Consider the following 56,253-nt stretch of genomic DNA (forward strand, 5'->3'; position numbering starts at 1 on the left):
AGGGTGTCGGCTCCGTGGCTTCCGGCGACACGGTGGATCATGATGTTGCCGACGAGGCCGAGGGTGCCGGCGGGGCGGGCGACGAGGCTCGCCGCGACGGCGCGTAGTAGCGAACTTTTATGAGGGGACGGGCAGCGTGACGCTGACCATCGGAGTCGACGTCGGCGGCACCAAGGTGGCCGGTGGGGTGGTCGACGAGCACGGCACAGTGCTGGCTTCGAACCGCCGGGACACCCCCGCCGAGGACCCGGCCGGCACCCGGGACACGATCGTCGAGGTCGCGGCCGAGCTGGCGCGGGAGTTCCCCGCGGCCACGGCGATCGGCATCGGCGCCGCGGCCTGGATCGACGCGGCCGGATCGACCGTGCTGTTCGCCCCCAACCTGGCCTGGCGGGACGAGCCGCTGCGGGACTACGTGACCAAGGCCGTCGGCCTGCCCACCGTGCTCGAGAACGACGCCAACGTCGCCGCCTGGGCCGAGTTCCGGTACGGGGTGGCCCGGGCCGCCGACTCGATGGTGATGATCACCGTGGGCACCGGCATCGGGGGCGGCATCGTGCTCAACGGCAAGCTGTGGCGCGGCGCCAACGGCATCGCGGCCGAGCTCGGCCACATTCAGTCGGTGCCTGACGGTCACCCCTGCGGCTGCGGCCGCCTCGGCTGCCTCGAGCAGTACGCGAGCGGCAACGCCCTGGTCCGCTTCGCCCGGGCCGGCGCCCGCCAGGAGCCGGAGCGGGCGGCCAAGCTGCTCGAGCTGGCCGGCGGCGACCCGCTGGCGATCAGCGGCCGCCAGATCACCGAGGCCGCACGGGCCGGCGACGGCGTCGCCCGGGACGCGTTCGCCCAGATCGGCTACTGGCTCGGCGTCGCGATGGCCGACCTGGCCCAGAGCTTCGACCCCGAGATCCTGGTCGTCGGGGGCGGGGTCGTCGACGCCGGCGAGCTGCTCATGGTGCCGACCCGGACGACCTACCGCGACCAGCTCAAACAGCGCGGCCGGTTCCCGGTGGCCGACCTCAGCGCGGCCGAGACGGGCAACACGGCCGGCGTGGTGGGGGCGGCCGACCTGGCCCGTCGCGGCTGATGTCCGGCGCGCGGCTGCGGGTCGTCAGCTACAACGTCCACGGTCTGAAGGACGACCGGGCCGCCCTGGTCGGCGTGATCCGGGCGCTGGCGCCCGACGTGCTGGTGGTGCAGGAGGCGCCGCGCCGGTTCCGCTGGCGGCACAAGTGCGCGGCCCTGGCCGACGACGTGGGCATGGTGGTGGCCGCCGGCGGTCTGCCCTCGCTGGGCAATCTGCTGCTGGTCAGCCTGCGGGTCGCGGTGCACGAGACGTGGTGCATGCGCTACCCGCTCACCCCGGGCCGGCATCTGCGTGGGGCCGCGTTCGCCCGCGGTTCGGTGCGCGGCGGCCAGTTCACGGTTTCGGGCTCGCACCTGGCCACCGATCCGGCCGAGCGGCCGGTGCAGGCCGCGCTCTGGAAGCAGGAGCTGAGCCGGGTCGAGGGGCCGGTGATCGCCGCGGCCGACCTCAACGAGGGCCCGGGCGGCGGCGCGTGGCGCACGGTCGAGGACGGCCTGGTGTCGTACGCGGATGCGCTGCCCACGTTCCCGGCCGCGGTGCCCAACCGGCGGATCGACGGGCTGTTCGTGAGCCCCGACATCACCATCGAGAAGTACGAGATCGTGGAGTCCGACCAGGCCCGCCGGGCCAGTGATCATCTTCCTGTCGTAGCGGACGTGCAGCTCCCTTCCAACTGAGCGGTAGCATCTGGCAATATCGCCGGGTGCCCGACACTCCCGACATCGCCGACCGTCATGACGCCGTGTGCGTCATCGGGGCCGGCGCCAGCGGTCTCGCCGCGATCAAGAATCTGCGTGAGGCCGGATTCGAGGTCGACTGCTACGAGCGGGAGACGTCGGTCGGCGGCGCCTGGAACTGGCGTCACGACCGCAGCCCGGTCTACGCCGGCACCCACCTGATCACCTCGCGGCCGCTGACCGAGTTCCCCGACTTCCCGATGCCGGACACGTGGCCCGACTATCCCGACCACAAGATGGTGCTGTCCTATCTGGAGCGCTATTCCGCCCATTTCGGGCTGGAGAGTGACGTCTGGTTCGGCACCGAGGTGGTGTCGGTCGCGCCGACCGGCGACGGCCGCTGGAACGTGACGACGCAGAGCACCGGCGGCGGCTCGTCGCGGGTGCAGCGGTATGCCGGGGTGGTCGTGGCCAACGGGCACAACTGGTCCGCGGCCCGGCCCGAGATCCCCGGTGACTTCCGCGGCCAGGTGATCCACTCGGCCCAGTACAAGGACCCGGCCCAGCTTCGCAACCGCAAGGTGCTGGTGATCGGCGGCGGCAACACCGGCTGTGACATCGCCGTCGAAGCCGCTCAGCAGGCGACCATGGTCTGGCACTCGACGCGGCGTGGTTACTGGTACGCGCCCAAGTACGTCTTCGGCCGCCCGGCCGACCAGGTGAACGCCCGGCGGATCCCGCTGCGCCTGCGGCAGTGGCTCTATCGCAAGGCCGTCGGGTTCACCGCCGGCGATCTGACCCGCTACGGCGTGCCGGCTCCGGACCATCAGCCGTACGAAAGTCACCCGACCGTCAACAGCCAGCTCCCGTACTACCTGGGTCATGGGCGGATCACCGCCGTGCCCGACGTGACCGAGTTCGACGGCGGCTCGGTGGTGCTGGCCGACGGCCGCCGCATCGAGCCCGACCTGGTGATCACCGCGACCGGCTACCGCCCGCGCTTCGAGTTCCTGGCCCCCGAACTGCTGGATACGGCCGAGGACGGGCGGCCCGATCTGCACCTGCACGCGTTCGCTCGCAAGCATCCGACACTGGCCGTGGTCGGGCTGGTGCAGGCCGACTTCGGGCTGTTCCCGCTGGCGCACTGGCAGAGCGTGGCGGTGGCGCGGTGGCTGCGGCTGCGGGTGACCGACCCGGAGCGCGCGACCGCCGTCCAGCAGAAGGAGTCGACGCGGCCCGTCGCGAGCTGGTCGAAGCGCCGGGTGGTGCCGACCGAACGGCACTGGTTCGAGGTCGACCACGGCGACTACCTGCGGGCCGTCGAGGGCTTGCTGCGCGAGATGGAGACGGCGGCGTGAGGTCGCAGGTGCTGCGCTACGAGGACTGGACCGACCCGGTGCCGGCGGCCGAGCGTGAGGTCGTCTCGCTGACCGAGGACGCGCGGACCGACCGGCCGCCGTTGCTGTTCGTGCCCGGCCTCGGTCACGGCGCGTGGGCGTTCGCTGAGACGTGGCTGCCCCGGGCGGCGGCGCGGGGCTTCGCGGCCCATGCCCTCACCCCGCGGCCGGACGGCGACCTGCGGGCCCAGGTGCACGACGTGGTGCAGGTGGCGGCGTCCCTGCCCCGGCAGGCCGTGCTCGTCGGCCAGGGGGCCGGTGCGCTCGTGGTGGCGTACGCCATGGGTCGTTACCCGGTCCGGGCCGCGGTGCTCGCGGCGCCGGTGATGGACGGCTGGCCGACGCTGGGGGCGGCGCTGCGGGCCAACCCGTTCGGCACGCTGCCGGCCCTGTTCGGCGGGCGGCTGCGGCTGAATCGGCGGCAGCTGTTCGGCCCGGAGATGCCGGCCGAGGACGCCCAGCGGTTCCTCGAGCGGATCGTCGCGCGGCCGCGGCGCGAACTGGTCACCCACGACCCCGCGCCGCGCCCGGTCGGCGACCCGCCGGTGCTGGTGGTGGGCAGCCCGGACGACCGGGTGGTGCCGCGGACGTCGCTCGACCGCACCGCCACTCGCTACGGCAGCGCGCCGTTGCTCTTCCCCGGCATGGGCCACGAACTGATGCTCGACGTGACCTGGGCCGACCCGATCGAGGCCATTGTGGACTGGCTCGAAAAAGAGCTAGAGAGCTAGCGACCGGGCCAGATCCAGTTCGGTGAGGTAGGCGCGGGCCCAGGCGTGGATGTCGTTGGCGGTGATGTACGAACGCATCGCCTTCATGCGGGTGGCCAGGTCGCCCGGGTCGGCCGCCAGGGCGTGCAGCAGTGTCTCTTTGAGACCGTCGACGTCGTGCGGGTTGACCAGGAAAGCGTCCTCGAGCTCGGCCGCGGCCCCGGCGAACTCGCTGAGCACCAGGGCGCCGCTGTCGTCGCGCCGGGCCGCCACGAACTCTTTGGCGACCAGGTTCATGCCGTCGCGCAGCGGGGTCACCACCATGACGTCGGCGGTCTGGTAGAGCGCGGCCAGGTCGGCCCGGTCGAACGGCTGGTTGAGGTAGTGGATGGCCGGCTCGCCGACCCGCCCGTACTCGCCGTTGATGCGGCCGACCTCGCCCTCGATGCGGTCGCGCAGCCCGCGGTAGTTCTCCACGCGTTCGCGGCTGGGCACAGCCACCTGCACCATCACCGTGTCGCGGACCTTGAGCCGGCCGTCGCGGAGCAGTTCCGAGTACGCGGTGAGCCGGTGCTCGATGCCCTTGGTGTAGTCGAGCCGGTCGACGCTGAGCAGCACCCGCTTGTGCGAGCCGAGGTCGTGCCGCAGGCGACGGGCCTGGTTCACCACGTACGGCCGGGCCGAGAGCGACCGCATCTCGGCCACATCGATCGACACGGGGAAGGCGCCTGTCCGGACCACGCGGTCGTCCAATGTGATCGCGTCGTCGGCACCGCGGGCGTCGAGCAGCTTCGCGGCCAGCTGGGCGACGTTGTGGGCCGCTTGCGGTCGCTGGAAGCCCACCAGATCGGCCCCGAGCATGCCGCGCAGCAGCTCGACCCGGCGCGGCAGCTGCATGAACAGCTCGGGCGGCGGGAACGGCACGTGCAGGAAGAAGCCGATCACCACGTCGGGCCGCATCTCGCGCAGGAGCTGGGGAACGAGCTGCAGGTGGTAGTCCTGCACCCAGACCGTGGCCCCGGGCTCGGCCACCTCGGCCGCGGCCTCGGCGAAGCGCCGGTTGACCGAGCGGTACGTCTCCCACCAGCCGCGGTCGAAGACGGGCGGCTCGACCGCGTCGTGATAGAGCGGCCACAGTGTCGAGTTGGCGAATCCCTCGTAGTAGCCGCGCGCCTCGGCCTCGGTCAGCGAGACCGGGCACAGCCGCAGCGTCCCGAGGTCGGGCAGCCGCTGGGCCTCGCCGATCGTGCCGGTCCAGCCGACCCAGGTCGCGGGGGTCTGTTCGAGGATCGCGTGCAGAGCGCCGGCCAGGCCGCCGGGGCTTCGGCGCCACTCGCACGCGCCGTCGGGGGCGATGTTGTCGTCGAGCGGAAGACGGTTGGCCACGACGACGAGCGAGCTCTGACGCATCACCGAAGGTTATCGGATGGCTACTCGCAATTAGACCGACGATGGTCGATTAAACATGGTTTTAATTTTCGAACAATGCGTCAGACGACCGCGCCATCGTCGTAGTCGTCCTCGTCGTCACCCGACCGCAGGCGCCAGACCAGCATGACCGCGCCCGAGACGATCGCCGCGAAGCCGAGCAACGTCACGTAGTCGCGGTCGATCGGCAGCATCGTCGGGAACAGGAACAACACGAAGCCGACGACCACACCGAGGACGCCGATGATCGCGTACTTGGAGAAGCGCGGCAGCGGCGGCGGGGGTGGCGGGACGTAGCGCTCGTTCTCGTCGTCCTCGTCGTCGTCGGGCAGCCCGGCGCCGAACGTGTCGAGACCGTCGAGCAGCGACGGATCCTGCTCGGGCGGGGCGGGCCGGTCGGTGCGGCGCCGGTTGAGCGAGACGCCGGAGAAGTCGGACGCGTTCGACAGGCCCCCGGTGCGCGGCGGCTCCTTGGGCGCCTCGATGGCTTCGGAAGCCGGCCAGGGCGCCGCGGTGGGGTCGACCGAGGTGTGGAAACCGGCGACGATCTTGGCCCATTCGGCCTCGATGTCGGGCTCGGTGGCCGGCGCCGCGGTCGGGTCGGCCGGGGGAGCGGGCGGCGGTGTGGGCGGCTCGCCGCCGGTCGCCTTGTGCAGATGCTCGCGCGCGACCTCGAGGTGGGCGCGGTCGACATAAAGACGGTCGATCGGCCGCGCGGGCAGAGTGGTGGCGCGCAAGATGGGGTTGAGATCGGCCGTGGGCTGCAGATAGGCGGCTATGCCGCCGGCTGCCAGCACATCGAGGAGGTGCTCACCGACGCGTGGATCCACGTCGCCCGCGACCGCGTAATCGGCCGCGTCGAGCCCGTTGTCCCGCCGCCCGCGGCGGGCGCCACCCGCTGTCACCCCTGCACACTCCCTCGCCGACCGTGCCTTGAATGGTGACACGACATGGACAGGTTGCGGGAGTGCGTTGTGGCGCGCCGCCCCGCTTCGTACGCTTCCAAGGCCCGGCCGTCCAGGGAAGGACACCGTGTTCTACTGGTTGCTCAAGTATGTGGTTCTCGGACCGGTGCTGAAGCTTCTCTTCCGCCCCGATGTTCGCGGCCTGCCTCACCTGCCCCGCAGCGGGCCGGTGATTCTGGCCTGCAACCACCTCTCGTTCTCCGACTCGATCTTCACACCCCTTGTTGTCGGCCGCAGGGTGACGTTCGTCGCCAAAGCGGAGTACTTCACCGGCAAGGGCATCAAAGGCTGGCTGATGCGCCAGTTCTTCAGCGGAACCGGGACGATTCCGGTCGACCGTTCGGGTGGGAAGGCGGCCCAGGCCGCCCTCGACACCCTGCTGCGCGTGTTGCGCGAGGGCGGGGTCGCGGGCATCTATCCCGAGGGCACGCGCTCGCCCGACGGCCGGCTCTACCGCGGCAAGACCGGGGTGGCCCGGCTGGTGCTCGAGAGCGGGGCCCTGGTGGTGCCGGTGGCGCTGCTCAACACCGACGAGATCCAGCCCACCGGCACGATGATCCCCAAGATCAAGCGCGTCCGGATGAGGTTCGGCGAGCCGCTCGACTTCAGCCGCTACGCCCAGGCCAAGGGCGACCGCTTCGTCGAGCGCGCGATCACCGACGAGATCATGTTCGAGCTCATGGCCATGTCGGGCCGCGAGTACGTGGACATCTATGCCGGCAAACTCAAGTCACCATCCCCGCTCGGCGACGGAGCGCCGGCAGGTCGGTGACGACGATGCGGCGGCCCTCGGTGCGCAGCCAGCCGCGGCTGGCGAACGAGCCGATGGCCTGATTCACGCTCTGCCGCGAGCCGCCCGCCATCTCGGCCAGCTGGCTCTGGTTGAGCTCGATCGTGATCATCGGGGCCTGGCTCTCGCCGGCCAGCCGCACCAGCGTCTTGGCCACCCGGCCCGGCAGGTCGAGGAACACGTGGTCGGTGTTCTGTTCCGTCAACCGGCGGATCAGGGCGCCGACCGAGCGCATCACGGCGTCGAGGATCCGCGGGTTGGCGTGCACCAGGTCGATGAACGCCGAGCGGGACAGGCTCAGCGCCTGGCAGTCCTCGATCGCCTCGGCCGACGCGCTGCGGGCCGAGGCGTCCAGCAGGGACACCTCGCCCAGGACGTCGGGCGGGCGGACGACGGTGAGCACGGCGCGCTCGCCCGTCGGTGCGGTGCGGAAGATGGCCACGGCGCCGCGTTTCAGAATGATCAAGGATTCGCCGGGGTCGTGCTCGACGAAGATGATCTGCCCTTTCCGGTACGTACGAGGGACCGCGGTGGCGATCACCCGCTGACGGACCTCGGGCTCGAGACCGGCGAACATGTCCACTCCGGTCAGCGCGTCGCCATTGTCCGGCATGCGATGGTCCACGGCGTCATCCCTCCCCCGGTGGGAGCCGCGGCGGCGAGAGGGCCGCGTCGGCCCCACGACGCGAACGATCACTCTTAGCACACGGCAACCCGCCGGCGCCATTTCTGCGCGCCTGCACCGCGAGCGCCTCATAGGATCATTCCGCTCCTGTCGCTATCTGTAAACCTCTGGATGCCAAGAGTGAGCACCGGCCCGAGGTCGCCCCCGTTGTCCGTCGGATTTACGTCATCTGCCCTGACAATCCCGCGGTGCCGGATGCCGAGCTGCTTCGAACGACGCTGCGGGACGAGTGGCATCTCGTCCCGAGCGACATCACCGCCCTGGACCGGGTGCTGCTGTCACACGGATGGGAGGTGACCGTCGCGGGTGACCAGTACGTCGTCCGGCTGAGTGACCCCGGCGAACGCCTTCCGGTGGAGGCCGGGCTGGCCGCCACCGAGCACCTGCGGGGGCGGGACATCCCGGCCGGGGAACCGGTGCGCACCCTGGCCGGCGGGCTCACCGCCCAGACCGAGGCCGGCGCGTTCGCGGTGCTGCGCCGGGTGCCCGGCCGCCGGCTCGACGGCGCCGACCCGGTCGACCAGCAGTGGTGGGGCGACCGGCTCGGGGCCGTGCACCGGGCTTTGCAGGGCTTTCACCACCCCGGGTTGCGGGCCTGGCAACCGGTCGACCCCGGCGCCGGCCACCTCGACGCCGAGCCGTGGCTGCGCGGGGCCGTCGCCGACGCGGCGGCCGCGGCCAAGCGCCTGACCGTCACCGACCGATTGACGTACGGGGTGCTGCACGGCGACCCGGCGCCCGGCGGCTTCGTCGTCGACCCGGGCACGGGCCGGGCCGGGCTGCTGGACTTCGGCGCGAGCGGGGTCGGCCCGCTGGCCTACGACGTGGCCGCGGCGGTCGTGTACGCCGGGGGAGTGTCCCGGTCGGGCGAACTGATCGACGGCTACCTGGCCGCCGGGCCGGTCGGGGCCGACGAGCTGCACGCCGTGCTGCCGGTGCTGCTGCGCCTGCGCTGGGCGGTGCAGGCCGAGCGGGCGGCTCGCCACGGGTGCGAGGAGGGGCTGCGGATGGCTCGGAGCGCCCTGGAACAATAGGCAGCAAGATCAGTCTTCAGGCATTTGAAGGGCGGCGGTGGGGAGGTCGGATGGGGCCTTACAGATACTTTTACGACTGCGAGTTCATCGAGGACGGGCGCCTGGTCGACCTGGTCTCGATCGGCGTGGTCGACGAGTTCGGCCGCGAGTTCTACGCGGTCAGCACCGAGTTCGACGACAGTCGCGCGATTCCCTGGGTCCGCCGCAACGTCCTCGACAAGCTGCCGTCCCCCTCGGACCAGGCGTGGCGCTCGCGCGAGCGGATCCGCGACGACCTGTACGCGTTCCTGAAGGAGCCGGTCTCGGGCCGGGACGAGCAGATCGAGTTGTGGGCCTGGTTCGCCGCCTACGATCACGTCGCGCTGGCTCAGCTCTGGGGGGCCATGCCCGCCCTGCCCCGCGACATCCCGCGCTTCACCAAAGATCTGCGCCAGCTCTGGGACGACAAGGGCCGGCCGGCGCTGCCGACCATGTCGGGCCGGCACGACGCGCTGGTCGACGCCCGGCACAACCTGGCCCGCTGGCGCGCCATGGGCGGCTGAGCGCCCCGTTTGACCGGTCGATTCGCGGGCAGTGGAACAGGCATGACGAACACCGAGCAGGAACGCCGCGACAAGGTCAAAGAGATGGTCAAGGACGCTCGGATCAGCATGCTGACCACGATGACGGCCGACGGTAAGCACGTGAGCCGGCCGATGGCCCTGCAGGACGTCGAGTTCGACGGCGACCTGTGGTTCTTCACGTACTCCGACTCCGACCTGGTCGAGCAGATCGCCGTGCACCCCGAGGTGAACGTGTCGTTCAGCGACCAGAAGCAGAACAACTGGATCTCCATCGCCGGCCGGGCCGTGCGCACCGACAACCCGGCCAAGGCCAAGGAGCTGTGGAACCCGCTCCTCAAGGCGTGGTTCCCCGAGGGCCTCGAGACGCCCAACCTGACCCTGGTCAAGGTGACCGGGGACACGGCCGAGTACTGGGAGGCCGCGCACAGCTCGAAGGTCCTCACCGTGCTGGGGGCGGCCAAGGCGGCCGTAACCGGAAAGACCCCGGACGCGGGCGAGAACGAAACAGTGCGGCTTTAGCGGGGCGGATGCATCCGGGAAGCGGGCGGCGACTAAAGTTCGGGTCGCAAGCCCGCCCCGGGCACGGCAGCGCTGCCGACACATTCTCCCTGGGGCTCGACGGGCTCGACAGCTTCTTGCGATAACCCCGTTACAGGGAGGACGAGCAACATGCGTATCGGCGTGCTCACCGGCGGCGGCGACTGCCCCGGTCTCAACGCGGTGATCCGGGCGGTGGTCCGCAAGGGCGTCGCCGCCTACGGTCACGAGTTCGTCGGCTTCCGCGACGGCTGGAAGGGCCCGCTCGAGGGTCTGACGAAGCCGCTCGGCATCGCCGAGGTCCGCGGCATCCTGCCCCGGGGTGGCACCATCCTGGGCTCCTCGCGCACCAACCCGTTCAAGATCGAGGGTGGCGTCGAGAAGATCAAGGCCAACCTGGCCGAGCAGGGCGTGGACGCGCTCGTGGCGATCGGCGGCGAGGACACCCTCGGCGTCGCCACCAAGCTGAACGACCTGGGCGTCAACGTGGTCGGCGTGCCCAAGACGATCGACAACGACCTCAACGCGACCGACTACACGTTCGGGTTCGACACCGCTGTCAACATCGCCATGGAGGCGATCGACCGGCTGCACACCACGGCCGAGTCGCACCACCGCACGCTGGTCGTCGAGGTCATGGGCCGCCACGCGGGCTGGATCGCGCTGCACGCCGGCCTGGCCGGTGGCGCCAACGTCATCCTGCTCCCCGAGCGCGAGTTCGACGTCGACCAGGTGGCCACGTACGTGACCAAGCGCTTCCAGGTCGAGTACGCGCCGATCGTCGTCGTGTCCGAGGGTGCCCAGCCGCTCAACGGCCAGATGGCGCTGCAGAGCAAGGAGCTCGACTCGTTCGGCCACGTCCGCCTGGGCGGCATCGGCCAGTGGCTGGCCGAGCAGCTCGAGGAGAAGACCGGCAAGGAGGCCCGCACGGTCGTCCTCGGTCACATCCAGCGCGGTGGCACGCCGACCGCGTTCGACCGGGTGCTCGCGACCCGCTTCGGCCTGCAGGCCATCGACGCCGTTCACGAGGGTGACTTCGGTAAGATGATGGCGCTGCGGGGCACCGACATCGTGCGCGTCCCGCTGGCCGAGGGCACCGGCGAGCTCAAGACCGTGCCGCTGTCGCGCTACGAAGAGGCCGAAGTCTTCTTCGGAAGCTGATGATCTTGTAGTTGATGTAAGGGGCGGCCATGCTGGTCGCCCCTTACGTGTCGAAAGGGGCCGGACATGAGCGTCGCCGTGCTGGGGACGGGCAAGCTGGGGGAACTCGTGCTGGCCGGGCTGTTGCGCTCAGGGCGGCCTGTCGACCAGGTGCTGGCCACCGCGCGGCGGCCCGAGCGGGCGGCCGAGCTGGCCGAGCGCTACGGCATCCGCCCGCTGTCCAACGAGGCCGCCGTGGCCCAGGCCGACGTGCTGGTGGTCGGCGTGAAGCCGCAGGACGCGGGCAAGCTGCTGGCCGAGGTCGGGGCCAAGGTGACGGCCGACAAGCTCGTCGTCTCGCTCTGCGCCGGGCTGCCCACGAACTTCTTCGCCGAGCGGCTGCCCGACGGCGTTCCCGTCGTGCGGGTCATGACCAACACCCCGGCCCTGGTCGACCAGGCCATGTCGGTGCTGTCGGCGGGCGCGCACGCCACCGAGGAACACGTGGCCACGGCGGAAGAGATCTTCCAGCCGATCGGCCGGACGCTCCGCGTGCCCGAGTATCAGCAGGACGCGGTGACCGCGCTCTCCGGCTCGGGCCCGGCCTACCTCTATCTGGTGGTCGAGTCGATGATCGAGGCCGGCGTGCATCTCGGCCTGCCCCGCACGGTCGCCGCCGACCTGGCCGTGCAGACCGCGGTCGGCTCGGCCGTCATGCTGCGCGACTCGGGCGAGCACCCGGCCCTGCTGCGCGAGTCGGTCACCTCACCCGCCGGCACCACGGCCGCCGCGCTGCGTCAGCTCGAGGCCAACGGCGTACGCGCGGCGTTCCTCAGCGCCCTCGAGGCGGCCCGCGACCGGGCCCGGGACATCGCCGCTAGTACCAGATAGCGATCTTGCTGCCGTTGTTCTCCTCGGGCGGGCTGGGATGGCTCAGGGCCGTGCCGGTGGCCATGCGGTGGGCCGACCACGCGACGGCGGCCGCGTCGAGGATGTCGTCGGGCGGGGCCTGACCGGCCGGGCCGATCTGGTCGGGCAGCACGATGCCGTTGCGGGCCAGCAGCTCGCGCCGCCGGGCCTGACCGGTCCACGTCTTCTTGGCGTACTGCAGGGGTTCGCCCGCCATCGTGCGGAACGAGACCTCGGGGTGCGCCTCGAAGAGCAGACCGGGATGGCGTTCCCAGATCGCGTTGGCCTCGAGCAGCTTGGGCCGCAGGGCCCAGGACTGCCGGCTCAGCCCGGCCCCGGTCAGCTCGCGGCAGAGCCGGTTGGCCGTGGTGAACTCGGGCTCCTGCCACACCGCGCGCGGTGGCACCCGGAACACGCTGCCGCGGCGCGGGCCGAGCTGGTCGGCGGCCAGGGTGTCGGCGGCCCGCCAGCGGTCGGGCAACATGCCGAGGGGGATGTCCACGCCGATGACCGAGGCGCCGGAGCTGCCGGCCACGATCTCGTACAACGTGGAGGCCAGGACGGCCCGGCCGAACGAGCCGTCGCGCAGCTCGACACCGACCCAGCCGAGGGCGTACGCATCGACTCCAATCACACGGATGCTCATCGGCGGCGTGTGGCCTCAGTGACTACAGCGTCGGAGATGGTCATGTTCGCAGACTACGCGCTGTATCCGTCAGTGTGCACCCCGTAGCGGCCGTGACGGGAAAGTTAAGCGTTCGGGCAATCCCGCCGGGACATCTTGACGATTGTGAATGGCTATGACTACGGTCACTCCCAACGAACTTTTTGGAAAGTTTCCTAACTGTTCCATGAGGAGACCCAGTGCAGAAATCCCTCCGCCGCGCCACCTGGGCGTCGGCGATCGTGCTGGTGGCCGCCACCGGCGCGATCCCGGCGACCCAGGCGTCCGCCGCTGCGGCCTGTGCCCCCGCGTGGTCCTCCACCGCCGTCTACGTCAAGGACAACCAGGCTTCTCAGAACGGCCACAACTACACCGCCAAGTGGTGGACTCAGAACGAGTCTCCGGCCACGAACAGCAGTCAGTGGGCCGTCTGGATCGACAACGGTGTCTGCGGCGGGACCACGCCCCCCACCACGCCCCCGACCACGCCCCCCACCACCCCGCCGACGACGCCCCCGACGACGCCGCCCACCACGCCGCCGACCACCCCGCCCGGCGCCAGTGGCAAGAACGTCGTCGGCTACTTCGCCGAGTGGGGCGTCTACGGCCGCAACTACCACGTGAAGAACCTGGTCACGTCGGGCTCGGCGGCCAAGCTGACGCACATCCTGTACGCGTTCGGCAACACCACCGGCGGCCAGTGCTCGATCGGTGACTCGTACGCCGACTACGACCGCGCCTACTCCGCGGCCGAGAGCGTCGACGGCGTCGCCGACACGTGGGACACCGGCGCGCTGCGCGGCTCGTTCAACCAGCTGCGCAAGCTCAAGAAGCAGTACCCGAACCTCAAGGTGATCTGGTCGTTCGGCGGCTGGACCTGGTCCGGTGGCTTCACCCAGGCCGCGGCCAACCCGACCGGGTTCGCCAACTCCTGCTACAACCTGGTCAAGGACCCCCGGTGGTCGGACGTCTTCGACGGCATCGACCTCGACTGGGAGTACCCCAACGCCTGTGGCCTGTCCTGTGACGCCAGCGGCCCCGCGTCTTACAACAACGTGATCACCGCTGTCCGGAACAAGTTCGGCAATAACTTCCTGGTCACCTCGGCCATCTCGGCCGACGGCTCCAACGGCGGCAAGCTCGACGTGGCCGACTACGCGGCCGGCATCTCGAAGCTGAACCTGGTCTTCCCGATGACGTACGACTACTTCGGCGCCTTCGCCCCGCAGGGCCCGACCGCCCCGCACTCGCCGCTCAACTCGTACGCCGGCATCCCGCAGCAGGGCTTCTGGTCCGACGCGGCGATCCAGAAGCTGAAGAGCAAGGGCGTTCCGGCCAGCAAGATGCTGCTGGGCATCGGCTTCTACGGACGCGGCTGGACCGGCGTCAGCCAGGCCGCCCCGGGCGGCTCGGCCAGCGGTGCGGCCCCGGGTACCTACGAGGCCGGCATCGAGGACTACAAGGTGCTCAAGAACAGCTGCCCGGCCACGGGCACTGTCGGTGGCACCGCGTACGCCAAGTGCGGCAGCAACTGGTGGAGCTACGACACCCCGTCGACCATCGCCGGGAAGATGTCCTACGTGAAGCAGCAGGGTCTCGGCGGAGCCTTCTTCTGGGAGTTCTCCGGCGACACCAGCAACGGCGAGCTGATCAGCGCCATCAAGAACAACCTCTAGTCCTTCATCTCCTCAGTGAAGCGGGGCACCGGGCGCAAGCCTGGTGCCCCGCTTCCGTACGCTTGGGATATGCAGCGAGAGTGGCATCAGCTCAGCTACCCGGGGGTGGGCAACTCGGCCCTGCAGACCTCCCGCCCGTCGACCGACTCCGCCGAGGACGAGGCGCTCGGCCTCGACCGCTGGCGCACCCTGCCCCGGGTGCAGATGCCGCCGTGGGCGGACCTGGACGAGGTCGCCTCGGTCTGCCAGGTGCTCGACAACGTGCCCTCGATCGTCGCGCCGTACGAGGTCGACCAGCTGCGGGTCAAGCTGGCCGACGTCTGCGAGGGGCGGGCGTTCCTGCTCCAGGGCGGCGACTGCGCCGAGACGTTCGACCACAACACCGAGAGCCACCTGCTGGCCAACGCGCGCACGCTGCTGCAGATGGCGGTCGTGCTGACGTACGGGGCCTCGATGCCCGTCGTCAAGGTCGCGCGGGTCGCCGGGCAGTACACCAAGCCGCGTTCCGCCCCGACCGACTCGCTCGGGCTGCCGGCCTACCGCGGCGACCTGATCAACTCGCTCGAGGCGACCGAGGCGGCCCGCGTGGCCGACCCGCAGCGCATGATCCGGGCGTACGCGAACTCGGCCGCGGCCATGAACATGCTGCGGGCGTACCTGGCCGGGGGTCTGGCCGACCTGCACGGCCTGCACGACTGGAACAAGGACTTCGTGCGCGCTTCGCCGGCCGGTGAGCGCTACGACGCCATCGCCCGCGAGATCGACCGCGCTCTCGACTTCATCCGGGCCTGCGGCATGACCGACAGCGAAGCATTGCGTACGGTCAGCCTGTACTGCTCGCACGAGGCGCTGGCGCTCGAGTACGACCGGGCCCTGACCCGGGTCAGCGACGGCAAGGCGTACGGCCTGAGCGGGCACTTCCTGTGGATCGGGGAGCGCACCCGCCAGCTCGACCACGCGCACATCGACTTCATCAGCCGGATCGCCAACCCGATCGGCGTCAAGCTCGGGCCCGGCACGTCGCCCGAGACCGCGATCGAGCTGTGCGAGAAGCTCAACCCCGACAACATCCCGGGCCGGCTCACGCTGATCAGCCGGATGGGCAACGGCAAGGTCCGCGACGCGCTGCCGCCGATCGTCGAGAAGGTGACGGCGGCCGGGGCCAAGGTCGTGTGGCAGTGCGACCCGATGCACGGCAACACGCACGAGTCGTCCAACGGCTACAAGACCCGCCACTTCGACCGGATCGTCGACGAGGTGCTGGGCTACTTCGAGGTGCACCGCGGCCTGGGCACCCACCCGGGCGGCATCCACATCGAGCTGACCGGCGAGGACGTCACCGAGTGCCTCGGCGGCGCGCAGGGCATCGAGGATCTCGACCTGCCCGACCGCTACGAGACGGCCTGCGACCCCCGGCTGAACACCCAGCAGAGCCTCGAGCTCGCGTTCCTGGTCGCGGAGATGCTTCGTGGTTGATCTGCGGTCCGATACGGTCACCCGGCCCACCCCTGCGATGCGCGAGGCCATGGCGTACGCCGAGGTGGGCGACGACGTCTTCGGTGACGATCCGACGGTGTTGCGGCTCGAGGCGCGGGCGGCCGAGATGTTCGGGCACGAGGCGGCGTTGTTCGCGCCCTCGGGCACGATGGCCAACCAGATCGCGTTGCAGCTGCACGTGCCGGCCGGGGGCGAGTTGCTGGCCGGTGGGGACGCGCACGTCGTGACGTACGAGTTGGGGGCGGCGGCCGCCATCGGCGGCATCTCCACGCGTACGTGGCCCTCGGTCGGCGCCGATCTCGATGTCGAGCAGATCGCGGCGATGATCCGGCCGATGGGTTATCCGTCGGTGCCGACGCGGGCGCTGGCCGTCGAGCAGACGCACAACCTCGGTGGTGGCACGGTAGTGCCGCTGGCCACGCTGCGCTCGCTGCGCGACCTGTCGGAAAAATCGGGCGTCGGCCTCCACTGTGACGGTGCCCGGATCTGGCACGCGGCCGTGGCCGACGAAGTTCCGCTTCCCGCGTACGGAGAATTGTTCGACACCTTGTCCGTGTGCCTGTCCAAAGGGCTGGGCGCGCCGGTCGGCTCGCTGATCATCGGCAGCCGCGAGAACATGGCGCGGGCGCGGGTGCTGCGCAAGCGGCTGGGCGGCGGCATGCGCCAGGTCGGCATCCTGGCCGCGGCCGGGCTGCACGCCCTCGAGCACCACATCGGCCGGCTGGCCGACGACCACGCCCGGGCCCGCCGGCTGGCCGAGGCGCTGGCGCCGTACGGCGTGGTCGACCCGGCCGCCGTCCGCACCAACATCGTGCTGCTCGACCTGTCCAAGTCTTCGCTCGACGCGCCCGCCCTGACCGCGCGCGCGGCCGAGCAGGACGTACTGATATCGCCCATGCTGCCGTCGATCGCCCGGGTCATCACCCACCTCGACGTGGACGACGACGGGCTCGACCGGACGATCGACGTGCTGAGCGGGCTGCTGCGGTCGGCGTGAGGCTGCGGCACTCCGTACGCGGGCTGGTGGTTGATCCGGACGACCGGTTGCTGCTCTACGCGACGCCGCTGGGTGACGCCACGTTGTGGGTGCCACCCGGCGGCGGTATCGAGCCGGGCGAGACGCTGCTGGAGGCGTTGCGGCGCGAACTGGCCGAGGAAACCGGGCTCGACCTGGACGGCGCGCCGCCGCACGTCTGGCACCGCGAGACGCCCGGCGTCGACTACGTGCCCGGCTGGGACGGTGTGATCAACGACTACTTCCTGGTCCAGGTGCCGGCCTTCGCACCGTGCGGCACGGACGTGGTCGGCGAGTTCCGCTGGTGGAGCGTGGCCGAGATGATCACGTCGGACGACCTTTTCTCGCCCCGCGGCCTGCTCACGCTGCTACCGGCACTGCTGGCCGGCGATCTGCCGGTCGAACCCGTCGTCCTCGATGGCCGCCCGATCAGCCGACCAGGGTGACGGCCGGGGCGGGGGAGTAGGGGCGGCCCGCGCGGTGGTGGCGGCGGCACAGCACGACATAGCTGACCTCGGCGTCCGGGTCGGTGTTGCCGACCACCACGGTGTCGCCGTCGCGGACCATCACGCCGTCGGTGACCCGCGCGTTCATCCGGGCCGGCTGGCCGCACCAGCACATCGGATAGACCTGCAGCGCCTCGACGATGTCGGCCAGGACGACCAGGCGGGCCGACCCGGTGAACTGCTCGCCGCGGAAGTCCGACAGCAGGCCGAAGGTGAACACGTCGATGTCCTGGTCGTCGACGAGCCAGGCCAGCTGGTCGACCTGTTCGGCCGAGAGGAACTGGGCCTCGTCGACGATCAGGTGGTCGACCCGGGCGCCGGGATGGGCCATGACGAAGTGGGCGAAATCGGTGTCGGCCCCGAACTCGATGGCGTCGGCGCTGAGGCCGATGCGGGACGAGACTATCCCCTCGCCGGCCCGGTCGAGACGGGTCATCAGCAGACCGGTGCGGCCGCAGGCAGCGTAGGTGTGCCGGTATTGCAGCACCATCGTGCTTTTGCCGCTGTTCATCGCCGCGTACCGGAAATGCAGTTGTGCCACTCGCTTCGCCTCCCCAGGCCGGGGAGGAACAATACCTGCCCCCAACCTTTACCGAGCCGGAGGCGTTCTTGGAGGATGACCCGCACCGCACCACCGCCCTGCGGATGAGCCTGGAACGGGCGCTCGACGTGCTCAGGTGCGCCGGCGGCTCAGGCCGGGCAGGGCTCGGCCCTAGCCACGGCCGCGGGCACCCGCTCGGGACGGCGGCGCAGAGCGAGGACAACGATCAGCAGGGCGGCCAGGACGAAGCCGGCGGCGACCAGGAAAGCGAGGGTGTAGCCGGCGTGCAGTCCGGCGGCGCTGTCCTGGCCGGCCGTGCGGGCGGCGGCCACGGCGGCCAGGACGGCCAGGCCCAGGGCGCCGCCGGCCTGCTGGGCGGTGTTGCTGAAGCCGGAGACCATGCCCGTGTCGGCCGGGGCGGCGCCGGCCATGGCCAGCATGATGATCGACGGGATGGTGACGCCCACGCCGAGACCCATGATGACCAGCGGCGGGAACATGTCGGCCCAGTACGACGGGGCCACCGGCATGCGGTGCAGCAGGAGCAGACCGGCCAGCAGCACAGTCAGGCCGCCGATCAGCACCGGACGCGGGCCGAAGCGGCCGGTCAGGCGGGGCGCCACGAAGAGTGAGATCAGGCCGATCACGATCGGTGTGGGCAGGAACGCGAGGCCGGTGCCGAGTGCGTCGTAGCCCATCACCCGCTGTACGAACAGGGCGTTCAGGAACTGGAAGCCCATGCCGGTGGCGAAGACCAGCACGACGGCCGCGTTGGCGATCAGCAACCACGGGCGGGACAGGACGCGCAGCTCGATCAGCGGGCGACGGGCCCGGTGCTGGCGCAGCACGAAGCCGGCCAGCAGCAGCACGGCCGCGGCGGCGGCGAGGGGGGCGGCGCTGATGATCGCGTACACGGCCAGCGAGAGCCCGGCGGTGATCAGCAGGGCGCCCGGCAGGTCGAGGCCCTGACGCAGGCCGGGGCCGGTCTCGCGGGGGAGCAGGCGCCGGCCCGTCACCCATACGGCCAGGCCGATGGGCGCGTTGATCAGGAAGATGACGGGCCAGCCGACCGCGTCGGTCAGCACCCCGCCGAGCACGAAGCCGGCCGCGGCCCCGCCGGCCTGGGTGAAGCTGTAGATGCCCATCGCGCGGGCCTGCCCGGCGGGTTCCGGGTAGAGCCGCACGATCATGCCGAGCACGACGGCCGCGGCCAGCGCGCCGCCCGCACCCTGCAGGAACCGCCCGGCGATGAGCGCCCCGGCGGTGGGGGCGAACCCGCACAGCAGGCTGGCGACGGTGAAGACGCCTAGGCCGGCCAGGAAGACCCGCCAGGCCCCGACCAGGTCGCCGAGGCGGCCCGCGAGCAGCAGCAGCCCGGCGAACGCGACCAGGTAGCCGTTCACCACCCAGGCCACGCCGGCGTCGGAGAAGCCCAGGTCACGCTGGATGTCCGGCACTGCCACGGCCACGATCGTGCTGTCCAGGACGATCATCAGGGACATGGCGCAGAGGACGGCCAGGGCCCCCGCGCGCTCTTTCGGAGAAGAAGCAACCATGGCCCGACCGTAACAGATAATCTGCTACGGGACTATCTGCTACGGCCCTTCTATCGACCGCGAGCCCGGTGGACTGGCTACGACCCTTCTATCGGCCGCGGGCCCGGCGGACGGGCTGAGGGCCGGGGTCGCGCGTCGTGTCGGCCAGCTGGCCCAGGGCCTCGACGAAGGCGGCCCGGGCGGCGTCGGGCAGGCTGCTCAGGGCGTCGGCATGCACGCGGTCGACGATGCGCTGGCCCTCCTCGGCGGCGAGGCGGCCCTTCTCGGTGACGACGATGACCCGGGCCCGGCGATCGGTGGCCGACGGGCGGCGCTCGGCGAAGCCGCGGCGCTCCAGATCGTCGACCGTGCTGACCATGGTGGTCTTGTCGAGATCGGCCAGCGCGGCCAGCTGGATCTGGGTGCGCTCCTGCTCCAACGCGTGAATCAGCACGCACTGCATGCGCGCGGTCAGGTCGACGTCGGCCAGGGCGGCCGAAAGGCGGTTGGAGAGGGCGTGGCCGGCCATGTTGAGCAGGCCGGTGACGTCGCGTTCGGTGCGTTCGGGGGCGGACACCGATCCAGGGTAACGCGGGATCATCCGCAACCGGATGATTCGGGGCCGGGACGGTCAGCGGACTTGCCCCCGTGCCGGCCCGCCGCCGACCCGGCGGCTCCGATGTGGACAACGGTACGGTCGGTGTGGCGGTCGTTACAACCGATTTACGATCACCCGGATGCCTGTGGAGAACTGGCCGGGCTGACCTGTGGACAACTCGCCGCCCCGTTCTTGACAAGCCGTAAGGTCAACCACCACGCCCCGGGAGGGAGGGGGTTAGGGATGGGCGGGGGTGCGGAAATTCGAGAAATTCCTGTTCAGGGCGTTAGGGCGCGGCGGATCGCGAGCAGCAGTTGGGTGCCGGCGACCAGGGCCAGGGCCAGCCAGACCGCGGCGGCAGCGGTGATGAGAGGGGCCCAGGCGAAGGCGGCCAGCAGGCCGAAGATGGCCACCAGGACCCGGGTCGGGCGTTCGGCCACGGTGACCACGCCGATCTCGGACATGCCGGCCGCGGTGGCGCGGGCCCGGGCGTACTCCTGCAGCCAACTTGCGGCGCCGGCCGTGACGACCAGCCAGCCGGGTGCGCCGGCCAGCCAGAAGGCGACCAGCCAGGCCGCCTCGCCCAGACGGTCGGCCACCGAGTCGTAGACATAGCCGAGGCGGGTGGCCCGGTCGGTGATCACGGCCACGGCGCCGTCCAGGCCGTCGGCCAGGGCGGCCACCAGCACGACGACCGCGGCCAGGAACAGGCCGACGCGGTCGAGCGCGGCCACCGAGGCGGGCACGGCCAGGCAGATCAGCAGGCCCGCGGTGGTGACGGACATCGGGCCGACGCGCCGGCGGGCCAGCCACGAGCCGACGGCATACGCGATGCGCACCCAGCCTCGTACGAGGAAATTGGCCTTTCGGGGGTCGAAGCCGCCGTGCAGCTCGGACCACGCCGCGGCGTAGTCGTCCCAGCGCACGGGGGCTACGCGGCGGCGGCCACGTCCGAGGGGGCCAGCAGCTGCCACACCTCGCGCGTCGCGGTCGACCGGTTGAGCGTGATGAAGTGGATGCCGGGGATGCCCTCGTCGAGCAGGCGGGCGCACATCTCGGCGCACACCTCGACCCCGAGCGCGCGCACCGCGGCCTCGTCGTGGGCCACCTTTTCGAAGCGGGCCAGCAGCGCGGGCGGGAACGGGGCGCCGGAGAGCTGCGACGAGCGCTCGATCGTGGCCATGCGGGTCACCGGCATGACCCCGGGGACGATCGGGGTGTCCCCGCCGGCTGCGGTCACCCGGTCGCGCAGGCGCAGGTACTCGTCGGCGTCGAAGAACATCTGCGTGATCGCGAAATCGGCCCCGGCCCGGCATTTACGTACGAAATGGGCAGTGTCGGTGTCGATGTCGGCCGAGCGCGGGTGTTTGTAGGGGAACGCGGCCACGCCCACGCTGAAGTCGCCCGACTCTTTGACCAGGCGCACGAGGTCCTCGGCGTACGACACGCCGGACGGGTGGCGGACCCACTCGCCCATCGGGTCGCCGGGCGGGTCGCCGCGCACCGCGAGCACGTTGCGGATGCCCGCCCCGGCCAGCCGGCCGACGACGTTGCGCAGCTCGGCCACCGAGTGGTCGACCGCGGTCAGGTGGGCCATCGGCAGCAGGGTGGTCTCGGTGGCGACCCGCTCGGTCACCGCGACCGTCGTGTCGCGCGTGGTGCCGCCGGCGCCGTAGGTGATCGAGACGAAGCTGGGCCGCAGCGACTCGAGCTCGCGGATCGCGCGCCACAGCAGGCGCTCGCCCTCGGGCGTCTTGGGCGGGAAGAACTCGAACGAGAACGTCGGAACGCCCCCACGGATGAGCTCGCCGATAGCCGGAATGCCGGGAAGGCGGGAAGGGAGTCCGAGAGCCACAAGAAGACTGTACCGACGGCGTGGGTTAGCGTCGTCCCGTGACCTCCCCCCTCGAAGCCGCTGACCTGCGTGCCCGCGTCGACAAGGCGCTGGCCGCCTTCCTGGCCGAGCAGCGTTCCCGTCTCACCGGCATCGACCCCGCGCTGGTCGCCGTGGCCGAGACGCTCGAGGATTTCGTGCTCGGCGGGGGCAAGCGGCTGCGACCGGCGTTCGCCTACTGGGGGTTCCGGGGCGCCCACGGGCCCGACTCCGACCAGCTCGTGGCGGCCGTCTCCGCGCTCGAGCTCGTGCAGGCCAGCGCGCTGATCCACGACGACCTGATGGACCGCTCGGACACCCGGCGCGGCGAGCCCTCGGTGCACCGGCGGTTCGAGGCCCGGCACACGGCGGCGGGCTGGCGGGGCGGGGCGGCCGCGTTCGGCGACAGCGCCGCGGTGCTGCTGGGCGACCTGGCCCTGGTCTGGTCGGACGAGTTGCTGCACACCTCGGGGGTCGCGCCCGACGACCTGGCCCGGGCCCGGCCGGTCTTCGACGAGATGCGCACCGAGGTCACCGTCGGGCAGTACCTGGACGTGCTGACCCAGGCCACGGCCGACACGTCGCTCGACCGGGCGGGCAAGGTGGCCCGGTTCAAGTCGGCCAAGTACACGGTCGAGCGGCCGCTGCTGCTGGGCGCGGCGCTGGCCGGGGCGCCGGCCGAGGTGTCGGCCGCATACTCGGCCTTCGGGCTGCCGCTGGGGGAGGCGTTCCAGCTGCGGGACGACGTCCTGGGCGTGTTCGGCGACCCGGACCGGACCGGCAAGCCGGCGGGCGACGACCTGCGCGAGGGTAAACGGACCTATCTGGTGGCGGCGGCCTTCGCCGGTCTGGACGACTCCGGGCGTACGGAATTGGACGCCGGCCTGGGCGACCAGGGCCTGAGCCTCGACGGCGTGACCCGGCTGCGCGGGCTGATCCGCGAGAGCGGCGCCCTGGCCGCGACCGAGCGGCGCATCGGCGAGCTGATGACGGCGTCCCTGGCCGCGCTGGACGCGGTGGCCATCGACGAGGAGGCGCGGGACGTCCTGCACCGCCTCGCCGACGCGGCGACCCGCCGTACGGTCTAGAAGCCCAGCGCCTGAGCGCGCCTTTTCACCTCGCGGGCACGGTCGCCGCCGAGGCCCTTCGCGGCGTTCCCGTCGAGTGCCTCATCCGGCTCGTACAGCCACCGGAGGGCCTCTTCGTCGTTGTACCCGGCGTCGCGCAGCAAGTTGAGCACGCCGGGGAGGTGCTTCTGCACTGTGCTGTTGGCCACCAGGTCGGCCGGCACCACACGGATGCCGTCACGGCGCACCGCGAGCAGGTGCCCGTCGCGGATCATCTGGTGCACCTTGCTGATCGACACATCGAGCTTCGCGGAGACGTCGGGCAGGGTGACCCACTCGGCCGGTCCGGCGGTAACGGAATCGCTCACCCCCACAGCGTACGAGAGCGGAGAAGGAACCCGATGAGCGTGTTGCGCAGGACCCGCACGGAAGTGGCCGGAGCGTGGCGTTCGCTGCGCTACGACCTGGGCCGGGAACCGGTCCGGCCACCCGCCGGCGGACCGGACGTGACCTCGACCGGGATGGGCACCTGGGGCCTGGAGGGCCTGGTCGAGCCCGATCCGGCGCCGCCGGCCCGGCGGCCGCGCCGGGCCGTGGCCATGACCGTGTTCGGGACGCTGACCGTGGTCGGGGCGGCCGGGGCGTACCTGGTCGTGGTGAACGGGCTCGGCTCGCTGATGACGGAGCAGCCGGCCGCGGCCGACACGCTGGCGCCGCGGGTCGCGGTGACCACCACCGTCGGGATGGGGCCGTCGTCCCGGGCCGCGACCGCGGGGCGGACCACAGTGGCGGTCCCGCGCTCGCCGGCCGGGGTGGCCGTGCCACCGCCGGCGCCCGCCGCGCCGCAACCACCGCAGGCCGCCGCTGTGCCGCCCCCGGTCCAGGCGAAGAGTCCGATCCGGACCACAAAACCGGCAAGTCCGGAATGTCACTGCGAGCCGCCCGTGCCGACGCCGACCGCGCCCACCTCTCCGCCGTCGCCGACCCCGTCGCTGTCCCCCTCACCGTCCTCCTCGGCGAGCGCCGGACCGTCGCCGAGCGAGTCCGCGGACGCCTCGGCCTCGCCGTCGCCGAGCCGTTCCTGGGACGGGAAGCGGCATCGGCGGCACCACTAAATCCGCTTTTGCCGGTGCGGTTCGGGCGGAGGTGACGCATGCCTCCGTACCCGTTTGGACTCAGCTATGACATCCTGGATCGCCCCCACGCGAAAGACACATACACTTCACGCCGATGGACACCACAGTCGCCGACACGTTGATCGGCACGACGATTGACGGCCGCTACCGGATCACCGGTCGGGTGGCCCGTGGTGGCATGGCGACCGTCTACACCGCCACTGATGAACGACTCGAGCGCACCGTCGCTCTGAAGATCATTCACCCGTCGCAAGCGACCAATGCCCACTTCGTGGACAGGTTCACCGACGAGGCCAAGACGATCGCCCGGCTCACCCATCCCAACGTCGTCGCCGTGTACGACCAGGGCCGCCACCAGGGCCTGCCCTATCTGGTCATGGAGTACGTGCAGGGCAACACCCTGCGCGACCTGCTCACCCAGCGCCGCCGGCTCAGCCCGGTCGAGGCCCTGGCGATCCTCGAGCAGATGCTCGCCGCGATCGCCGCCGCCCACCGGGCCGGCCTCGTGCACCGGGATGTCAAGCCCGAGAACGTGCTGGTCGCCGAGGCGCCCAGCGGGGGCGTGGCCAATCTGGTCGACGCCGTGGTCAAGGTGGCCGACTTCGGGCTGGCGCGGGCCGTCGAGGCCAGCAGCGCCGACGAGCCGGGGCAGCTCATGGCCACCGTGGCCTACGTCGCGCCCGAGCTGGTGACCGACGGTCACGCCGACGCCCGCACCGACGTCTACTCGGCCGGCATCGTGCTGTTCGAGATGCTGACCGGCCGGGTGCCGTTCGACGGCGACGACCCGGTGGCGGTGGCCTGGCAGCACGTCGACAACGACGTCCCTGCCCCGTCGGGTCTGGTCAAGGGTCTGCCCACGGTGCTCGACGACCTCACCGCGCGGGCCACCCGGCGCGACCCGGGGGCCCGGCCGACCGACGCCGGCGCGCTCCTGGCCGAGGTGCAGACCGTCCGCGACGATCTCGGCGCGGCCAACGTCGAGACCGCGTTGCTGCGTCAGGTGCCGCCCACGCGTGCTCCGGTCGCCGACGCCACCACCGTGGTGCCCGCCATCGGCGCGGGCGATCGGCCGCCGTGGGCCCGGCTGCCCAACCAGGCCGCCCCGCGCGGCCAGGAATACACCGCGGGCCGGCTCCCGCGCTCGTCGCGACGCGGCAGCAGCGAGGGCCCCGACCGGCGGCGCATCCTGCTGTCGGCCGCCGTGGCGGTCATGGTGCTGGTCGTCATCGGCAGCACCTGGTGGGTCACCCTGGGCCGCTACACCGACGCGCCCTCGCTGATCAACCAGACCAAGGCCCAGGTCGAGCTGAGCGCGCAGCAGCAGGGCTTCGAGCTGTTCTACGGCGACGGCGCCTACAGCGAGTCCGTCCCGAAGGACACGGTCGTCTCGCAGGATCCCGCGCCCGACGGGAAGGTCGTCAAGGGCGGCGTGATCACGGTCAACCTGTCGCTCGGCCCGGAACGCTTCGCCGTGCCCGACCTGGCCGGCCTCGAACTGGCCGCCGCGCGGGGCGAGCTCGAGCAGCTCAACCTCAAGCTGAAAGAGGGCTCGGGGCAGTACAGCGACACCGTGCCCGAGGGGGCGGTGCTCTCCTCCGACCCCAAGACCGGCACGCAGCTCAAGCGCGGCGCGACCGTCACGGTGGCGCTCAGCAAGGGCCGCGCCCCGATCCGGGTGCCCGACCTCAACGGCAAGAACATCAACGAGGCCCGCGACGAGCTGGCCAAGCTGGGGCTGACCGCGTCCGAGCGCTACAAGGACAGCGACCAGCCCAAGGACACGGTCATCGGGCAGACGCCCAAGTCCGGCACCGGCGCCACCAAGGACGACGAGGTCACCCTCGACGTCAGCAAGGGCCCGCCGCTGGTCACCGTGCCCGACCTGACCAACCAGCCGTGTCAGGACGCCCGGGCCGCCCTCGAGGGACTCGGCCTGCGCGTCCGGATCGACTTCAACCCCAATGCTTTCGTACGCAGTCAGCAGCCGGGCGGCAACACCCAGGTCGAGCCGCAGACCGAGGTAGCGATCCAGTGCTTCTGAGCCGCATCGGTTCGCACACGAAGACGTCGGGTGGGCTGGCCAAGGCCGCCCTCCCGTACGTCGACGCCGCGAAGTCCGAAACCCTTCAGGTGTACGTGTCGAACTCGCGCGGCTGGGCCCTGCCGCCGGGCGACCCCAAGCAGGACGTGCTGTTCCGCGACGGCATCGGCGAGCGCGCGATCCCGGCCTTCATCCACGCGTCACTGCTGGTGAACCTGGGCTCGCCGACCGAGCTGACCGTCGAGAAGTCGATCGCCGTGCTGGCCCACGCGCTCGAGCGGGGCCAGGCGATCGGCGCCTCCGCGGTGGTCTTCCACGCGGGCAGCTCGGTCGACGAGGCGCACGACGACAAGGCGTTCCACCAGCTGCGCGAGGCTCTGCTGCCGCTGCTCGACCGCGACGACATGCCCCAGCTGCTGGTCGAGCCGAGTGCCGGTGGCGGCCGCAGTCTGGCCTCCAAGGTGCAGGACCTCACCCGGTATCTGGACGCCGTCGACAATCACCCGCGCCTGGGCGTCTGCTTCGACACCTGCCACGCGTGGGCGGCCGGGCACGACCTGGCGACCCCGGGCGGCATGACGGAGACGCTGGACGCCCTGGTCGCCTCCGTGGGCGAGGGCCGGCTCCAGCTGATCCACGCCAACGACTCGAAGGACGAGTGCGGCTCCACCCGCGACCGGCACGAGACGATCGGCCAGGGCCGCATCGGGTCGGCGCCCTTCGCCGAGCTGCTGGCGCACCCCGCAACGGCCGGCATCCCGGTCATCGTCGAGACGCCGTCGGTCGAGCACGAGGGTCACGCGGCCGACATCGCCCTGCTGAAATCCCTGCGTCCGGTCTGAGGTTGTCAACAAAACGTTGACACTTGCTAGGCTGGGCCGGTGGCTGACCTGACCGACCTCCGAGCCGTGCCCGCCGCGCGGGCCCGACTCGACGCCGAGGAGCTCGACCTCATCGACCGGGCCCGGCGCGAGGGCGCCACGTGGGGTGAGATCGCCACCGCGCTCGGACTGGGCAGCCGGCAGGCCGCCGAACAGCGGCGGTTGCGCCTGGTAGCGGCCGTGCGGCCGGTCCCGGCCACCCCCGACGAGTATGGCCAAGTGCTCGCTGAGCTGCGGAAATCGACCTTGGAACTGCATCGCCGGGTGGGCGCCGACGGCCGGTGGGACAGGCGCTTCACGCGGGCCGTTCTCGTGCGGGAAACCCTTGCCGCAGTGCCCGACGCGACCGGCGGCGCCCTGTTCGCGCTGGCCGAAGCGGTGGTCGCCGATCTGGACGCCGCCGCGGGCCGCCCGCTGCCGGCCACGACCCGCGCGGCCGTCGACCGGGTGCGGGCAGCGCTTGCCGCCGCGTCACCGAAGCATTGACATATTGACGCTCAACTCTGAAGGATGTGAGTCCTCGCGACTCAATCTTCGGAGGCGTCATGCAGCGCAACGCGCTCCTGTTCGTGCTGATCTCGCTGCTGTCCGGGTTCGGCAGCACGGCCATGACCCTGGCCGCCGGCATCTGGGTCTTCGACCTCACCGGGTCGGTCAGCCTGGCCGCGCTCACCGCCGTCTGCACCTACGCGCCGACCCTGGCCGCGCCGTGGCTGGGCGCGCTGGTCGACCGCCTGCCCCGCCGCCCACTGGTCATCGGGGTCGACCTGGCCCTGGGCGCGGCGCTGCTGACCCTGTTGGCCGTCCGGTCGGCCGGGGCGGCCTGGCTGATCTTCGCCGTGCTGCTGGCCCGGGGCGTCAGCTACGTGCTGAGCGACGCGGGCGAGTCGGCGATCCTGCCGTCGGCCCTGTCCCCGAAGATCCTGGCCGACGTCAACGGCTGGCGGTCCAGCGCGCAGGAGGGCATGAAACTGGTGGCGCCGCTGGCCGGGGCCACCCTCTACGCCTGGCGCGGCCCCGTCGCCGTCGTCGTGCTCTGCGCCGCGATGCCGCTGCTGACCGCCGCCTGTTACGCGCTGCTGCGGCTGGCCCCGGTCCGGCCCGCGCCCCAGGTCGAACGCGGCCTCCGGCCTGGTCTGCGGGCACTGTTCGGCGTTCCGGCCGTACGCGATCCGGTGCTCGTGGCCGGGGCCGCGATCGGCGCGTCGGGCCTGACCAACGCGGCCGTCCTGGCCCATGTGGTCCATGATCTGGGCCGGCCCGCGACTCACCTCGGCTATCTCGGCACGGCTCAGGGCGCCGGCTCGATCGTGGCCGGGCTGGTGATCGGGCGCCTGCTGGCCCGCCGAGGGCCGGTCACGGTGGCCGCCGCCGGCGCTGCCATCTTCGCGGCTGGTTGCCTGCTCCAGGCCCTGCCGTGGTGGCCGACCATGATCGCCGGCAGCGTGGTGATCGGGGTCGGGCTGGTCTGGGCCCTGATCGCCGCCGTCACCGCCGTCCAGACCAGAACCCCGGAGCATCTGCTCGGCCGGGTCGCCGCCACCTCCAACACGGTGATGTTCGGGCCCGTGGCGCTCGGCATCCCGCTGGGGGCCGCTGCCGTGCACCTGGGCGCTGTCGTGCCGCTGGCGCTGGCCGCCCTGGTCAGTGCGGCCGCCGCGGCAATGGCGCTGCGGGCCGCCCGAGTGCCCTCTGTCGTGTCGCGGGGCTAGCGGCCTGTGGACGATACTCGCGCTACACGCCGTCGGGGTCGCGTTGTTGACGGACTGTGAGCGATGCTCGGCGCGGCCGCCTCGATGCTCGCGTTACGTGCCGACCGGGCGCCTGCCCTGCGTCGGGTCGTGGAGGTAGTGCCTGTGGACAACGCGGGCACTGTTGCGGGCGGCTGTGGAAAACTCGGGCGCGAAATTTGCCGTTGTCCCTAGGGTGGTGGTCCCCCAGGGCGGGTGGGTTCCGGTTGGTGGGCTCCGGTTGGTGGGCTCGGGTTGGTGGGCTCCGATTGGCGGGATCCGGCCGCTGGGCATCGATCTGAGGGCTCCGGCCGGGGTTGAACTTCTCGGCGGCGTCACGCGGGGGTGCGGGCTCGGAGGCGGTGCTGGTAGGCGGTGACGTCCTGCGGGTTGTGTGTGGCGCAGCCGATGTAGTTGTCGGGGCGTACCAGGAACAGGGTGGGCTCGTGGGCGTCGTAGGCGGTGGCCGCGGCCGGGTCGGTGATGTGGTGGACGTGGCAGTCGGGCGTGGGGGCGGGCAGGTCGCCTGTCCAGTGGAAGGCCAGCAGTGTCCAGTGCGGGCCGCGCAGCAGGTCGAGGATCGGGCCTGGGGCGCGGTCGCCGGCCTGCACGGTGCCCGGCGTGTCGCGGTGTTCGGCCGAGAGCGGGCCGCCCCGGTAGTTCACGCCCAGCTGGCGCAGCGCGGGGTCGTCGCGGCGCATCGCGTCGGCTGAGGCGGTTGCCGCTTTGCGGTGCAGGCGGGTGCTGATGCCGAGCACGTCGGCCGCCACCGGCAGGCGCTCGGCCTCGTACGTGTCGAGCAGGTCCTCGTACGCCAGTTTCCAGCCCAGGTTGTAGGCGTCCTGGATGCCGGTGTTGAGGCCCTGGCCGCCGGCGGGGGAGTGCACGTGGGCGGCGTCGCCGGCCAGGAAGACGTTTCCGGACCGGTAGCGGGAGACCATCCGGATGTTCGCGCGGTACAGGGAACGCCAGCCGATGTCGGTGATGGTCAGGCCCACCGACTCGGCCAGCTGCTCGATCGGCTGGTCCGAGGGCGGGGCCGTCAGTTGGAAGGTGTCGGTGCCGGGCATGGGACACAGCCCGAGCCGGAGCGAGCGCTGGCCGGCCCCGGGCCAGATGTGCCAGTTGTCGCGGGAGAGGCCGGGCACCCGGACGTCGGCGATGATCAGCTGTTCCGCCGGGAAGGACTCGCCCTCGAAGGGGACGTCGAGCGCCTTGCGGACGGTGCTCCGGCCGCCGTCGCAGCCGACGACGTAGCGGGGGCGGACCACTTCGCCGGTGGAGAGGGTCACGGCGTCCGGGGTCAGCTCGACCACGCCGACGCCGAACTCGACCGGGATCCCGTCGGCCAGCAGTTCGGCTGTGCGCCATTGCGGGTGCATGAGCATGTTCGGGTGGGGCACGGCCGGGGTCGGGGCGTGCCACTCGTCCATCCGCTGGGTCGCTGTGCCGCCGGCGGGAAGGTGGATGAGCAGCTCGGGGTAGTCGCGGCCGGTCGCCAGGAAGGCGGGCAGCAGGCCCAGGTCGTCCAGGACCTCTTGCGTACGGGGCTGAATGCCTTTGCCCCGGGAACCGGCGGGCAGGGCCGGGGACTGTTCGACGATCCGGAACGGGACGCCGTGCCGTTGCAGGACGCGGGCCAAGGTGAGACCGGTCGGGCCGGCGCCCACGATGAGAGTGAATTCAAATTCAGTGAACATAGATTCACCGTACGAGTGACTGATAGCCTGCGTCAAGTGGCAGGGGTGCGGAAGCAGCAGGCGGCACAGACCGAGGCGGAACTGAAGGCGGCCGCCGTGCGGGTCTTCGAGCGCACCGGCTATCTCAACGCCAAGATCACGGACATCACGGCCGAGGCGGGGCGGGCCACCGGCTCGTTCTACAAGCACTTCGCGAGCAAGGAGCAACTGCTCGAGGCGCTGCTGGCGGATCTGCTGGTCGAGGGGGACGAGTCGGCGGCGGCGGCCGGGCACAGCGACGACTTCCGGGATCGGGCGGCGGTGCGCTATCACGTCGCGGCGTACTGGAACTTCTATCGGCGGCACCGCACCGTGGTCGAGGCGCTGCGGCAGGCGGCCGTCGTCGACGAGGGGTTCGCCGAGCGGTCCCGGCAGCTGATGGAGCCCGACCTGCGGCACCTGGCCGAGCACATGGCCAAGGCCGATCCGCCCGGGGATCCGTACGTGCTGGCCTCGATCTTCGCCACGCTGGTGTCGGCCCTGGCCGAGCGGTGGGCGACGGACGACGAGGCTTTGGAGACGCTGACGACGTTCATCCACAACGGCATCGGGGCCGGCCCCCGATAGGAGCCGGCCCCGAGCGGAGAAGCGTCAGAACTTCTTGCGTACGGCCTGGCGGTAGTCCGCGTTCAAGCGGCCGATCAGGGTCAGCGGGATGCCCTTCGGGCAGACCTGGGTGCACTCGCCCATGTTGGTGCAGCCGCCGAAGCCGGCGTCGTCCTGGGCCTGCAGCATGTCGATGACCCGGGTGTCGCGTTCGGGCTGGCCCTGCGGCATGAGACCCAGGTGGGCCACCTTGGCCGCGGTGAACAGCATCGCCGAGCCGTTCGGGCAGGCCGCCACGCAGGCGCCGCAGCCGATGCACGTGGCCGCCTCGAACGCCAGGTCGGCGTCCACCTTGGGCACGGGGGTGGCGTGGGCCTCGGGCGCGGCGCCGGTCGGGGCCGTGATGTAGCCGCCGGCCGCGATGATGTCGTCGAAGGCGCTGCGATCGACGACCAGGTCCTTGATCACCGGGAAGGCGGCGGCCCGCCACGGCTCCACGTCGATGACGTCGCCGTCCTTGAAGTGCCGCATGTGCAGCTGGCAGGTCGTGGTGGCCTTCTCGGGGCCGTGGGCCACGCCGTCGATCACCATGCTGCACGCGCCGCAGATGCCCTCGCGGCAGTCGTGGTCGAACGCGATCGGGTCGTCACCGTCGAGGATCAGGGACTCGTTCAGCACGTCCAGCATCTCGAGGAAGCTGGCGTCGGGCGAGATGTCCTTGACGCCGTAGGTGACCATCTTCCCGGCGGTGTCCGGGTCGGTCTGCCGCCAGACCCGTACCTTGATGTCCATTACTTGTAGCTCCGGGTGCTCGGGTGGACGTACTCGAATTCGAGCTGTTCCTTGTGCAGGGTGGGCTTGGCGCTCTCGCCGGTGGCGTACTCCCAGGCCGCGACGTAGCTGAACTCGTCGTCGTGGCGCAGCGCCTCGCCGTCGGGGGTCTGCGACTCGCCGCGGAAGTGGCCGCCGCACGACTCGCGCCGGTGCAGGGCGTCGATGCACATCAGCTCGGCCAGCTCGAAGAAGTCGGCGACCCGGCCGGCCTTCTCCAGGTTCTGGTTGAGCTGCTCGCCGGTGCCGGGCACCTTGACCCGCTGCCAGAACTCCTCGTGCAGGCTGCGGATGAGCCCGATGGCCTTGGTCAGGCCCTCCTCGGTGCGCTCCATGCCGCAGTACTCCCACATGATGTGGCCGAGCTCGCGGTGGAAGCTGTCGACCGTGCGGTCGCCGTCGATCTCCAAGAGGCGCTTGATGCGGCCCTCGACCTGTTCGCGGGCTTCTTTTACTGACGCGTGATCTTCAGAGATCTTCTCGAACGGGCCGTTGGCCAGGTAGTTGCCCAGCGTCGTCGGCAGCACGAAGTAGCCGTCGCCCAGGCCCTGCATCAGCGCGGACGCGCCGAGCCGGTTGGCGCCGTGGTCGGAGAAGTTGGCCTCACCGACGACGAACAGACCGGGGACGGTCGACTGCAGGTCGTAGTCGACCCACAGGCCACCCATCGTGTAGTGCACCGCGGGGTAGATACGCATCGGGACCTGGTACGGGTCCTCGCCGGTGATCCGCTGGTACATCTCGAACAGGTTGCCGTACTTGGCCTCGACCGCCTTCTGACCCAGCCGCTTGATCGCGTCGGCGAAGTCCAGGTAGACGCCCAGGCCGCCGGGGCCGACGCCGCGGCCCTCGTCGCAGACGTTCTTGGCCGCGCGCGACGCGATGTCCCGGGGGACCAGGTTGCCGAAGGAGGGGTAGATCCGCTCGAGGTAGTAGTCGCGGTCCTCCTCGGCGATCTCGGCGGCCGGCTTCTGGCAGTCCTCGGCTCGCTTGGGCACCCAGACCCGGCCGTCGTTGCGCAGCGACTCGCTCATCAGCGTGAGCTTGCTCTGGTGCGTGCCCGACTCGGGGATGCAGGTCGGGTGGATCTGCGTGTAGCAGGGGTTCGCGAACAGCGCGCCCTTGCGGTGGGCCCGCCACGAGGCGGTGACGTTGCAGCCCTTGGCGTTGGTCGAGAGGAAGAAGACGTTGCCGTAACCGCCGGAGGCGAGCACGACGGCGTCGGCCATCTCGGTGGTGATCTCGCCGGTGACCATGTCGCGCACGACGATGCCGCGGGCCTTGCCCTCGACGATGATCAGCTCGAGCATCTCGTGCCGGGCGTTCATCTCGATGTTGCCCAGGCCGATCTGGCGCTCCATGGCCTGGTAGGCGCCGAGCAGCAACTGCTGACCGGTTTGGCCCCGGGCATAGAACGTGCGGGACACCTGGGTGCCGCCGAACGAGCGGTTGTCGAGCAGGCCGCCGTACTCACGGGCGAACGGCACGCCTTGGGCCACGCACTGGTCGATGATGTTCACCGAGACCGTGGCCAGGCGGTAGACGTTCGACTCGCGGGCGCGGAAGTCGCCGCCCTTGACGGTGTCGTAGAACAGCCGGTAGATCGAGTCGCCGTCGTTGCGGTAGTTCTTGGCGGCGTTGATGCCGCCCTGGGCGGCGATCGAGTGGGCCCGCCGCGGGCTGTCCTGATAGCAGTACGACTTGACGTGGTAGCCCGCCTCGGCCAGCGTCGCCGCGGCCGAGCCGCCGGCCAGGCCGGTGCCGACCACGATGACCGTCAGCTTGCGCCGGTTGGCCGGGTTGACCAGCTTGGCGTTGAACTTGCGACGCTCCCAGCGGGTCTCGATCGGGCCCTCGGGGGCGGCGGTGTCGACGATCGGGTCGCCGTCGTTCCAGAAGTCACCCATGATCAATCCACCAATCCGACGAGAACCGCGAAGGGCACCGAGAGGTAGCCGACGACGAGCACCAGCGACAGCACCAGGGCCGTGGCGCGGGCGTAGAACTCGCCGCGCGGGCTCTGCAGGCCGAAGGTGCGCACCGCGCTCCAGAGCCCGTGCCGCAGGTGGAAGCCGACCGCGACGATCGCCAGCGTGTAGAACAGTGTCACGTACCAGCGGCCGGGCGCGAAGTCCTCGGCGACGTTCCGGTAGACCTCACCGTGCACGCCGTGCGGGTTCAATGTGAGCGTGGTCAGGTCGAGGATGTGGTAGATCACGAAGAGCAGGACGATCACGCCGCCCCAGCGCATCGTGCGGGCGGCGTAGCTGCCCTGCACCTTGGGCCGGTGCGCGTACCTGACCGGGCGGGCCTGCCGGGCCCGGCGGGTCAGGATGGTCGCCGCCACGATGTGCCCGATCACGGCCACGGTCAGCACGGTCCGCTGGATGTAGAGGAACCAGGCCTCGGGCAGCAACGGGTTGCCGATGGTCCGCAGCCAGTGCGCGTAGTGATCGAAGGTCTCGGGGCCGAAGAAGATCTTCAGGTTGCCGATCATGTGCGCGTACAGGAAGGCGACCAGCAGCAGGCCGGTCACCGCCATGAAGAGCTTGAGGGCGACCGAGGAACGCCGCCGCGCCGTTTTGCCCGGAGCGGGCGCTGCCGCCGCCGACTTCCGGGTCGAAGTATCTACCGCCACACACTGGACGGTAGGTACCGGGTGACGATTCGTCTAATGCATGATCGACGCAGTCTCCATAGAGATAGGCTATCGAGGTGCAGCTCCAGCAACTTCGCTACTTTCTCGCGGTGGAACAAACCCGCCACTTCACCCAAGCTGCGGACATTTTGGGCGTCTCGCAGCCGACTCTCAGTAAGCAAATTCACACGCTGGAAACGACCCTCGGCGCGCCCCTGTTCGAGCGGATCCGTGGCGGTGTGACCCTGACCGTGGCCGGGCAGACCCTGCTGCCGCTGGCCCAGCGGATGGTCGCCGACGCCGACGCGGCCCAGGAAGCGGTGGCCGACATCGTGGGCCTGCGCCGCGGCGAGGTGCGGCTGGGCGCCACCCCGAGCCTGTGCTCGTCGCTCGTGCCCGAGGTGCTGCGCACCTTCCGGGCCGGGAACCCCGACATCCAGCTCTACGTCAACGAGGGCGGCTCGCAGGACCTGATCGAGAACCTGCTGGCCCACACGCTCGACCTGGCCCTGATCGTCCAGCCCGAGGAGGGCGTCGACGACTCGCTGAGCGCCGACCCCGTGCTGCGCGAGAGCCTGGTCGTGGCCTCGGTGGCCGACGGCCCGCCGCCCACGCCGCACGCGCAGATCGCCCTTTCCGAGCTCGAGCACACGCCGCTGGTCATGTTCCGGGCCGGCTACGACATTCGCGGGGTGACCCTCGAGGCGTGCCAGAAGGCGGGGTTCACGCCCAAGTTCGCCGTCGAGGGCGGCGAGATGGACGCGGTGCTGGCGTTCGTCGAGGCCGGGCTGGGCGTGGCCCTGGTGCCGAGCATGGTGCTGGCCAACCGGCCGCTGCTGCGGGCCACTCCGCTGGCCCCGCCGGGCATGCGGCGGACGATCGCGCTGGCCCACCGGAAGCGCTCGGTGCTGCCGCACGCCGCCGAGGCGCTTCGCCGAACACTGCTCCATCACATCGCGACAGAAAAACTGCCGCTCGGCGTCCGCCCGCTTTAAGGCGTGTTTCATGACTGGACCCGACCTGCGCCGGGCCCAGATTTCGGCTGCGCACGTCCCGCGAAAGGCCGGTTACAACACCGGTAGCCTGCCTTCCGCGGGCCGCACACAGCCGAAATCTGGACCTCGCCGCAGGCCGACCCCAGTTATGAAACACGCCTTAGAAGCGCGAAGCGGCCAGCCACCGCTCCCACAACGCGGCGTCGCCGGCGGGTTGCGACGTGGCGCGGCGGCGGTTGAGCGTCAGCAACAGCTCCAGGACGGGGGCGGTCACGGTCACGTCGGCCCCGCGGTCGCCGTCATCCCATGTGATGCCGCTGCTGGTAAGGGTGACGTGCCAACTTCGGGGGACGTCGGTGGCGCTGAACTGAAGGGTCTCGCCGTCGCCCCGCATCGTTTCGAACGTCTTGAAGCTGAGCAGCAGGTCGGAGACGCCGTCGGCGGCCAGGTCGGGGGCCAGCTCGCCGTCCGGGTCGGCGTCGAAGCGGTGGACGACCTCGTCGTGCACCATGCGCCGCTGCCAGAACCCGGCCGTCTGGTGCCTCGGGTGCCAGGTCCAGGCCTCGTTCGAGAAGCCCACGGCGACCACGGCGGCGTTGAGCCGTTGGGCGCCGTCGAGCAGCCAGGGCGTCCAGACGTCCGGATCGGACGGTGCGCCGACCCGCTCGTACTCGACCGGGCCGCCGGCCTCGAGGACGTCGGCCGCGTAGCGGTGGCCCGAGCCGACGTGGGTGACCAGGTCGTGGACCGTCCACTCAGGGCAGCTGGGCACGATCGTCGCGATCGGCAGGCGGGCCGCGGCCGCACCGAGCCGCCCCGCCTCGGCTTCGAGTTCCGCTGCGTACCGTTCCGGGGCCAGCCATTCCATGGAAATGACCTTAAGGCCTGTTCGGGGCCGGCGTGGGGCTACGGAGGGGCCAGCCTCGAACAGGCCTTAATGTCTGGATGGTGAACCGTGGGGAGTTCGAGGATCCGCGCCTGGTCGAGATCTACGACGCGGAGACCGTCTGGGGCTGGGACGACGACCTGTTCATGGCGTTGCTGGCGGAACGGGACGCGCCCCGGGTGCTCGACTTCGGCTGCGGCACCGGGCGGCTCGCGATCGCCATGGCCGCCGCCGGGCACGAGGTGACCGCGGTCGAACCGGCCCGGGCCGCCCTCGACGCCGCCCGTCGCAAGCCCGGGGCCGGCCAGGTGCGCTGGATCGAGGGCGCGGCCGAGGTCGTTCCGGCCCGGGCGTACGAGGCCGTGATGATGACGGGTCACGTGGCGCAGTCCCTCGTCAGTGACGAGCAGTGGCTGTCGACCTTGCGGGTCCTGCGCCGGGCGCTCGTCCCGGGCGGCCGGTTGATCTTCGACAGTCGCGATCCGGACGCCCGCCCGTGGTCGTCCTGGACTCCTGTCGGCTCACGTCGGCCCGTCGTCGGGCCCGACGGCGAGATCGTCGACACATGGATGGACGTAGATTTGGTGGCCGAGGCGACGGTCACCGTAACTCGGCACTATGCATTTACTCACAGTGACGAGCTCACCAGCTCGGCCACGCTGCGCTTTCGCTCCGAAAGTGAGCTGAGGACTACTGTCGAAGCGGCGGGCTTCGATGTGGACAGGGTCTATGGCGGGTGGGCCCGGGAGCCTGTTGGCACAGGTGAGGACGGAGAATTGATCGCAGTTGCGATGGCGCGGCCGCAGGGTAGGTGATGTAACACTCTCTGTCTATCGGCAACCTGCCAATAGGGGCCGACCCGCGTCGGCCGCCGATATGTGATTACTATTCGCTCACGTTGGAGCGAGACCGCTCGATGGAGAGCGGGTCGATCAGAGGGAGAGGTGGGTGCGATGTCGGAGCTGCCGAGAGGCAACCAGGGCCCGGGCGACGAGCCGATCACCCACCACGGGCCGCCCGGTGGCGGCGCCGGCCGGGTGCTGCTCGCGGCCGCGATCGTGGTGCTGCTGGTCGCCGTGGCCGGGGGCACGACGTGGTGGATGTACTCCCGTGATCCCGCCCCCACCTCCAACACCGCCGGCCTCCCGGAGCGGTCGCCGTCGGCCGCCACCTGTGCGGGGGTGAAGCTGCGGGTCGCCGCCGCCCCCGAGATCGCGCCGGTGGTCAGCGCCGCGGCCAAGACGCTGGACGACGACCCGGCCAACACCTGCGACCCCATCGAGGTCGTCGCCGAGGAACCGGGCTACACCGTGGCCGCCGCGGCCAAGCCCGACGTCTGGATCCCGTCCAGCAGCGCCTGGCTGAGCATCGCCAACGCGGGCGGCGCCGCCTTCGCCACCGACGGCAAGCCGCTGGCCCACTCGCCGATCATGCTGGCCGCCCCGGCCGTGGTCGCGAAGACGATCGCCAAGGGCGACCGGACCTCGTGGGCCCAGCTCACCGGGGCCGCCGCCGCCGGCAAGCTCTCGGCCGTGACCATGCCGGACGCGCAGTACAGCACGACCGGCCTGCTCTCGGTCTACGGCGTCAACGCGGCCATGGCCCGCACCACCCCCGACGCCGGCATCGCCCAGTTGCGGGCGCTGACCTTGCGCAGCCGGCTGGCCGACGCCACGGCCGACCCGACCAAACTGCTGGCCCGGGTGGCCGAGCAGTGGAACACCAACGGCGTGGTCTACGACGTCGGCGTCTTCCCCACCACCGAGCAGCAGCTGCGCGCCTACCAGCAGGGCAAGCACACCATCCCGCTCCAGGGCGCGTACCCGGTCGACGGTCAGGTCGAGGCCGACTACCCGTTCGCCGTGGCCAAGAACAACCAGGACGTCGAGCTGACCGCCCAGCTGCGGGCGGCGATCACCCGTACGTCGCTGACCAAGGCCGGTTTCCGCCCGGCCTCGCTGCCCAACACGTTGCCGCTGCCGGCCAAGCCGCGCGAGCTGCTCGCCATGTCGACGATGTGGAGCGAGTACAAATCGCTCAGCACCCAGGTGCTGCTGCTCATCGACGCGTCCGGCTCGATGAACAAGAAGATCGCGGCGCCCGGCGGCGGCACCACCACGCGGGCCGGTCTGCTGCGTGAGTCGGGCCGGTTCGCGGCCGAGCTGTTCGCCGAGGACACCACCGTCGGCATGTGGTTCTTCGGCCAGCCGACGCCGTCCAGCCCGCCGCACAAAGAGGTCGTGTCCTACGGTCCGATCACCGCGCCGGTCGCCGGCAAGACCCGCCGTGAGGCGCTGGCCAAGGCGATGATCGACTACCGCGCGGCCGACAACTCGGGCACGCCGCTCTACAAGTCGGTGCTCGACGGCGTGGCCGAGATGCGCGAGAAGGTCTCACCGGGCACGGTCACCCTGGTCGTGGTGCTGACCGACGGCGAGGACGGCGAGTCCACGTTCAAGATGACCCAGTCCCAGTTCATGACCAAGCTGGCCGCCGAGCAGGACCCGAGCCGCCCGGTGCCGGTGCTCGCCCTCGGCTACGGTCCCGACGTCGACATGCAGGCCCTGACCGCGATGTCCGAGGCAACCGGGGGCAAGGCGTTCCCGGCCACCGACCCGGCCGACCTGTCGTCGGCCATCGCCAAGGCGTTCCTGGCCGCCCACGCCCCACGCTGACTCAGGCCGGCTCGATGCCCCCGCGCTGACTCAGGCCGGCTCGATGCCCCCGCGCTGACTCAGGCCGGCTCGATGCCCCCGCGCTGACTCAGGCCGGGCCGATGCGGTCGGCCACGATCTGGGCCGAGAGGGTCACCATCGGCAGGCCGCCGCCGGGGTGCACCGAGCCGCCGACCAGGTGCAGCCCCTCGACCGGGCCGTGGTTGACCGGGCGCATCAGCCCGCCCGCGGTGCCATAGATGGCGCCGCCGGGGGCGGCCGTGGCCTCGGCCAGGTCGGCGGGCGTGCGGGTCTCGCGAAAAAGCAACCGGTGGCGTACGTCGAGACCGCGCTCGGCCAGCACAGCGAGCACGCGATCGGCGTACGCGTCGGCCAGCCCCGGCCGTCGCCAGTCCACCGCCCGCCAGCCGCTGCCGTGCCGGGGCGCGTTGATCAGCACGAACCACGCCTCACAACCGGCCGGGTGCACGGCCGGGTCGACGGCCCGGGTGACGAAGACGGTGGGATCGCCCGCCGGCCGGGCCCGGCGCGACGCCGATCCGAAGATGTCGTCGAACTCGGCGTCGTAATAGGACGGGAAGAAGACGGTGTGGTGGGCCAGCTCCGGCGTCTCCCCGCGCACGCCCAGCAGCAGCACGAAACCGCCGAGGCTGCGGTCGGTCAACCCGCTCAGGCGCCGCGGGGCCGGCAGCAGATCGCGATAGACGGTCAGCGCGTCCACATTCGACACCACGGCCGCGGCCGGCACGAACTCGCCACCGGCCAGGCGTACGCCGGTGACCTTCCCGCCCTCGGCCGTGATCCGCTGCACCTCGGTGTTCCGCACGATCCGCACGCCGGCGGCCGAGCAGCGCTCCTCGAGCGTCGTGGCGATCGTGCCCAGGCCGCCCGGCACGTAGAAGCCGCCGAAAGCCAGCTCCGCGTACGGGACGGCGGCCAGCGCGGCCGGCGCCCGGCGCGGGTCGGCCCCGGTGTAGGTCGCGTACCGGTCGAGCATCGTCCGCAGCCGCGGGTCGCGCAGGTACTGCCGGCCCAGCGCGCGCAACGAGCGGCCGGGCGCGATCGCCGCCAGGTCGCCGACCCGCCAGGTCAGCCCGGCCAGCGAGGCCGGGGTCACCGGATTGCGCAGCACCGACCGCCACGACGCGTCCCAGATGCGGCGGGCGCGGGTCCAGAACCGGTCCCAGTCGTGCGCGGCCTCCGGCCCGAGGGCGACGGCGATGCGGTCGAGGAACTCGGCGTGCACGGCCGACGAGTCGAGCACCGTGCCGTCGGCGAAGACGTGCCGCACCACCGGGTCGAGCGGCACCAGGTCGGGCTGGGCCTCGGTGAAGACCTGGGGCAGGGTGAGCAGGCTGGGCCCGGTGTCGAAGCGGAACCCGTCCCGCTCGTGGACGGCCAGCTTGCCGCCGAGCTCACCCGACCGCTCGAACACGGTCACCGAGTGCCCGGCCCCCGCGAGTCGCGCCGCCGCGGTCAACCCGCCGACACCCGCGCCGATGACGATGATGCTGCTCATACGGGGCGCCCGCGCCAGGTCAGGTTGCCTCGGGCCCGTTCGCGGAACGAGCGGGCGATCAAGCGGGCGAAAAGGGCGATCGAGAGCGGATGGGCGAGGGGGTCGGGCCATTCGCGTCCGCCTGTGGCGCGGGCCGCCAGCACTCGCCCGGCGACTCCGAGGGCGTAGGCGGTCGAGGCCACCGCGGCCCCCTGATAATCACCCGCGGCGGCCAGGCCGACGGCGGCGAGCGGCGGAACGAGGTACAGAAGAAGCAGGGTGACCACGACGGCGGCCGCGCCGGACCGCGAGCCGAAGGAGGCCCAGAGCGACTTGGCGTAGCCGGCCTCGAGCTCGGCCCACGAGTCGTACATGCGGCAGGTGGCCAGGCGGGAGCCGTCGGCCAGGGCGATGCGGCCGCCGGAGCGTTTGACCGCGCGGGCCAGGGCGATGTCTTCCAGGATCTCGGTGCGCACTGCGGCGTGGCCGCCCGCTTGGCGGTACGCGGCGGCGTCGATGACCAGCCATTGCCCGCCGGCCGCGGCCAGGGACGGGCGGGGCGAGCGTTCCATCGCACGCAAGGGCAGGAACGTCAGCCACGACCATTGCAGAAGTGGCTGCACCAGACGGCCGGCGCCGGTGATCTTTGGGTACGGCGAGAGCAGTCCGACCTCGGCCCGGCGCAGCTCGGTGACGGCGGCGGCGATCGCGTCCGGTTCGAGCACCACGTCGGCGTCCACGAACGACAGGACGTCGGCGTCCGCCGCGGCGTCGGCCAGTTGCTGGCACGCGTGGGGCTTGCCCAGCCAACCGTCGGGCAGCGGCTTCCCGGTCAGCAGCCGCACTTTGTCGCCGGCCAGCGCGCGCACGATCTCGGCGGTTCCGTCGGTCGAGCCGTCGTCCAGCACATAAATCGTCACGTTCTCGGCGCCGCGCTGGGCCAGCAGTGATTCCAGGCAGGCCCCGACCCGCTCCGCCTCATCCCGCACAGGAAGAAGCACGGCCACCCGTTCGGCCTCGCCCGGCGCGAGACGAGACGTTGCGTCTCGTTCGGGCCGGCCGGGGGAGTCGGCGGCGGGGCGGCGGAGCAGCAGGGCGTTGACGGCGGTGTGGGTGGTGAGGGCGGCCCACGGCAGCAGCGCGAGCCACCTCACGGTCGTACCCGTCGCTGGTCGGTCTCGGGCCGGGCCGGGGTCAGCAGGTGGACGGCCACGGGCAGCACGGCCGCGCCCATCAGCACGCCGCCCCACACCGCCGAGGCGGGCAGGCTCAGGAACACGGCGTGGGCGAGCACTGACGAAGCGTACGTCCAGAACCAGAGGCCCAGCATGGGCCCGTCGTCGGGCCCGGCCTCGTGCACCCGCGAGAAGTGGCTGAGCGCGGTCATCAGCACGACCGCGAAGCCCAGCCAGCCCAGATAGTTGCTGATCGGGATGCCGGTCAGGCCGGGCAGCGCGGGGGTGGGGGAGACCCACCGCCAGTAGCCCTCGGCCACCATCTGCGGGTCGAGGAAGAGGTCCCAGGCGGCCAGGCCGAACGCGGCCACGCCGACCCGGGCCCAGCGGGCGATCGGCAGCCGTTGCGCGGCCAGCCAGGCCGGCCAGGCCATCCAGGTCCAGGCCAGCGGGATGATCAGCGGGACGCCGAGCAGCTTGGGTCCGAGCTGCCCCGAGTAGTCGTAGGTGCCGAACGGGAAGCTGGTGGCCACCCCGAGCGCCTCGACCGCGAAGCCGCCCAGCGTGGCTGCGCCGACCAGGGCCAGCGCGGCCCGGGGGCCACGGGTGAGCCAGGCGTGCGTGACCGACAGCAGGTAGCCGAGCACGACCGTGGCCACGGTGAACGCGGCCCGGGTCGAGCCGGAGGTCAGCGGGTAGCAGATCTGGGCGAGAACCAGCGCCCCGAGCAGCACCCAGGACGGGGTGGCTTTAGAGACCGACAATGCCGGGAGCGTCTTCCGCTGGTCGTTCGAGGACCGGCAGGTCGCGGCCGAGGATGGCGAACGCCCGTTCGTCGCCGGGGAAGTGGAAGTGGCGCAGCACGTCGGCGAACCCGAACCGGCGGTAGAGCCGCCACGCCCGCGACTTCTGCTCGTCGGCCTCGGGCGTGGAGAGCAGCACGGTCTCGCCCTCGGCCATGGCCAGCAGCGCGCGCAGCTGCCGGGCGCCCACGCCGTGCCCCTGGGCCGCCGGGCGCACGTGCAGCTCGACCACCTCGAAGCAGTCGGCCAGCCAGCGTTGCCGCTCGCCCTCGCCGAGGTTGGACCGAACCTGGTCGTGCCACCACTGACCGGGGCCGGAGGTGTAGCCGTAGCCGAAGCCGGCGAGCCGCCCGTCGGTGGTGAGGGTCGCGACCGCCCGGAACCCGGCCCGCCGCACATGGGCGCCGATGTAGCCGCGCCGGGTCTGCAACAGCTCCTGGCGGTAGCCCATGGCCTCGCCGTAGACGCTCACCACGTCGTCGAGCCGCCGCAGCAGGTCGTCCGGCTGCCACGCCACGAGCCTCATCGTCGAGTCACGCCCTTCTCAACCCAGCCCAGCACGCCGCGGTCGCCGGTGATCTCGTCGACCGCGAATCGGGCGAAAAGCTCCTCGGCGTACCACCCATCGGTCGGTGTCCGTGCGATCACCGCGCGATGCTCCGGCTGACGGTACGCGAATCGGGCCAGGTCCGCCGCATCGCGCCACAGGCTGATCGTGCCCTGGAAGCCGATCGGGGCCTCGCCGATGCCGAAGTGCGCCAGCAGGCCCGGTGCTTGATCGACTTCGCGGGCGACCGGGGCGATGGCCTTCCAGAACGCCCGGGCCCGCGTCGGCCGCAGCCGGGCCCGGGTGAGCGCCAGAACCATGCCCTCGCTTTTCCGATTTGTCGGCAGAAACGGCTCCCGCCCCGACCAGGTGCCCCGGCTGCTCAGTGGCGTGATGTCCACCCGCGCCGAGCTGATCGCCAATTTTTCCCATTTAGGCAGGTGTACGGGGTCATCGCTGACGGTTATGGCCGCGTATCGCGTCAGGTCGGCATCGGCCGGTCCGAAGCCATCCGCCGTACCCAAGAATTTCGAGAATTTTGTCCGCTTCGCCCCCGGGAAGGCTAGGCGGAACATGGCCGGAACCACCAGGTGGCGCGGCACCCGCCACACGTGCAGGGTGACCGGCATCAGGCCACGTCGACCGGCGTGCCCGCGGTGACCCGCACCAGCTCGGCGAAGGTGATCGGGAAGACCGCCTGCGGCACCCCGCCCGCGGCCCAGATGTCGCGGTACTGCTCGAGCGCGGTGTCGACCAGCGTCCGGACCGGCTTGGGGTGCCCGAGCGGAGCGACCCCGCCGATGGCCTGCCCGGTGTGCTCGCGGACGAACTCGGGCGTGGCCCGGCGCAGCCGGCCGAGGCCCAGACCGGCCGCGACCTTGGCCGTGTCGACCCGGTGCGCGCCCGAGGTCAGCACGAGCAGCGGCTCGCCGTCGGCGTCGAAGATCAGCGAGTTGGCGATCTGGCCGACCTCGATGCAGAGCGCCTCGGCCGCCGCGACCGCGGTGTGCGCGGCCGAGTCCAGGATGATGACCATGGACGGGGCGTCGTCGGCGGTGTGCGCGCCCGCGGCGTCCAGCGCGTCCTGCACGGCGATGACGTTGGGGTGTTCCCTCATCAGCCCATTCTCACCACCCGAACCGTTCCCGGTGCAGGCGGGCCGGGGGTACGCCCACCGCCCGGGCGGCCCGGAACACCGACGCGGCCCAGGCGTCGGGCCCGCAGACGTACACGTCGTGCCCGGCCAGATCGGGGGCGAGCGAGCGCAACGCCTCGGCGTCGTCGTAGTCGGCGTACTCGGCGGGCAGCCACGACCCGGCCTCGGCCCGGGGGCCGACCAGCGGCACCAGGCGCACGCCGCGGTGCTCGGCCAGCCACTCCAGCTCCTTGAGGAACGCCACCTCGTGCGGATGGCGGGTGCGGTAGACCAGGGTGGCCCGGCCGTGGCCGTACGGCAGGTCCCAGAGCAGCGCCAGCAGCGGCGTCACCCCGGTCCCACAGGCCAGCATGGTCACCGGGCCCCCGGCATACGTGGCTGCGGTCATCCGCCCGTACGGCCCCTCGATCAGCACCCGCGTGCCCGGCCGCAGCGCCGCGACCCGCGACGTGCCGTCGCCGACGACCTTGACCGTGATCCGCAGGCTGTCGCTGCGCGGCGGCCCGGACAGCGAGAACGGGTGACCGCGCAGCCCCTCGCGGCCGTCGAGGAAACGCCACACGAAGAACTGCCCGGCCCGCACCGGCAGCCGGTCGAGCCGCCGCCCGCCCAGATAGACCGAGACCAGGCCGGGCGCCTCCGGGTCGACGTGATCCACGGTCAGCCGGTGCCGCAGCGTCCGCCACATCGGCAGCCCGAGGCGGAACACGACGATCGAGCCGGCGGCGACCGCGTACAGGCTCCACCAGTAGGCGCGGGCGACCGGGGACCGGAAGTCACTGCCGATCAGCAGCATGTGCGGCAGGGCCAGGCCGACACCCAGATAGGCGTACAGATGCAGCAGATGCCACGACTCGTAACGCAGCCGCCGCCGGGCGCGGCGCACCGACGTCACCACGACCAGGAGCAGCGTGGCCAGAGCCAGGTAGGCCCACAACATCCCCGGGTCGAAGAACCGCATTCCGTACGCCGTGACGGCCAGCCCGACGTGGGCCAGGAGCAGCTGGAACGACGCGAAGCCGGTCCAGCGGTGCCAGCGGGCCAGCGTGTCCTGGCCGTACGCGCGCTCGACCCACGGGATGCGGGCCATCAGCACGACCTGGATCAGCAGCAGGTCGGCCGACCACAGCGCGGCCAGCCGCCCCCACGCGGCCGGTCCGCCGGGCGCGTCGTCCCGGCCCAACGTCCACAGTGCCGTGACGATGAGCAGGGAGAGGGCCGCCGTGATCCGCACGAGGCGTGACCGTACGTTTCCGCCGGCCGCGAGGGCAGACCCTCGTGAACAAGCCCTCGGTTTCCCGGGTTTCCGTTATTTCCGTACGCCGGTGGCCTCTTCACTGGTGTCCCAGAGCTCGGCCGCCGCGGCCGGGTCGCCCGCGTGTGCCCGCGGCGACGCGAGCCGGCCGTGCTCGTCGTAGTAGCCGCCGTTGGTCACGTCGGTCGTGGCCAGCCGCACCAGCAGCGCGCCCGCCGTCTCGGGCGTGACCAGGAAAGGCGCCCACTTGTAGAAGAAGCGCGTCGCCCGGCCCGCCCCGAAATTGCTGCGCACGACGCCCGGATGGAACGCGACGCTCGTGATCCCGGGCCAGCGCCGGGCGGCCTCGGCCGCGAACAGGATGTTGGCCGACTTCGCCCCGCCGTAGGCCGTCCACGGGTTGTAGCGGCCGGGCCGGTCGAGCTGGGGCGGGCCGTAACGGTGGGCCCGCGAGGCGGTGTTGACCACACGACCGCCGGCGAGCCGGTCCTTCAGCAGATGGGTGAGCAGGAACGGCGCCAAATGGTTGCTCTGGATGGTCGCCTCGAAGCCGTCTTTCGTACGGCGGTAGTGCTGGACCATGCCGCCGGCGTTGTTGGCCAGGACGTCGACCTTCGGGTACTCGGCCCTTATCCGCGCGGCAAGATCGCGTACTTGATCGAAGTCTTCGAAGTCGGCTTTCATAACCTTGGCATTCTTTACCTTTTGTGCGGCTTGTTCGAGGCGCTCGGGCGTGCGGCCGACCAGCACCACCTCGTCGCCCGCGGCCGCGAACTGCTCGGCGGCGGCCAGCCCTACGCCCGAACTGCCACCGGTGACGACCACGATCCGGCTCATGGTTCCTCCCTGCGCGGTTTCTCTGACTAGAGTCAGAGGTCATGGATCAGATCGAGCTCGTACGGGACTTCAACCGGTTCTACACGCAACGCCTCGGCGTGCTCAACGATCATTACCTGGGCCAGGGGCGGCCGCTCGGCGAGGCGCGCCTGCTGTTCGAGATCGGCGACGGCGCCGACCTACGCGAACTGCGCTCCCGGCTCGGGCTCGACTCCGGTTATCTGAGCCGGCTGCTGCGCTCGCTGGGCGGGGACGGGCTGGTCGCGGTCGGCCCCAGCCCGTCCGACGGGCGGGTGCGGACGGTGACCCTGACCGCGGCCGGCCGTGCGGAGCGGGCCGAGTTGGAGGCGCGCTCGCGGGACAGCGTGGCCGGGCTGCTCGATCCGCTCACTGCTGAGCAGCGGGAACGGTTGCTCGAGGCGCAGGCCCAGGTCCGGCGTCTGATGCGGCTGGCCACCGTCACCATCGACGCCGGGCCGGATGACACCGCTTCCGCCCGGGGCTGCCTTCAGGCGTACGCCCAGGAATTGGATCTTCGCTTTCCCGAGGGGTACGACCCGGCCACGCTGATCGCGCCGGGCACGCTCACCGACGGGACGTTCCTGCTGGCCCGCGAGGACGGGCGGCCGGTCGGCTGCGGCCTGTGGCAGGGGAGCGGGCCGGTCGCGGAGATCCGGCACGTGTGGGTGAGCCCGGACGCCCGCGGGCTCGGGCTGGGCCGCCGGCTGCTGACCGCCCTCGAGCAGGACGCGGCCGCGCACGGCATCACGACGATCCGGCTCGGCACGCACTCGGCCCTCACGGAGGCGATCGCCCTCTATCGCGCCAGCGGCTATCGCGAGATCCCGGTCGACGACCCCTCGCCGTACAACCAGCTCGTGTTCGAGAAAGGACTAGTACTTTAGTCGGGTCCGATTTCCGGGCTTCCTTCGTACGATCGTGGCGTGCGCGAGACTCTCCGCTCGGTGTGGCACGAGCCCCGGTCGCCGGGCGCGCCGGTCCGTGTCCGGCGCGACTGGGTGCTGGTGGCTGTCGTCGTCCTGGCCACTGTGCTCGAGGGAGTGCTGACCTCGGCCTGGTCCGGCATGATCCTCGGGCTGGTGCTGACGCCGACCCTGCTGTGGCGGCGCACCCGGCCGTTCCTGATGGTCGCGATCGCGTTCCTGGTCTGCCTGTTCTGGTCCGATCCGGGCAACGGCACGCTGGCCTACCTGCTGATCCTGCCGTATTCGTTGTTCCGCTGGGGCTCCGGGCGCGAGGCGCTGGCCGGGGCCGGGCTGATCTTCGCCAAGATCTCGGTGTCGGCCGCCCTGGGCCACATCGGCGTCTCCGACATGCTGCTCGGGTTCGTGGCCATGATCGCGGCGTTCGCGCTGGCCACGACGTTCCGCTACCGGGCCCGGCTGCTCGAGCGGCGGCTCGGCGAGGCCAAACTGCGCGAACGCGAACGGCTGGCCCGCGACCTGCACGACACGGTGGCCCACCACGTCTCGGCCATGGCGATCCGGGCCCAGGCCGGCATCGCGGTGGCCCAGCGGCAACCCGAGGCCGCGGTCGAGGCGCTGCGGGTGATCGAGGCCGAGGCGACCCGGGCCCTGGCCGAGATGCGCACGATGGTGCGCGCGCTGCGCCTGTCCGAGGCCGATGACCGGGCGCCCAGCCCGGGCTGGGACGAGCTGCGCGGCCTGGCCTCGTCGTCCGGCCTGCCCGTCTCGGTCGAGCTGACCGGCGACCTCGACGGCGTGCCGGCCACGGTCGGCACCGCGGTCTACCGCCTCGCGCAAGAGTCGGTGACCAACGCGCGGCGGCACGCCCGGCATGCCAGCCGCGTCACGGTGCGGGTGGCGGCCGACGAGTCGCTGGTGCGGCTGCACGTCAGCGACGACGGCGAGGCCGCCCGGTCGTTCTCGGCCACCGGGTTCGGGCTGGCCGGCATGGCCGAGCGGGCCGGTCTGCTCGGCGGCACCTGCGAGGCCGGCCCGGGTCCGGGGCGCGGCTGGACGGTCACGGCGACGCTGCCCCGCACCGGGGTGGCGGCCTGACCATGGCCGAGGACATCCGCGTGGTCGTCGCCGACGACCAAGAGATCGTGCGTACGGGCCTGGTCATGATCCTCGACGCCGAGCCCGGCATCCGCGTGGTCGGCGAGGCCCCCGACGGCCGCCGGGCCGTCGAACTGGCCCAGCGGCTGCGGCCCGACGTGTGCCTGCTCGACATCCGGATGCCGGGCATGGACGGCATCGAAGCCACCCGGCGCCTGGCCGGGCCCGCCGTCGCCGACCCGCTGGCCGTGGTCGTCATCACCACGTTCGACCTGGACGATCATGTGTACGCCGCGCTCCGGGCCGGGGCGCGCGGCTTCCTGCTCAAGGACGCGGGCACGGCCCTGCTCAGCCAGGCCGTGCACGCGGCGGCCCGGGGCGACGCGCTGATCGCCCCCAGCATCACCACGCGGCTGCTCAAGGCGTTCGCCGACACCGGCCCGGCCGGCCCGCGACCGCAGCCGATCGACCCGCTGACCGGCCGCGAGGAAGAGGTGCTGGGGCTGGTGGCCCGCGGCCGCACCAACGCCGAGATCGCGTCCGGGCTGCACATCAGCCTGAGCACGGTGAAGACGCACATCACGTCGCTGATGGCCAAGCTGGTGGTGCGCAACCGGGTCGAGATCGCCATGTGGGCCTACGAGACGGGCCGTACTTCCGGCCGTCCCTGACTCCTGCCATCGGCCGACTCCGGTCCGGCCTCCGCTCCGATGAGACGGGCGCCGCCGATCGGCACGCTGGGCAGCATGAAGGCCATCTATCAAGAGAAGTACGGCGTACTGGGGCTCGAGGACGTGGCCGAGCCGGAACCCGGCCGGGGTGAGGTGCGGGTGCGCGTGCGGGCGGCCTCGGTCAACGCCCGTGACTGGCACGTGATGCGGGGCGACCCGTATCTGGGGCGGCTCATGCTGCCCGCGGTGATGGGCCCGCGCGGGCCGCGCCGCCGGATCCGGGGGACCGACTTCGCGGGAACGGTCGAGTCGGTCGGCGCCGAGGTCGACCGGTTCCGGCCCGGCGACGAGGTCTACGGCGATCTGGGCGACGCCCACGGGGCGTTCGCGGAGTACGTCTGCGCCCCCGCGGACGAGATCGAGTTCAAGCCGGCCGGTCTGAGCTGGGAAGAGGCGGCGTCGATGCCGTTGGCCGGTGGGACCGCCCTGATGGGGCTGCGGGACGTGGGCCGGGTCCGGGCCGGCCGGAGCGTGCTGATCAACGGAGCCTCGGGCGGGGTGGGCACGTTCGCCGTCCAGATCGGCCGGGCGCTGGGCGGTTCGGTGACGGCGGTGTGCAACCCCCGCAACGTCGAGCTGGTCCGCTCGCTCGGCGCGGACGACGTCGTCGACTACACCCGCGGCGACTTCACCCGGCTCGGCCGCCGCTTCGACGTGGTGTTCGACCTGGTCGGGAACCGGTCGCTGAGCGATCTGCGGCGGGCGGTGGCGCCGGGCGGAGTGCTGGTGCTCTCGGGCGGCGGCACGTCCCGCGGGCGGGCCCAGGTGTTCGGGCCGATGCGGCTGATCATCGGAGCGCAGATCGCGGCCAAGCTCTCCCGCTCGGGCCCGCAGATCGTGGTGCTCGCGACCCGGCCCAGCCGGGACCTGCTGACCGGGCTGCGTGAGCTGGCCGAGTCGGGCCGGCTGACCCCGGCCGTCGACCGCACGTATCAGCTGGCCGAGGTGCCCGAGGCGATCCGCTACCTGGAGCTGGAGCACGCCCGGGCCAAGGTCGTCATCACAGTGTGAACTCTTCCGCCCCGCCTCAGCCTCGTCGTCTTGCATTTTTGTCGTACGTCAGTGCTAGTCTTCTTCGTAGTTAGAACGGATGTTCGAACGCCTTCGAACTTCGAGGGCCCGAGCCTCCGGGCTGACTGCGGGAGCGGTGTTTCGCGGCACGGCTCCCGAGCGTGGCACCCGCGAAGTGCCGCGCGTGAGACCCCGGGCATTCGCGGGCCCGGTGTCTTCAGACAAGGCAGGACCGTCGCCCGCCGCCCCCGACCCCCGGGTGGCGGGCGACGGACCCGCCGGGCAGGTCCGGCCGGGTGTGGTGTGGGGAAGCTTCACACCCGGCCGGTCACCACCACAGGCTGCTGCGCCTTCCTCCGCAGACGCCTCGGTTCGATTTGGCACGTCGGATGCGAGCACGCGAGGAGAAACAGATGGCGAGCCACACGGCGCCCAGCCTTTGGCCGGCTCCTGGCCTGGCCCCGGCCGCCCGGCCCAGCCCGGCCACCCCGGGTCCGGCCGCGGCCACCCGCATGCCTGCGCGTGCCCCGGCCTCCACCGTCCCCGCGCCCCGCCAGGCTTCGCCGGGCGCCCCGGCGCTGGCGCACGCGCCGACCGCGGCCGTCCGCGCCGACGCCCCCACCGTGCCGGCCCACATGCTGCCCCAGCGCACTCCCGCTCAGCTGCTGGCCATCGCCCGCGAGGGCCTGGCCGCGGCCGCGCGCACCGGCCCCGACGGCCTGCGCTACGCCGCGGCCCACCTGGCCGCCCTGCGCGCCGCGGCCGCCGTGCTCGCGGCCCGGGCCCGTCCCGCTCCGGCCAGTCGCCGCAGCCGCGTGACCAGCGTCTGGTCGCTGCTGGTGCTGGTCGCCCCCGACTTCGGCGAGTGGGCCAACTATTTCGCCCTGGGCGCCTCCAAACGCGCCGCCGCCGAGGCCGGCATCCCGCGGGTGGTCAGCCCCCGCGAGGCCGACGACCTGCTGCGCGCAGCCGAACAGTTCGTGGCCGTCGTCGAGTCCACCCTGGGCCTGACCTACCAGCCCCCGCTGGCCGCCGCCTGACCTTCCCGCGCCCGCCGGTCCTAGCCCAGCCCAGCCCAGCGGAATCGTGATCCTCCGGCCGAACACTCGCCGAGATCCGGCGAGCGTCCCGTCGTCGTGCCCGCGCGACGGCCGGCTCGTGGCGGAAGAGATTGAGCAACAGAGTGAGGCAACAGATGGCGGGACGCATGATCAGCGGTGCGGCCGCCCTTGCCGAACTGGTTCGGGCGGCGGGTGAGACGGAGACGGCGGGCCTCCACCGGACCATCCCGGTGGTGCCGGAGCTGAGCTCGCTGCTGCCCGGTCACGGGCTGCGCCGCGGCAGCACCGTCGCGGTCACGGCCGGGCCCTCCGCGGCGGCCGCTGGTGGGACGTCCCTGCTGCTGGCCCTGCTGTCCGAAGCCTCCCGCCAGGGTTCCTGGTGCGCGGTGGTGGGGGTGCCGTCGCTGGGCGCGATCGCCGCCGCCGAGAGTGGGATCGCCCTCGACCGGCTGGCCCTGGTGCCCGACCCCGGCCCCGAGTGGCCCACCGTGGTGGCCGCCCTGATCGACGGCGTCGACCTGATCGTGCTGGCCGTCCCCGGCGGAGTCTCCGCCTCGATCGCCTCCCGCCTGGTGGCCCGGGCCCGCCAGCGCGGCAGCGTCCTGGTCCCGTACGGCGACTGGTCCGGTGCCGACGTGACCCTGCGCGTCCTCGAGGGCCATTGGGAAGGCCTCGACGAGGGCCACGGCCGCTTGCGCCGCCGCCGGGTGCGAGTGCTGGCCCGCGGCCGGGGCGCCGCCGCCCGCCCCAAAGAAATAACCATGTGGATGCCCGGCGTCACGATCCGCCCCCTGACCCCGGACCCCATCGCCGGCCCCACACCCGACCAGTCCACACCGGATCGATCCACCCGCCCCCACCTGGTCTCCGTCCCCACCGACACCCCCCAGCAACCCCCGTCCCCAGCCGCCGACGCAAACCCCCCGCAGCGCCCGGCACCTGTCCCGACATCACCCTCGTCCCCGGCGGCAAGCACAGGCCGCCCACGGCGCCCGGCTCCCGCCCCGGCCGGTTCTCTGCCATCGCCCTCATCGCCGGCGGCCAAAACTGGTCGCTCGCTGCGGGCGGTGGCTAGGGCCGCTGTTGAGCAGCGGCCGGCCCGGTTGTGGGAGGAAGACGGAAATTTGTCCGGTGTGGAGGGTGGGCGTGTGCTGGCTTTCCCGGGGGAGAAAGCCGCCCCCGGATCGGCGGCGGTGTGAGATGGGGGCGGCCGGGAGTGTCGGTGGGCGGACCATGTTGGTGTGGTGTCCGGATTGGCCGGTCATCGCGGCCGAGATCGTGTCCGGCCTTCCCGCGGCGCAGCCGGTCATCGTGTTGCACGGGAACCGGGTGATCGCCTGCTCGGAGGCGGCGCGGCAGGAGGGCGTACGCCGGGGGTTGCGGCGGCGGGAAGCGCAGAGCCGATGCCCGCAGCTCACCGCCGTCGAACACGATCCGGGGCGGGACGCGCGGGCCTTCGAACCGGTGGTGGCCGCCGTCGAGGAGGTCGCGGTGGGCGTCGAGGTGATCCGGCCGGGGGCCCTGGCCCTGGCCGCGCGCGGGCCGTCCCGGTACTTCGGTGGGGAGGAGGCCGCGGCCGAGCGGATCGTCGAGCAGGTCGCCCAGGCCTGCGAGGTGGAGAGCCAGGTCGGCATCGCCGAAGGGGTGTTCGCGGCGGGGCTCGCCGCTCGCAACGGGCAGGTGATTCCGCCCGGTGGCACGCCCGCCTTCCTGTCGGCCCAGCCGATCGAGGCGATCGAGCGGCCCGAGCTGACCGACCTGCTCAAGCGGCTCGGCCTCAAGACGCTGGGCGAGTTCGCGGCGCTGCCGGCCGGTGACGTGCTGACCCGGTTCGGGTTCGACGGGGCGCTCGCGCACCGGCTGGCCGCCGGGTTCGATCATCGGCCGCTGGCGGTGCGCCGCCCGCCGCCCGATCTGGAGGTCACCGAGACCTACGACGAGCCGCTGGAACGCGTGGACGTGGCCGCGTTCGCCGGGCGGTCGCTGGCCGAGCGGTTGCACGACAAGCTGGCCGCGTACGGGCTGGCCTGCACCCGACTCGGCATCGAAGCGGTCACCGCCAACGGCCAGGAGCTGCACCGCGTCTGGCGGCACGACGGCACCCTGACCGCGGCCGCCATCGCCGAACGGGTCCGCTGGCAGCTCGACGGCTGGCTCACCGGGGCCCGCCGCGGCGCCCCGGCCCGGCCCACCGCCGGTCTGGTGCGGTTGCGCCTGATCCCGGACGGCGTGCTCGTCCACCTCGGACTGCAGCCCGGCCTGTGGGGTGACGCCGGCGCCGACCGCGAGCGGGCCCACCGGGCGTTCAGCCGGGTGCAGGGCCTGCTCGGCCCCGAGTCGGTGGTCACGCCCGTGTTCACCGGCGGCCGCAACGCCGACGACCAGATCCGCCTGGTCCCGTGGGGCGACGAACGTGACCCGCACCGCCCGGCCGCGCCCCACGCCGACCCGGTCCCCGGCGTCCGGACCCACCCGGTCCTGGCCGCAACCGCTTCCGGCGTACGCGATGAGCCCGCACCGTTCCCGCCACCCGAACAAAAGCGGCGGAAAGGCGCCAAGCCCCCCGTCCTCCCACCCTGGCCCGGCCGGCTGCCCAAACCCGCCCCGGCCCTGGTGCTGACCCGCCCGCTACCGGCGGTGGTGCTGGACGGCCAGGGTGACCCGGTAGGAGTCAGCGCCCGCCTGGAACCCACCGGAGCCCCGGCCGCCCTGGTGATCGAGCGGGCCCAACCGGTCGTGATCACCGCCTGGGCCGGACCGTGGCCGGTCGAGGAGCGCTGGTGGGCGCCCGCCGAGTCGCGCCGCCGGGCGCGCTTCCAGGTGGTGCTGGACGACGGCCGCGCCCTGTTGCTGTCCCTGTCGGCCGGCCACTGGTCGGTGGAGGCCATCTATGACTGAGGCGTGTCATGGGCTTTCATAACCCGAAAGTGTCCTGGTCGGAGCTGGAGAAGACGCTCTCCGGGCCCAAGGCGCAGCGGCACCTGCAGCCCGTCGTCGACCCGCTCGCCATCGACGGCGACGGGGGCGACTCGCCGGCCTGGTCGCGCAAGCGGCAACCCTACGAGGCGCCCGCCCTGGTGCGCCGGGAGCAGGTCACCCCGTACGCCGAATTGCACTGCCACACGAATTTCAGTTTTCTCGACGGCGCCAGTCATCCCGAGGAACTGGCCGAGGAGGCGGCCCGCCTCGGGCTGAACGGGCTGGCCGTCACCGACCACGACGGGTTCTACGGCGTGGTCCGGTTCTCGCAGGCCGCCCGCGAGCTCGCCCTGCCCACGATCTTCGGCGCCGAGTTGTCGCTCGATCTGAGCAAGCCGCAGAACGGCGAGGCCGACCCCGAGGGCCGCCACCTGCTCGCCCTGGCCCACGGGCACGAGGGGTACGCCCGGCTGGCCGCCGTCGTCTCGCGTGGTCAGCTGGCCGGTGGCGAGAAGGGCAAGCCCGAGTACGGGGATCTCGAGGACATCGCCGAGACGCTGCGGGACCACGTCCTGATCCTCACCGGCTGCCGCAAGGGGCCGGTCCCGGCCGCACTGGCCACCGGGGGCGTCAACGCCGCCGCGGCCGAGCTCGACCGGCTGGTCGCGTTGTTCGGCCGGCCCAATGTCGCGGTCGAGCTGACCTCGCACGGCGACCCGTACGACGACGACCGCAACGACGCCCTGTTCGGCCTGGCCCGGGGCCGGGGGCTGGAGGTGGTCGCCACCAACAACGTGCACTACGCGACCCCGGCCCGGCGCCGGCTGGCCACTGCCCTGGCCGCCGTCCGGTCGCGCCGCAGCCTGGACGAGATCGACGGCTGGCTGCCCGCGGCCGGCACCGCCCACCTGCGCAGCGGCGACGAGATGGCCCGCCGGTTCGCCGCCTATCCGGGGGCGGTGGCCAACGCCGCGATGTTCGGTGAGGGGCTGGCGTTCGACCTCAACCTGGTCGCGCCGAAGCTGCCCGACTTCCCCGTCCCGCCGGGGCACACCGAGATGACCTGGCTGCGCGAGCTCACCATGCGCGGCGCCCAGGAGAGGTACGGCCCGCCCGCGGCCCATCCGAAGGCGTACGAGCAGATCGAGTACGAGCTCCGCATGATCGACGAGCTCGGCTTCCCCGGCTACTTCCTGGTCGTGTACGACATCGTGCGTTTCTGCCGGGACGAAAAGATCTATGCCCAGGGCCGGGGCAGCGCGGCCAACTCGGCCGTCTGTTACGCGCTGCGCATCACCAATGTGGACGCGGTCGCGCACAACCTGCTCTTCGAACGGTTCCTCGCCCCGGAACGCGACGGGCCGCCCGACATCGACGTCGACATCGAGTCGGACCGTCGCGAGGAGGTCATCCAGCACGTCTATCGCAAATACGGCCGCGAGCACACGGCCCAGGTCGCGAACGTCATCTCGTACCGGCCGCGGTCGGCGGTGCGCGACATGGCCAAGGCGTTCGGGTTCTCGCCGGGTCAGCAGGACGCCTGGAGCAAACAGATCGACCGGTGGGGGAGTGTGGCCACGGCCGACGTCGAGGACATTCCGGCCCCGGTCGTCGAGTTCGCCAACCAGGTGCAGGACTTCCCGCGCCACCTGGGCATCCATTCGGGCGGCATGGTGATCTGCGACCGCCCGATCATCGAGGTCTGCCCGGTCGAGTGGGGGCGGATGCCGGGCCGCACGGTGCTGCAGTGGGACAAGGACGACTGTGCGGCGGTCGAGCTCGTCAAGTTCGATCTGCTCGGGCTCGGCATGCTTTCCGCGCTGCGCTATGCGTACGAAATGATCGAATCTGATCTGGACATCTCCACCATGGACCTGACCGATGCCGAGGTCTACGACATGCTCTGCCGGGCCGATTCGGTCGGCGTTTTCCAGGTCGAGAGCCGGGCTCAGATGGCGACCCTGCCCCGGCTCAAACCGCGCGTCTTCTACGACCTGGTGGTCGAGGTGGCGCTGATCCGGCCGGGCCCGATCCAGGGTGGTTCGGTCCACCCGTTCATCCGGCGCAAGAACGGTTTGGAAGAGGTCACCTATCCGCATCCGCTGATGCGCAACGCGCTCGAGAAAACGCTCGGTGTGCCGCTCTTCCAGGAACAACTCATGCAGCTGGCGATCGACGTCGCCGGTTTCGACCCGGCCGAGGCCGACCAGTTGCGCCGGGCGATGG

55 protein-coding genes and 1 pseudogene (2 of these 56 cut by a window edge) are annotated in these 56,253 nt (G+C 71.7%); 33 read left to right on the plus strand and 23 right to left on the minus strand.

Annotated features, from left to right (window positions below; all coding sequences use genetic code 11):
• The 5 genes in view from M1L60_RS48570 to M1L60_RS36425 are tightly spaced (at most 29 nt apart) and all read left to right on the plus strand, a layout consistent with a single transcriptional unit that may run on beyond the window.
• Nucleotides 1–107, plus strand: partial view of a hypothetical protein gene (locus M1L60_RS48570; RefSeq protein WP_438862194.1) — the final stretch only. 784 nt of this gene lie to the left of the window's left edge; the window shows 107 of its 891 coding nt (coding positions 785–891); its start codon lies beyond the left edge, outside the window; its stop codon occupies nucleotides 105–107.
• A 29-nt stretch (nucleotides 108–136) separates the two neighbouring features.
• Complete coding sequence (locus M1L60_RS36410; protein WP_253242101.1) at nucleotides 137–1,084, plus strand: ROK family glucokinase; 948 nt, start codon at nucleotides 137–139, stop codon at nucleotides 1,082–1,084.
• Nucleotides 1,084–1,761 carry an endonuclease/exonuclease/phosphatase family protein gene (locus tag M1L60_RS36415; RefSeq protein WP_253242102.1) on the plus strand — a complete coding sequence of 226 codons (678 nt, stop codon included), beginning with the start codon at nucleotides 1,084–1,086 and terminating at the stop codon, nucleotides 1,759–1,761. Before M1L60_RS36410 ends, M1L60_RS36415 begins: the two co-directional genes overlap by 1 nt.
• A gap of 26 nt (nucleotides 1,762–1,787) precedes the next feature.
• Nucleotides 1,788–3,119, plus strand: coding sequence for a flavin-containing monooxygenase (locus M1L60_RS36420; RefSeq protein ID WP_253242103.1), 1,332 nt, complete (start codon nucleotides 1,788–1,790; stop codon nucleotides 3,117–3,119).
• A complete protein-coding gene (locus tag M1L60_RS36425; RefSeq protein WP_253242104.1) occupies nucleotides 3,116–3,889 on the plus strand; it encodes an alpha/beta hydrolase in 774 nt (257 codons plus the stop codon). The genes M1L60_RS36420 and M1L60_RS36425 overlap by 4 nt, the downstream gene beginning before the upstream one ends.
• Here M1L60_RS36425 and M1L60_RS36430 read toward each other — a convergent pair.
• Both M1L60_RS36430 and M1L60_RS36435 read right to left on the minus strand, forming a co-directional pair.
• On the minus strand, nucleotides 3,878–5,278 hold the full coding sequence (locus M1L60_RS36430) for an alpha,alpha-trehalose-phosphate synthase (UDP-forming) (RefSeq protein ID WP_253242105.1): 1,401 nt from the start codon (nucleotides 5,276–5,278) through the stop codon (nucleotides 3,878–3,880). The genes M1L60_RS36425 and M1L60_RS36430 overlap by 12 nt on opposite strands.
• Nucleotides 5,279–5,358: 80 nt before the next feature.
• A complete protein-coding gene (locus M1L60_RS36435) occupies nucleotides 5,359–6,201 on the minus strand; it encodes a DUF308 domain-containing protein (RefSeq protein ID WP_253242106.1) in 843 nt (280 codons plus the stop codon).
• Between the two features lie 127 nt (nucleotides 6,202–6,328).
• Between M1L60_RS36435 and M1L60_RS36440 the strand changes: the two genes are divergently transcribed.
• Nucleotides 6,329–7,033, plus strand: a complete 705-nt coding sequence (locus tag M1L60_RS36440; RefSeq protein WP_253242107.1) for a lysophospholipid acyltransferase family protein — start codon at nucleotides 6,329–6,331, stop codon at nucleotides 7,031–7,033.
• On the opposite strand, the gene M1L60_RS36445 is transcribed toward M1L60_RS36440, so the two are convergent.
• On the minus strand, nucleotides 6,987–7,664 hold the full coding sequence (locus tag M1L60_RS36445) for a Crp/Fnr family transcriptional regulator (protein WP_256517929.1): 678 nt from the start codon (nucleotides 7,662–7,664) through the stop codon (nucleotides 6,987–6,989). The two genes, M1L60_RS36440 and M1L60_RS36445, sit on opposite strands and share 47 nt — an antisense overlap.
• A gap of 260 nt (nucleotides 7,665–7,924) precedes the next feature.
• Here M1L60_RS36445 and M1L60_RS36450 point away from each other — a divergent pair, with 260 nt between their 5' ends.
• The 5 genes from M1L60_RS36450 (at nucleotide 7,925) to proC (ending at nucleotide 11,901) form a co-directional block, all read left to right on the plus strand.
• The gene (locus M1L60_RS36450; protein ID WP_253242109.1) at nucleotides 7,925–8,770 is read left to right on the plus strand and encodes a phosphotransferase enzyme family protein; all 846 of its coding nucleotides are present in this window, start codon (nucleotides 7,925–7,927) and stop codon (nucleotides 8,768–8,770) included.
• Nucleotides 8,771–8,820: 50 nt separating this feature from the next.
• Nucleotides 8,821–9,312: a polyadenylate-specific 3'-exoribonuclease AS gene (locus M1L60_RS36455; protein ID WP_253242110.1), complete on the plus strand. Its 492-nt coding sequence runs from the start codon at nucleotides 8,821–8,823 to the stop codon at nucleotides 9,310–9,312.
• Nucleotides 9,313–9,354: 42 nt separating this feature from the next.
• Nucleotides 9,355–9,852 (plus strand): pyridoxamine 5'-phosphate oxidase family protein, encoded by a 498-nt coding sequence (locus M1L60_RS36460; protein WP_253242111.1) that lies wholly within the window; start codon nucleotides 9,355–9,357, stop codon nucleotides 9,850–9,852.
• Between the two features lie 150 nt (nucleotides 9,853–10,002).
• Nucleotides 10,003–11,031 (plus strand): 6-phosphofructokinase, encoded by a 1,029-nt coding sequence (locus M1L60_RS36465; protein ID WP_253242112.1) that lies wholly within the window; start codon nucleotides 10,003–10,005, stop codon nucleotides 11,029–11,031.
• Nucleotides 11,032–11,097: 66 nt separating this feature from the next.
• On the plus strand, nucleotides 11,098–11,901 hold the full coding sequence (proC, locus tag M1L60_RS36470; protein WP_253242113.1) for a pyrroline-5-carboxylate reductase: 804 nt from the start codon (nucleotides 11,098–11,100) through the stop codon (nucleotides 11,899–11,901).
• On the opposite strand, the gene M1L60_RS36475 is transcribed toward proC, so the two are convergent.
• On the minus strand, nucleotides 11,888–12,565 hold the full coding sequence (locus M1L60_RS36475) for a DUF429 domain-containing protein (RefSeq protein ID WP_253242114.1): 678 nt from the start codon (nucleotides 12,563–12,565) through the stop codon (nucleotides 11,888–11,890). The two genes, proC and M1L60_RS36475, sit on opposite strands and share 14 nt — an antisense overlap.
• A gap of 218 nt (nucleotides 12,566–12,783) precedes the next feature.
• Here M1L60_RS36475 and M1L60_RS36480 point away from each other — a divergent pair, with 218 nt between their 5' ends.
• The 4 genes from M1L60_RS36480 (at nucleotide 12,784) to M1L60_RS36495 (ending at nucleotide 17,217) form a co-directional block, all read left to right on the plus strand.
• Entirely contained in the window at nucleotides 12,784–14,259 is a 1,476-nt protein-coding gene (locus M1L60_RS36480) for a glycosyl hydrolase family 18 protein (protein WP_253242115.1), read from the plus strand.
• A gap of 69 nt (nucleotides 14,260–14,328) precedes the next feature.
• Complete coding sequence (locus M1L60_RS36485; RefSeq protein WP_253242116.1) at nucleotides 14,329–15,735, plus strand: class II 3-deoxy-7-phosphoheptulonate synthase; 1,407 nt, start codon at nucleotides 14,329–14,331, stop codon at nucleotides 15,733–15,735.
• Nucleotides 15,728–16,753 (plus strand): threonine aldolase family protein, encoded by a 1,026-nt coding sequence (locus M1L60_RS36490; protein ID WP_308208588.1) that lies wholly within the window; start codon nucleotides 15,728–15,730, stop codon nucleotides 16,751–16,753. The genes M1L60_RS36485 and M1L60_RS36490 overlap by 8 nt, the downstream gene beginning before the upstream one ends.
• Nucleotides 16,750–17,217: an NUDIX domain-containing protein gene (locus M1L60_RS36495; protein WP_253242117.1), complete on the plus strand. Its 468-nt coding sequence runs from the start codon at nucleotides 16,750–16,752 to the stop codon at nucleotides 17,215–17,217. The genes M1L60_RS36490 and M1L60_RS36495 overlap by 4 nt, the downstream gene beginning before the upstream one ends.
• Here the strand turns inward: M1L60_RS36495 and M1L60_RS36500 are convergent.
• The 5 genes from M1L60_RS36500 to metF all read right to left on the minus strand — a co-directional run bounded on the left by M1L60_RS36500 (nucleotide 17,201) and on the right by metF (nucleotide 21,806).
• Entirely contained in the window at nucleotides 17,201–17,818 is a 618-nt protein-coding gene (locus M1L60_RS36500) for a thymidine kinase (protein ID WP_253242118.1), read from the minus strand. The genes M1L60_RS36495 and M1L60_RS36500 overlap by 17 nt on opposite strands.
• 149 nt (nucleotides 17,819–17,967) lie before the next feature.
• Nucleotides 17,968–19,374, minus strand: coding sequence for an MFS transporter (locus M1L60_RS36505; RefSeq protein WP_253242119.1), 1,407 nt, complete (start codon nucleotides 19,372–19,374; stop codon nucleotides 17,968–17,970).
• Nucleotides 19,375–19,462: 88 nt separating this feature from the next.
• Complete coding sequence (locus M1L60_RS36510; RefSeq protein ID WP_253242120.1) at nucleotides 19,463–19,930, minus strand: MarR family winged helix-turn-helix transcriptional regulator; 468 nt, start codon at nucleotides 19,928–19,930, stop codon at nucleotides 19,463–19,465.
• Nucleotides 19,931–20,229: 299 nt separating this feature from the next.
• On the minus strand, nucleotides 20,230–20,877 hold the full coding sequence (locus tag M1L60_RS36515) for a CDP-alcohol phosphatidyltransferase family protein (RefSeq protein WP_253242121.1): 648 nt from the start codon (nucleotides 20,875–20,877) through the stop codon (nucleotides 20,230–20,232).
• 5 nt (nucleotides 20,878–20,882) lie between these two features.
• Nucleotides 20,883–21,806, minus strand: a complete 924-nt coding sequence (gene metF / locus M1L60_RS36520; RefSeq protein ID WP_253242122.1) for a methylenetetrahydrofolate reductase [NAD(P)H] — start codon at nucleotides 21,804–21,806, stop codon at nucleotides 20,883–20,885.
• Between the two features lie 38 nt (nucleotides 21,807–21,844).
• On the opposite strand from metF, the gene M1L60_RS36525 reads away from it, so the two are divergent.
• Complete coding sequence (locus M1L60_RS36525) at nucleotides 21,845–22,912, plus strand: polyprenyl synthetase family protein (RefSeq protein ID WP_253242123.1); 1,068 nt, start codon at nucleotides 21,845–21,847, stop codon at nucleotides 22,910–22,912.
• On the opposite strand, the gene M1L60_RS36530 is transcribed toward M1L60_RS36525, so the two are convergent.
• Nucleotides 22,909–23,259, minus strand: a complete 351-nt coding sequence (locus M1L60_RS36530) for an Rv2175c family DNA-binding protein (protein WP_253242124.1) — start codon at nucleotides 23,257–23,259, stop codon at nucleotides 22,909–22,911. The two genes, M1L60_RS36525 and M1L60_RS36530, sit on opposite strands and share 4 nt — an antisense overlap.
• 33 nt (nucleotides 23,260–23,292) lie before the next feature.
• On the opposite strand from M1L60_RS36530, the gene M1L60_RS36535 reads away from it, so the two are divergent.
• From M1L60_RS36535 to M1L60_RS36555, 5 genes are all read left to right on the plus strand, one after another.
• Nucleotides 23,293–24,006: a hypothetical protein gene (locus M1L60_RS36535; protein WP_253242125.1), complete on the plus strand. Its 714-nt coding sequence runs from the start codon at nucleotides 23,293–23,295 to the stop codon at nucleotides 24,004–24,006.
• A 115-nt stretch (nucleotides 24,007–24,121) separates the two neighbouring features.
• Nucleotides 24,122–26,071, plus strand: coding sequence for a Stk1 family PASTA domain-containing Ser/Thr kinase (gene pknB, locus M1L60_RS36540; RefSeq protein ID WP_253242126.1), 1,950 nt, complete (start codon nucleotides 24,122–24,124; stop codon nucleotides 26,069–26,071).
• Nucleotides 26,062–26,913 (plus strand): deoxyribonuclease IV, encoded by an 852-nt coding sequence (locus M1L60_RS36545; protein ID WP_253242127.1) that lies wholly within the window; start codon nucleotides 26,062–26,064, stop codon nucleotides 26,911–26,913. The genes pknB and M1L60_RS36545 overlap by 10 nt, the downstream gene beginning before the upstream one ends.
• A 39-nt stretch (nucleotides 26,914–26,952) precedes the next feature.
• Nucleotides 26,953–27,438: a hypothetical protein gene (locus M1L60_RS36550; protein WP_253242128.1), complete on the plus strand. Its 486-nt coding sequence runs from the start codon at nucleotides 26,953–26,955 to the stop codon at nucleotides 27,436–27,438.
• A gap of 59 nt (nucleotides 27,439–27,497) precedes the next feature.
• Nucleotides 27,498–28,664: an MFS transporter gene (locus M1L60_RS36555; RefSeq protein ID WP_253242129.1), complete on the plus strand. Its 1,167-nt coding sequence runs from the start codon at nucleotides 27,498–27,500 to the stop codon at nucleotides 28,662–28,664.
• A 353-nt stretch (nucleotides 28,665–29,017) separates the two neighbouring features.
• Here M1L60_RS36555 and M1L60_RS36560 read toward each other — a convergent pair whose 3' ends face one another.
• Entirely contained in the window at nucleotides 29,018–30,382 is a 1,365-nt protein-coding gene (locus M1L60_RS36560) for an FAD-dependent monooxygenase (RefSeq protein ID WP_253242130.1), read from the minus strand.
• A gap of 36 nt (nucleotides 30,383–30,418) precedes the next feature.
• Between M1L60_RS36560 and M1L60_RS36565 the strand changes: the two genes are divergently transcribed.
• Complete coding sequence (locus M1L60_RS36565) at nucleotides 30,419–30,988, plus strand: TetR/AcrR family transcriptional regulator (RefSeq protein WP_253242131.1); 570 nt, start codon at nucleotides 30,419–30,421, stop codon at nucleotides 30,986–30,988.
• 24 nt (nucleotides 30,989–31,012) lie between these two features.
• Here M1L60_RS36565 and M1L60_RS36570 read toward each other — a convergent pair whose 3' ends face one another.
• The 3 genes from M1L60_RS36570 to M1L60_RS36580 are packed head-to-tail and all read right to left on the minus strand — an operon-like array spanning nucleotide 31,013 to nucleotide 34,436.
• Entirely contained in the window at nucleotides 31,013–31,759 is a 747-nt protein-coding gene (locus M1L60_RS36570) for a succinate dehydrogenase/fumarate reductase iron-sulfur subunit (RefSeq protein WP_253242132.1), read from the minus strand.
• Nucleotides 31,759–33,705, minus strand: a complete 1,947-nt coding sequence (locus M1L60_RS36575) for a fumarate reductase/succinate dehydrogenase flavoprotein subunit (protein ID WP_253242133.1) — start codon at nucleotides 33,703–33,705, stop codon at nucleotides 31,759–31,761. The genes M1L60_RS36570 and M1L60_RS36575 overlap by 1 nt, the downstream gene beginning before the upstream one ends.
• Nucleotides 33,706–33,707: 2 nt before the next feature.
• Complete coding sequence (locus tag M1L60_RS36580; RefSeq protein WP_308208589.1) at nucleotides 33,708–34,436, minus strand: succinate dehydrogenase cytochrome b subunit; 729 nt, start codon at nucleotides 34,434–34,436, stop codon at nucleotides 33,708–33,710.
• Nucleotides 34,437–34,507: 71 nt separating this feature from the next.
• Between M1L60_RS36580 and M1L60_RS36585 the strand changes: the two genes are divergently transcribed.
• Nucleotides 34,508–35,431 carry a LysR family transcriptional regulator gene (locus M1L60_RS36585; RefSeq protein ID WP_253242174.1) on the plus strand — a complete coding sequence of 308 codons (924 nt, stop codon included), beginning with the start codon at nucleotides 34,508–34,510 and terminating at the stop codon, nucleotides 35,429–35,431.
• A 160-nt stretch (nucleotides 35,432–35,591) separates the two neighbouring features.
• On the opposite strand, the gene M1L60_RS36590 is transcribed toward M1L60_RS36585, so the two are convergent.
• Nucleotides 35,592–36,299, minus strand: a complete 708-nt coding sequence (locus tag M1L60_RS36590; protein WP_253242134.1) for a maleylpyruvate isomerase family mycothiol-dependent enzyme — start codon at nucleotides 36,297–36,299, stop codon at nucleotides 35,592–35,594.
• Between the two features lie 77 nt (nucleotides 36,300–36,376).
• On the opposite strand from M1L60_RS36590, the gene M1L60_RS36595 reads away from it, so the two are divergent.
• Nucleotides 36,377–37,132, plus strand: coding sequence for a class I SAM-dependent methyltransferase (locus M1L60_RS36595; protein ID WP_253242135.1), 756 nt, complete (start codon nucleotides 36,377–36,379; stop codon nucleotides 37,130–37,132).
• A 138-nt stretch (nucleotides 37,133–37,270) separates the two neighbouring features.
• Complete coding sequence (locus M1L60_RS36600) at nucleotides 37,271–38,992, plus strand: substrate-binding domain-containing protein (RefSeq protein ID WP_253242136.1); 1,722 nt, start codon at nucleotides 37,271–37,273, stop codon at nucleotides 38,990–38,992.
• Nucleotides 38,993–39,080: 88 nt separating this feature from the next.
• Here the strand turns inward: M1L60_RS36600 and M1L60_RS36605 are convergent, their stop codons facing one another.
• The 8 genes from M1L60_RS36605 to M1L60_RS36640 all read right to left on the minus strand — a co-directional run bounded on the left by M1L60_RS36605 (nucleotide 39,081) and on the right by M1L60_RS36640 (nucleotide 46,263).
• A complete protein-coding gene (locus M1L60_RS36605) occupies nucleotides 39,081–40,511 on the minus strand; it encodes a phytoene desaturase family protein (protein ID WP_253242137.1) in 1,431 nt (476 codons plus the stop codon).
• A complete protein-coding gene (locus M1L60_RS36610; protein WP_253242138.1) occupies nucleotides 40,508–41,644 on the minus strand; it encodes a glycosyltransferase family 2 protein in 1,137 nt (378 codons plus the stop codon). The genes M1L60_RS36605 and M1L60_RS36610 overlap by 4 nt, the downstream gene beginning before the upstream one ends.
• On the minus strand, nucleotides 41,641–42,429 hold the full coding sequence (locus tag M1L60_RS36615) for a carotenoid biosynthesis protein (protein WP_253242139.1): 789 nt from the start codon (nucleotides 42,427–42,429) through the stop codon (nucleotides 41,641–41,643). Before M1L60_RS36615 ends, M1L60_RS36610 begins: the two co-directional genes overlap by 4 nt.
• The gene (locus M1L60_RS36620) at nucleotides 42,416–42,994 is read right to left on the minus strand and encodes a GNAT family N-acetyltransferase (protein ID WP_253242140.1); all 579 of its coding nucleotides are present in this window, start codon (nucleotides 42,992–42,994) and stop codon (nucleotides 42,416–42,418) included. The genes M1L60_RS36615 and M1L60_RS36620 overlap by 14 nt, the downstream gene beginning before the upstream one ends.
• The gene (locus M1L60_RS36625; RefSeq protein WP_438862195.1) at nucleotides 42,991–43,644 is read right to left on the minus strand and encodes a monooxygenase; all 654 of its coding nucleotides are present in this window, start codon (nucleotides 43,642–43,644) and stop codon (nucleotides 42,991–42,993) included. Before M1L60_RS36625 ends, M1L60_RS36620 begins: the two co-directional genes overlap by 4 nt.
• Nucleotides 43,644–44,132, minus strand: coding sequence for a YbaK/EbsC family protein (locus M1L60_RS36630; protein WP_253242141.1), 489 nt, complete (start codon nucleotides 44,130–44,132; stop codon nucleotides 43,644–43,646). The genes M1L60_RS36625 and M1L60_RS36630 overlap by 1 nt, the downstream gene beginning before the upstream one ends.
• A 10-nt stretch (nucleotides 44,133–44,142) precedes the next feature.
• Complete coding sequence (locus tag M1L60_RS36635) at nucleotides 44,143–45,405, minus strand: ferredoxin reductase family protein (RefSeq protein WP_438862196.1); 1,263 nt, start codon at nucleotides 45,403–45,405, stop codon at nucleotides 44,143–44,145.
• 75 nt (nucleotides 45,406–45,480) lie between these two features.
• Entirely contained in the window at nucleotides 45,481–46,263 is a 783-nt protein-coding gene (locus M1L60_RS36640; protein WP_253242142.1) for an SDR family NAD(P)-dependent oxidoreductase, read from the minus strand.
• A gap of 41 nt (nucleotides 46,264–46,304) precedes the next feature.
• Here M1L60_RS36640 and M1L60_RS36645 point away from each other — a divergent pair, with 41 nt between their 5' ends.
• The 8 genes and pseudogenes from M1L60_RS36645 to M1L60_RS36680 form a co-directional block, all read left to right on the plus strand.
• The gene (locus M1L60_RS36645; RefSeq protein ID WP_253242143.1) at nucleotides 46,305–47,168 is read left to right on the plus strand and encodes a helix-turn-helix domain-containing GNAT family N-acetyltransferase; all 864 of its coding nucleotides are present in this window, start codon (nucleotides 46,305–46,307) and stop codon (nucleotides 47,166–47,168) included.
• Between the two features lie 39 nt (nucleotides 47,169–47,207).
• Nucleotides 47,208–48,305: a sensor histidine kinase gene (locus M1L60_RS48070; RefSeq protein WP_253242144.1), complete on the plus strand. Its 1,098-nt coding sequence runs from the start codon at nucleotides 47,208–47,210 to the stop codon at nucleotides 48,303–48,305.
• Between the two features lie 2 nt (nucleotides 48,306–48,307).
• Entirely contained in the window at nucleotides 48,308–48,976 is a 669-nt protein-coding gene (locus M1L60_RS36655; protein WP_253242145.1) for a response regulator, read from the plus strand.
• A gap of 75 nt (nucleotides 48,977–49,051) precedes the next feature.
• Entirely contained in the window at nucleotides 49,052–50,047 is a 996-nt protein-coding gene (locus M1L60_RS36660) for an NAD(P)-dependent alcohol dehydrogenase (protein ID WP_253242177.1), read from the plus strand.
• A gap of 635 nt (nucleotides 50,048–50,682) precedes the next feature.
• Nucleotides 50,683–51,087, plus strand: coding sequence for an SAV_6107 family HEPN domain-containing protein (locus tag M1L60_RS36665; protein WP_253242178.1), 405 nt, complete (start codon nucleotides 50,683–50,685; stop codon nucleotides 51,085–51,087).
• Between the two features lie 155 nt (nucleotides 51,088–51,242).
• Nucleotides 51,243–51,998: pseudogene (gene imuA', locus M1L60_RS36670) on the plus strand (DnaE2-dependent mutagenesis accessory factor ImuA'); the annotation flags it as partial.
• Nucleotides 51,999–52,308: 310 nt separating this feature from the next.
• Nucleotides 52,309–54,006 (plus strand): DNA polymerase Y family protein, encoded by a 1,698-nt coding sequence (locus M1L60_RS36675; RefSeq protein ID WP_253242146.1) that lies wholly within the window; start codon nucleotides 52,309–52,311, stop codon nucleotides 54,004–54,006.
• 8 nt (nucleotides 54,007–54,014) lie between these two features.
• Nucleotides 54,015–56,253 carry the 5' portion of an error-prone DNA polymerase gene (locus M1L60_RS36680; protein WP_253242147.1) on the plus strand. It continues 1,115 nt past the right edge of the window, so only the first 2,239 of its 3,354 coding nucleotides appear in the window; its start codon is at nucleotides 54,015–54,017; the stop codon falls past the right edge of the window.

The sequence above is a fragment of the Paractinoplanes aksuensis genome (assembly GCF_024137025.1).
Taxonomy (GTDB): domain Bacteria; phylum Actinomycetota; class Actinomycetes; order Mycobacteriales; family Micromonosporaceae; genus Actinoplanes; species Actinoplanes aksuensis.

Bases quoted from the DNA above. Each gene is read 5' to 3' on its own strand.
- M1L60_RS36595 (WP_253242135.1), top strand. From the start codon at position 36,377: ATGGTGAACCGTGGGGAGTTCGAGGATCCGCGCCTGGTCGAGATCTAC.
- M1L60_RS36535 (WP_253242125.1), top strand. From the start codon at position 23,293: ATGAGCGTGTTGCGCAGGACCCGCACGGAAGTGGCCGGAGCGTGGCGT.
- M1L60_RS36575 (WP_253242133.1), bottom strand. From the start codon at position 33,705: ATGGGTGACTTCTGGAACGACGGCGACCCGATCGTCGACACCGCCGCC.
- M1L60_RS36600 (WP_253242136.1), top strand. From the start codon at position 37,271: ATGTCGGAGCTGCCGAGAGGCAACCAGGGCCCGGGCGACGAGCCGATC.
- M1L60_RS36445 (WP_256517929.1), bottom strand. From the start codon at position 7,664: ATGCCGGACAATGGCGACGCGCTGACCGGAGTGGACATGTTCGCCGGT.
- M1L60_RS36590 (WP_253242134.1), bottom strand. From the start codon at position 36,299: ATGGAATGGCTGGCCCCGGAACGGTACGCAGCGGAACTCGAAGCCGAG.
- M1L60_RS36505 (WP_253242119.1), bottom strand. From the start codon at position 19,374: ATGGTTGCTTCTTCTCCGAAAGAGCGCGCGGGGGCCCTGGCCGTCCTC.
- M1L60_RS36560 (WP_253242130.1), bottom strand. From the start codon at position 30,382: ATGTTCACTGAATTTGAATTCACTCTCATCGTGGGCGCCGGCCCGACC.
- M1L60_RS36620 (WP_253242140.1), bottom strand. From the start codon at position 42,994: ATGAGGCTCGTGGCGTGGCAGCCGGACGACCTGCTGCGGCGGCTCGAC.
- M1L60_RS36460 (WP_253242111.1), top strand. From the start codon at position 9,355: ATGACGAACACCGAGCAGGAACGCCGCGACAAGGTCAAAGAGATGGTC.
- M1L60_RS36625 (WP_438862195.1), bottom strand. From the start codon at position 43,644: ATGCCGGTCACCCTGCACGTGTGGCGGGTGCCGCGCCACCTGGTGGTT.
- M1L60_RS36660 (WP_253242177.1), top strand. From the start codon at position 49,052: ATGAAGGCCATCTATCAAGAGAAGTACGGCGTACTGGGGCTCGAGGAC.
- M1L60_RS36485 (WP_253242116.1), top strand. From the start codon at position 14,329: ATGCAGCGAGAGTGGCATCAGCTCAGCTACCCGGGGGTGGGCAACTCG.
- M1L60_RS36465 (WP_253242112.1), top strand. From the start codon at position 10,003: ATGCGTATCGGCGTGCTCACCGGCGGCGGCGACTGCCCCGGTCTCAAC.
- M1L60_RS36415 (WP_253242102.1), top strand. From the start codon at position 1,084: ATGTCCGGCGCGCGGCTGCGGGTCGTCAGCTACAACGTCCACGGTCTG.
- M1L60_RS36455 (WP_253242110.1), top strand. From the start codon at position 8,821: ATGGGGCCTTACAGATACTTTTACGACTGCGAGTTCATCGAGGACGGG.
- M1L60_RS36475 (WP_253242114.1), bottom strand. From the start codon at position 12,565: ATGAGCATCCGTGTGATTGGAGTCGATGCGTACGCCCTCGGCTGGGTC.
- M1L60_RS36665 (WP_253242178.1), top strand. From the start codon at position 50,683: ATGCTGCCCCAGCGCACTCCCGCTCAGCTGCTGGCCATCGCCCGCGAG.
- M1L60_RS36640 (WP_253242142.1), bottom strand. From the start codon at position 46,263: ATGAGCCGGATCGTGGTCGTCACCGGTGGCAGTTCGGGCGTAGGGCTG.
- M1L60_RS36675 (WP_253242146.1), top strand. From the start codon at position 52,309: ATGGGGGCGGCCGGGAGTGTCGGTGGGCGGACCATGTTGGTGTGGTGT.
- M1L60_RS36430 (WP_253242105.1), bottom strand. From the start codon at position 5,278: ATGCGTCAGAGCTCGCTCGTCGTCGTGGCCAACCGTCTTCCGCTCGAC.
- pknB (WP_253242126.1), top strand. From the start codon at position 24,122: ATGGACACCACAGTCGCCGACACGTTGATCGGCACGACGATTGACGGC.
- M1L60_RS36570 (WP_253242132.1), bottom strand. From the start codon at position 31,759: ATGGACATCAAGGTACGGGTCTGGCGGCAGACCGACCCGGACACCGCC.
- M1L60_RS36605 (WP_253242137.1), bottom strand. From the start codon at position 40,511: ATGAGCAGCATCATCGTCATCGGCGCGGGTGTCGGCGGGTTGACCGCG.
- M1L60_RS36645 (WP_253242143.1), top strand. From the start codon at position 46,305: ATGGATCAGATCGAGCTCGTACGGGACTTCAACCGGTTCTACACGCAA.
- proC (WP_253242113.1), top strand. From the start codon at position 11,098: ATGAGCGTCGCCGTGCTGGGGACGGGCAAGCTGGGGGAACTCGTGCTG.
- M1L60_RS36655 (WP_253242145.1), top strand. From the start codon at position 48,308: ATGGCCGAGGACATCCGCGTGGTCGTCGCCGACGACCAAGAGATCGTG.
- M1L60_RS36555 (WP_253242129.1), top strand. From the start codon at position 27,498: ATGCAGCGCAACGCGCTCCTGTTCGTGCTGATCTCGCTGCTGTCCGGG.
- M1L60_RS36630 (WP_253242141.1), bottom strand. From the start codon at position 44,132: ATGAGGGAACACCCCAACGTCATCGCCGTGCAGGACGCGCTGGACGCC.